The following is a 57671-nucleotide window of genomic DNA, read 5'->3' on the forward strand; positions in this document are numbered from 1 at the left end:
AAGCTGCACCAGCTGATTTAATTCGAAATAACGGACAATTAAAAATTTACGATATTAAGAAAAATAATCACCCACGAGTAGCTAGAGGTGAAAAAGAAACCAAAGTTGTTAGAGAAGGAAATAAAGTACACGTTTATATGACGATGATACGTTCTCACTTTGCACCAGATAATATTGAAGGAATTAAAGTAGGAGATGAAGTATATTTCCATGTTACCAACTTAGAACAAGATTGGGATGTACCTCACGGATTCTCAATTAGAAGAGCACCAACAGCAGAATTATTAATTATGCCAGGGGAAACAGCAACTTTATATTGGAAAGCAAATAAAGTAGGAATTGTACCATTCTATTGTACAGATTTCTGTAGCGCATTACACCAAGAAATGTCTGGGTACATTAGAGTATCTCCAGCAGGAAGTAATGTTCCAATTTCTTACAGTTTAGGTACTAATTTACCAGCTTCTTCAAAATAATAATAAACACAAAAAAAAGAGGGAGCAACTTAAAAATGCTCCCTTATTTTTTTAAAAAATATTAAAATGAAAACAATAAACTTGTCTCTAGCGTCAAAAGTTATGTTATCAATTGTAGGATTACTTTTTATAGTTTCACTATTTCTTCCATTGTGGAGAATTGAACTTGACGCACCTCAATATCCAGAAGGATTAACATTACAATTACATGCTAATAAAATAGGTGGTGATGTAGACATTATAAATGGATTGAATCATTACATTGGAATGGCAACATTGCACACAGAAAACTTTTTTGAGTTTAAAATTTTACCTTATATTTTTGGAGCTTTTGCCTTAATTGCATTTGCTTTAATTTTTATAAATCGTAGAAAAGCTGTTTTTGGATTTTTAATTACTTTTGTGCTTTTTGTGGCGATTTCTGGAATTGACTTTTACAGATGGAACTATGAATATGGACACAATTTAGATCCAAATGCAGCAATTATTGTTCCTGGAATGGCTTATCAACCTCCTTTGTTAGGATTTAAACAATTATTAAACTTTGGAGCTTACTCAATCCCAGACACAGGTGGTTGGTTGCTTACAATTGCTGGACTATTATTAGCAGTAATCGTTTGGTTAGAATACAAATATAAAAAAACAACATAATGAAAATAGTACCTTACTTCTTATTTGCATTGATTATCTCATGTGGTAAAAAAGAAGCAGAAGCAATCAAATTAAATACAGATGGGTGTGAATTTTGTAAAATGAAAATCTCAGACGGAAAATTTGGTGCCGAAGTAATAACAACCAAAGGAAGAATTTATAAATTTGATGATATGCACTGTATGATAAATTATCAGAAAGAAAATCCAAATCCAAAGATTCAATCTTTTTACATTCACGATTTTAATCAAAATAATGCTCTAATTTCAGCAGAAACAGCTTTCTATGTTAAAGGTGGAACAATAAACAGTCCAATGAGAGGAAATATTATTGCCGTTAAAACCAATGAAGAAGCCGAACAAATGGCTAAAAAATATAATGCAAGTCCAATTTCTTGGGCCGAAATTATTAAATAAAAGTAAATGAAATATTTTTTAATTACAATACTTCTTTTTTCATTTTCTCTGAATGCAACTACAATTCACGTAGGAAAAAATTATCCTATAAAGTCTGTAAAAGAAGGAATTGCTTTAACAAAAGATGGTGATACATTAATGGTTCATGGAGGATGGTACAAAGAAGGAAATATAATAATCGATAAAAAAATTGTCTTTATAGGTAAAGGTTTACCCGTTTTAGATGGTGAAAAAAAACACGAAGTTTTATCGATAAAATCAGATAGTGTTGTTGTAGAGGGCTTTAAAGTCATCAAATCGGCTTATGCAACTATTACAGATCCGTGCGGAATCAAAGTATACAATTCTAAGTATGTTATAATTCAAAATAATGTTTTAGATGATAATTTTTTTGGTATTTATCTTCAGAATTGCCAAAAGTGTACTATAAAAAATAATCGTTTAAAAGCCTACGGAAAAGATGAACAACAACTTGGAAACGGAATACATTGTTGGAAATCAAACGATATCTTAATAATTGCAAATACAATTGACGGTCATAGAGATGGTATTTATTTTGAGTTTGTTTATGATTCTTTAATATGGAGAAATATCAGCGTAAATAATGTTAGATATGGATTGCATTTTATGTTTTCTCACAGTGATACCTATATCACAAATGTCTTTAGGAATAATGGAGCAGGAGTAGCGGTTATGTACTCAAAAGATGTTAAAATGTTCAATAATACTTTTGAGGAAAACTGGGGAGATTCTGCTTATGGATTACTTTTAAAAGATATTTCAGACAGTTATATTTTTAATAACAAATTTATTTCGAACACATCTGCTATATATGTAGAAGGAGGTAGTCGTAACAAAATCGAAAAAAATCAATTCATTTCAAACGGTTGGGGAATGAAAATTCAGGCTAATTGTATGGATAATGAAATTGTAAATAATAATTTTTTAAAAAATACTTTTGATATAAGTACCAATGGAAGTCTTGTTTTAAATACATTTAACAATAACTATTGGGATAAATATGAAGGGTATGATATTAATAGAGACGGAGTTGGCGATGTACCTTATCATCCACTAAGTTTGTTTGCTGTTTTAGTCGAAAGTAATCCATCAACAATGTTGTTATATAGAAGTTTTATGATTACGCTTTTAGATAAATCTGAAAAAGTTTTACCGAGTATAACACCCGATAATTTTATAGATAATAAACCATTAATGAAGCCATTACCATTATGATTGAAGTAAGCGAGGTAAACAAAAAATTTGGAAAATTAGAAGTATTAAAAAATGTTAATCTTTCTTGTAAAAAAGGAGAATGTATTGCACTAATTGGTCCAAATGGTTGTGGAAAAACCACTTTAATAAAATCTGTTTTAGGAATGGTTTTGCCCGATAAAGGTACAATTACCTTTAACGAAAAATCAATTAAAAACGAATATTTGTACCGTCAAAATATTGGATATATGCCACAGATTGGTCGTTATCCGGATACAATGACAATTGGACAAGTAATTGAAATGATTAAAACCATTAGAAATTCGACAGAAGTTTTAGATGAAGATTTGATAAAAGCCTTTGAACTTGAAAAAATGTTCGACAAACAAATGCGAACGCTTTCTGGTGGAACTACACAAAAAGTGAGTGCTACGTTAGCCTTTTTATTTAATCCAGATGTATTAATTTTAGATGAGCCTACTGCAGGATTAGATCCTTTAGCGTCAGAAATCTTAAAAGAAAAAATCATCAAGGAAAAAGAAAAAGGGAAATTAATTCTAATTACTTCGCATTTATTAAGTGAATTAGATGATTTAATTACCGAAATTATTTTCATGCAAGAAGGTGAAGTTCATTTTCATAAAAAAGTAGCGACTCTTTTAGAAGAAACTAATGAAACTAAAATTTCTAAAGCCATTGCAAGTGTTTTAAAAAATAAAAATAAAAATGAATAGAATTATAAAAATCATATTATCTGATATTTTAAAGAACAAAATAGTCCTAGCTTTTACTTTAATATTAGCTGTTTTATCATGGAGTTCGTTTGCTTTAGAAGACAATTCATCAAAGGGATTACTAACCATTTTAAACGTAATTTTATTTACAGTTCCTTTAGTTTCAATACTTTTTGCAACAATATATTTATACAATAGTGCCGAATTTATTGAGCTATTATTAAGTCAACCCATAAAAAGAGTCAAAATTTGGATGAGTTTATTTATTGGATTATCCTCATCAATGGTAATTGCATTCTTAATTGGAGCAGGAATTCCATTATTGATTTATAGTCCAAATGCTGTTGGTTTTATGATGATAAGCGTTGGTAGTATTATTTCAATAGTTTTTGTTGCTTTGGCGTTTTTGAGTTCAATTGTAACAAGAGATAAAGCCAAAGGAATCGGAATAGCAATAATGATTTGGTTATTTTTTGCCTTACTTTTTGATGGATTAGTTTTGTTTTTATTGTTTCAATTTGCAGATTATCCTATAGAAAAAGCCATGGTTGGTATAACAGCTTTAAGTCCAATAGATTTAGCTCGAATTCAAATTTTATTACACTTAGATGTTTCTGCAATGATGGGATATACAGGAGCTATTTTTAAAGACTTTTTTGGAACTATGACAGGATTAATCATATCGTTTTTACTATTGTGTTTATGGGCAATTATTCCGTTTTTTATATCATTAAGAAAATTTAAAAACAAAGATTTGTAATCTTAAAAATTTGCATTATGAAAAAAGATATTCAAGATAGAGAAGACATCATTAAATTAGTTGATGTCTTTTATAAAAAAGTAAAAGTTGACGGCACACTTGGTTTTATTTTTACTGATATTGCTCACACAAATTGGGAAAATCACTTACCTAGAATGTATGATTTTTGGGAAAATATACTTTTTAGTACAGGTAATTTTGATGGAAATCCAATGATGACTCACAAAGATTTAAACAAAAAAGTACAAATGGATTTTACGCATTTCAACCGTTGGAATACTTTGTTTAAAGAAACTGTTGATAGTTTGTTTAAAGGAGAAAAAGCTGAAGAAATTAAGAATCGTGCTATGAATATTTCAAAAGCAATGTTGGATAAAGCAATTAACTAAACTTTATAAAAACTTCCACAATTTAGTGTTCTTTGTAATGATTGATTTACAATTAGTATCGAAACATCAATCATATTTTTAAGTTCATAAAGTTCTTTAGAAATATGATTTTTGCTTTCTAATAGTTTTATGTCATTTTGTAAAATTATTAACTCTCTTAAAGTTCTATTCAAATCGTTGTTGTTTCTAACAATTCCAACGTTTTTTTGCATTAAATTTTGAAGTTTTGTTCTAATTTTTGACATTTTTTTATTCTTGTCAAAATTATTTTCTTGCTGAATTATTTCACTTCCAAAGGATTTTTTTCCAGGTAAAAAATTTGAATTTGTTTTTAAATAGTTAAAAATTCTATCCGAATAAACCAAAGCTTCTAATAATGAATTTGATGCCAAGCGATTTGCTCCATGCAATCCAGTATAAGAACATTCGCCACAAGCAAACAAGTTTTCAACTGAAGTTTTTCCGTTAGTGTCAACTTCAATGCCACCACACAAATAATGTTGGGCCGGAATTACGGGAATCCAATCGGTTTCAATAAAAATATTCAAATCCTTACATCTTTCATAAATCATCGGAAAATGTTTTTTAAAAGCATTTATTTCTAAATGAGTGCAATCTAAAAAAACAGAGTCTTCTCCAGAAATTTTAAGCTCTTTTTCAATACTTTGTGACACAATATCTCTTGAGGCCAATTCGCCTCTTGCATCATAATCAAACATAAAACGTTTTCCGTTTTTATCTCTCAAAATAGCACCAAAACCTCTAACAGCTTCAGAAATTAAAAAAGTAGATTTTAAATCAGCATTATACAAAGCAGTTGGGTGAAATTGAATAAATTCCACGTCTTTTATATTTGCGTTTGCTCTATTAGCCATTGCAATTCCGTCACCAGTTGCTACTTCAGGGTTTGTAGTGTGACCGTAAATTTGACCAATTCCACCTGTTGCTAATAAGGTTTGATTCGCCAAAAAAGTAATAATTTCATTAGTTTTTTCATTTAGAACTGTTGATCCAAAACACTTATTATTTTCAATAAGTAATTCTAAACCAAAATGAAAATCTAGAATTGTAATGTTTTTTTGTAAATGAGCTTGTTTTAAAATAGCTCTTTCAATTTCAAAACCCGTTTGATCTTTGTGATGAATAACTCTATGATAGGAATGACCACCTTCTTTACCTAAATCATAACTTCCTGTTTCATTTTTGTCAAACTGTGTTCCCCAATCTATTAATTCTTGTACACATTTCGGACCTTCTTTAACGACCATTTCTACGACATCTTTTTTGCATAAACCATCACCACAAATTAAAGTATCGTTTATGTGTTTTTGAAAATTGTCTTCAATCTGATTCAACACAACAGCAATTCCTCCTTGAGCGTATTTTGTATTGGATTCGTCTGCGTTAGATTTGGTTATAATGGTAACATTTTTATCTGGAAAATGCATCGCAATTTTTATAGCAAAAGTCAATCCGGCAACACCAGATCCAAAAATTAAATAGTCAGTTTGTTTCATTTTTAAGATAATTGAAGCATTCTCTCAATAGGAACCAATGCTTTTTCTTGAATTTCTATTGGAACAATAATTTCGGGAGTTTCATTTAATAAACAATGATATACTTTTTGTAATGTATTCATTTTCATGAATGCACATTCGCTACACGCACAAGTATTATCTTCGTGAGAAGGAGCTGGAATTAAAGTTTTTTCAGGAACTTTTTGTTGCATTTTGTATAAAATACCGGCTTCAGTGGCTACAATAAACTTGTTAGAATTTGATTCTTTTACATAATTAATCATTCCAGCTGTAGAACCAATATATGTTGCTGTTTTTAAAATATGAGTTTCAGATTCTGGATGTGCAATAATTTCAGCATCTGGATTTTTTTTATATAAATCAATCAATTTTTCCAATGAAAAAGCTTCGTGAACAATACATGAGCCATCCCAAAGAACCATATCTCTACCTGTTTGCTCGATAATATATTTGCCCAAATTTTTATCGGGTGCAAAAATAATAGGAGTTTCTAAGGGTACAGAATTTACAATTTTTAATGCGTTTGATGAGGTACAAACAATATCAGAAAGTGCTTTTATTTCAGCAGAACAATTCACATAAGTTATTACAATATGATTAGGATGATGTTCTTTAAATTTCTTAAATAAATCAGGAGGACAAGAGTCAGCTAAAGAGCATCCAGCCTTTAAATCAGGTAAAATTACTTTTTTAGTTGGATTTAAGATTTTTGCCGTTTCTGCCATAAAATGAACTCCAGCAAATAAAATAATATCCGCATCAGCTTTTGCTGCAACTTGTGATAATCCCAAACTATCACCAACATAATCAGCAATTTCTTGAATAGCTTCTTCTTGATAATAATGCGCCAATATAACTGCGTTTTTTTCTTTTTTTAGTTGTAGAATTTTTTCTTTTAAATCTTTCATTATACTAATTTTTAATTCCAATTTAATAGTCGTTGTTCTCCTTCAATTTTTTTAATATCAGTAATATCTTGTGACATTTCTATAACACCTTTATAATTTTTATCATTATCTCTCACGGCAAAATATCTAATGTATATCAATCGTTCTTTATAGTTTATCCAAAAGGAAGCTTCGTTTTTAGCTCCTTTTTTAAATTCTTCTAAAATTTTTAAAACAGTGTCAACACTTTTTGGTGGATGACAAAATTTTACTTCTCTACCAATAATTCCAGCACTTCTTGGAAAAACACGTTCTTCACCACGATTATAAAAAATTACCTTATCGTTTTCATCTACATACGTAAGGTCTAAAGGCAAGGTTCTAAATAGTAAATTTACTTGTTCAACAGTCATAAAACCTTCATCATAATGTGATGCATCAGAAGAAGTGAAATCCATATTCCGTTGCGTAAAATCTTCAGAAGGATGAATGTATTGATTTTCAGGGTAATTTGATGGCTTTGTGGCTAACATCCAACCAATTTCGTCTTCACCTTTTCGCATTTCAATCCAATCTTTTTCTTCTAATAATTCTAATGCATTCGGAAATAATACAGTTTCTTCAACATTTAATAATCTATAGATTCCTTCTAAAAGATATTCCAGATTATTTTTTACTTTCTCAATGTTTTTATTTTCTAAATCTGCTCTAAGTAGTCTAATTTGTTCTCGAAGTGTATCATGAAACGACCACATTCCTTTAGAAGGACCATTCCAATTGTGTTTTTCTAAATAAGGAAAAAATTGATTTTCTTTTCGAACAAATCTTTTTTCAATAGTGGATAAATTATTAAATATATTATAGAATTTTTGATATTCTATTTCAGGATCAGTTTCTATTAATTCGTTTATTAAATTATGAATAACATTTTTTTCTTCCAAATAAATGCCAATTGGGTGCCCTTTTTCTAGTGTTGTATAAGCAGAATCAACCATTATATAATATGTTTTTTATGTGATTTTATTTTGACTACAAAATAACCATCAATAAATCTTTTTATCTATGATTTAGGTCATAACAAAAGACTCAAATAATTTATACTATTGTAGAAATAATATTATAAATTATAATTATATGAACGTTTTAGAACAATCAACTATAGGTGAATATGTAGCCAAAGATTTCAGAACAGCAGCAGTTTTTTCAAAATATGGAATCGATTTTTGTTGTAAAGGAAATAGAACTATCGAAGAAGCTTGTGAAAAGAAAGGAATGGATTTTGCTCAAATCGAAAATGAAATTACGCAACTTTTAGAAACAAAATCTGATGGAGCAATTGATTTTAAATCATGGCCAAGTGATCTGTTAATTGATTATATCGAAAAAACACATCATCGCTATGTAGAAGAAAAATCAACTGTTTTAGTCGCATTTTTAGATAAATTATGTAAAGTTCATGGACACAATCATCCTGAATTATTTGCAATAAAAGAATTATTTGATGGCTGCTCAGAAGAATTAGCGCAACATATGCAGAAAGAAGAATATATTTTATTTCCATTCATCAAAAAAATGGAAAATGCCCTTAGAACTGGACAAGCTATTGAAGAACCTCATTTTGGCACAGTAGAAAATCCAATTGCCATGATGAAACACGAACACGAAAATGAAGGAGATCGTTTTGTTAAAATTGCAGCATTAACTAACAATTATACACCACCAACTGATGCTTGTAACACTTATAAAGTAACGTTTGCTATGTTACAAGAATTTGAACAAGATTTGCATAAACACATTCATTTAGAAAATAATATTTTATTTCCAAAAGCTATCGAAATGCAAAATCGATTTACAGAATAATCAACAACTACTAACAACAAAACAACTATGGAGATTTACGTAATTAAAAGAAATGGAGCTTACAAACCTTTTGAAAGTTATAAAATCAAAGATGCTATTGAAAAAAGTTTTAAAAGTGTAACAGTTCCATTCGATGATAGTGTTTTCACAATTGTTTTAGACTTTTTGGAACAAAAAAACGTATGGTCTGTTGAAGAAATTCAAGATATCATAGAAAAAACACTCTTTGAAAAAGATTATTTTTCAGTGATGCGTTCTTTCATGTTATTTAGACATACAAGAAAGTTGCAACGCGAACATATTGAAGGTTTAAACGATGATACAACCTATGTGGATAGCACACAAACCATAGAAGAATATATCTTACAAACCGATTGGCGAATTAATGCCAATGCCAATACATCTTATTCAAATGCTGGATTGGTTAACAATGTTGCGGGTAAAATTATTGCGAATTATTGGTTAGATAAAATTTATTCCAAAGAAGAAGGTTATGCACATAGAAATGGCGATCTGCATATTCACGATTTAGATTGTTTAACCGGTTATTGTGCAGGTTGGAGTTTACGTGTGTTACTTAATGAGGGATTTAATGGTGTAAGAGGACGAGTAGAAAGCAAGCCACCTTCGCATTTTAGAGAGGCTTTGGGACAGATGGCAAATTTTCTTGGAATATTGCAAAGCGAATGGGCAGGAGCACAAGCTTTCAGTTCGTTTGATACTTATCTAGCTCCTTATGTTTTTAAAGATGATTTAGCTTTTGATGATGTTTTAAAAGCCGTTCGAAGTTTTGTTTACAACTTGAATGTTCCTGCACGTTGGGGACAATCACCATTTACGAACATTACTTTAGATTGGGTTGTTCCTGATGATTTAAAAATTCAAGTTCCTACCAAAAACGATATTCATTTATTTAGAGGAATAGAAAATGAAAAAATGCTTGAAAGAGCAAAAAGTAGAGGCGTTTCTGATTTAGAAGAAATGCGCTACGAACATTTTCAAAAAGAAATGAATCTAATCAACAAAGCTTATTATACTGTTATGACTGAAGGTGATACAAATGGGCAACCGTTTACGTTTCCAATTCCGACCGTAAATATTACTGAAGATTTTGATTGGGATGGAGAAAATACCGATTTACTTTTCGAAAACACAGCAAAAATTGGTTCATCTTATTTTCAAAATTTTATTGGAAGTCAATATATTTTAGATGAAAACGGCAACAAAGTTGAAAATGAAGAAGCTTATAAGCCAAACGCTGTAAGAAGTATGTGCTGTCGTTTGCAACTCGATTTACGTGAATTATTAAAACGAGGAAACGGACTTTTTGGTAGTGCAGAAATGACTGGAAGTATTGGTGTTGTAACGATTAATATGGCTCGTTTAGGCTATTTGTATGCTAATAATAAAGAAGGATTATACGAACAATTAGACAAATTACTAACCAATGCAAAATCTACTTTAGAGAAAAAAAGAGTCTTTATTCAAGAAATGTATGATAGAGGATTGTTTCCATATACCAAACGATATTTACCTCATTTTAGAAACCATTTCTCTACCATTGGTGTAAACGGAATGAACGAAATGATTCGCAATTATACCAACGATAAAGAAGATATGACAACTGCTTTTGGACACGAATTCTCGATTGAAATTCTGGATTATATTAGAAATAAAATGAAAGAATATCAAGAAGAAACTGGAAATTTATATAATCTAGAAGCTACACCAGCTGAAGGAACAACTTATCGTTTTGCCAAAGAAGATTTAAAACGTTATCCAGCTATTCTTCAAGCAGGAATGGACGAAAATATTTATTATACAAACAGTTCTCAAATTCCAGTAGATTTTACACAAGATCCATTTGAAGCTTTAATGTTACAAGATGAATTACAATGCAAATACACTGGTGGAACAGTTTTACATTTATACATGAATGAAAGAATTAGTTCTCCTGAAGCTTGTAAAAACTTTGTAAAAACGGTGCTTTCCAATTTTAGATTGCCTTATATAACAGTTACACCTGTTTTTAGTGTTTGTCCAGTTCACGGTTACTTGAATGGCGAACACGAATATTGTCCAAAATGTGACGAAAATTTAATAGAAAACCATAAAACTAAATCTCATGAAAACACAAACTAACGAAGTACTAGAACAACATCAAGAATTAAGAACTAAATGCTTGGTTTATACAAGAGTAATGGGTTATCACAGACCTGTTGAAAGTTTTAATATTGGTAAGAAAGGAGAACACAAACAACGTGTTCACTTTAAAGAAAACGTGTGTTAACAAAACCTATATCATCTTTTACACCTTTTACGCTTTTAGATTATCCTCATAAAGCAGCTTGTATACTTTGGTATGCAGGTTGCAATATGAAGTGTTTGTATTGTTATAATCCAGAAATTGTTTTAGGAAAAGGAACTATTAGTTTTGATACTATTTTAGAATTTTTAAACAAACGAATAGGTCTGCTTGACGCTGTCGTTTTTAGCGGTGGTGAATGTACGATTCATAAAAATATTGCAGAAAATATCAAACAAGCAAAAGCTCTAGGGTTTTTGGTAAAAGTGGATACGAATGGCTCAAAACCTGAACTTTTAAAGCAATTAATTGAAGAAAATGCAATAGATTATGTAGCGTTAGATTTTAAAGCATTGCCTTCTAAATTTGAAAACATCACTCAATCTAATTTATATGAATCTTTCGAAAAATCACTTCAAGTATTATTAAAAAGTAAATTATCTTTTGAAGTCAGAACTACTTATCATTCTGAATTATGTTCAATTGACGATTTGACAAAAATGCAAAATTATCTTGAAGAGAAAGGATATTTAGGTAACTTCTATGTTCAGAATTTCGTTAATGGAAGTGATACTTTGTCTCCTTTACCAAGATCAATATCACTAAAGCTGGAAGAATTAGATGCGTTAAAAAAACCTACACTAGTGGTTAGATAAAAAAATACCGAAAGATTAGTTTCGGTATTTTTTTATGCACTTCTATTTCCTTTTGGTAAATAATATAACCAACTAAATCCAATTAAAAAAAGTACTAGTGAAGCTATAAAAGCAGGAATCAATATTTCTCTATGATTGTCTAAAGCATTGTTTAACGCTGTATAGAGCAACCATATTTGTAAGGTAACATTCAGTATTAATATAAAAATCAATGTAGATATTATATTATTTAATTTATTAGGATTTGCTTTGTTCTGACTCGTTCTAAAATTACTCATAATCTTGCTTTTTAATTAGCTTATTGCTTCTTGGAATGATTTTACAAAAACACCAGTTTCTTTAAAGAAAACTTCTAATTTTGGTAAAGCTCTTGGTGGTGGACCTTGTAGAACTTCTCCTGTCATTGCGTCAAAGAAGCCTTTATGACAAGGACATTCAATTTTTCCTGAACCTGGAGCATAAAATACAGAACATGATAAATGTGTACATTTTTGTTCGTAAGCTCTAAACTCACCATTTTCTAAATGAATAAGAATATATGGAATTGTACTTCCTTCTATAACAAAACCTCTAGTTCCTCCAACAGGTACTTCGTCTTTGTCGCAAATAAAATGTTCTCCTGCTACTTTTTCTTTTGGTGATAAATATGCTTTAGCCGCTACTAAACCACTTCCTACCATTAAACCACCAGATACTAATGTTAAAAATTTAGCAAAATCACGACGACTTACTTGTGTTGCATCTTGTTTATGAATAGGAAAATCTTTTTTCCAATTTTCATTATTATTTTTATCAGGCATAAGCTTTATTTTAATATATTTTTAATTCATTACTACCTTTTGGCATCATGATATTTACTTTAGTATTTACAATCTCTTTTCCAAATACAAATGTGTTTACAGGAGAACTGTTTGGTCGCATTTCTTGAATTTCTTCCCTTGTACCGTAAAACAAAGCACCACTTGGGCAAACTGTTGCACACATTGGTTTTTTTCCAACACTTGTTCGGTCATAACACATGGTGCATTTCATCATTAAGTCGTATTCTTCTACTTTTTTTGGCACGCCAAACGGACAAGCAATTACACAGTTAGAACAACCAATACATCTTTCTGTATTTGCTGTATGCACAATTCCGAATTCATCTTTAGAGATTGCGTCAGCTGGACAAACACTTGCACAAACAGGATCATCACAATGCATACAAACTTGAACTGTTGTTTGAATAGTTTCTGCACGTTCCACATAATTTACATGAATCAATGATTCTTGTCCATTTGTTTCACATTCAGCACAAGCCATTTCACAAGCTTTACAGCCAATACAACGTTGCATATCTACAAAAAACTCTTCATTCTTATTAAAATTGGTATAATTCATATTTTAATTTTTTATAGATTATATACTAGCGTATGCTTTAGTTTCACTTGACGGTTTTGCTTGTTCATTTAAAGGTTCTAGTTTACAAGCAGACACTTTAAATTCTGGAATTTTTGAAATTGGATCTAAAGTTCCAGGTGTTAATAAATTTGCAGATTTTAATCCAGACCAATGGTAAGGAATAAAAACAGTGTCTTTACGAATTGTTTCTACAATATTTGCAGGAAATATAGCTTCACCTCTACGAGTACTTACTTTAATTAATTCATTTTGTTGAATGCCATATTTTGCAGCCAATTCTGGATGAATTTCTAATAATGGTTCAGGGTATTGATCTACTAATTTTCCAATTCTACGCGTTTGTGTACCACTTAAATATTGAGAAACCACACGACCTGTTGTTAACGTTACGGGATAATTTTCATCGGTAACTTCACCAGGTAATTTATAAGGAGCAGGATTAAAATGTGCTTTTCCATCTGGAGTTTTGAATTTTTTATCTTCCCATAATCTTGGAGTTCCTGGATGATCTTCCGTTGGACATGGCCAAAACATTCCCATGTTGTCTTCAATTCTTTTATAGGTAATTCCGTTATAATCTGCAGTACCACCTTTAGAAGCAACTCTTAATTCATTAAAAATAGCTTCACTGTCATCGTATGTAAACTTATCTTTTACGCCTAATCTTTCTGCTAATTCTAATATAATAGAAGTATCTGTTCTTGCATCTCCTGGAGGAGTTACTGCTTGACGAATTCTAATAACTCTACCTTCAGCAGAAGTAGTTGTTCCTTCTTCTTCTTCCTGTAAAGAACCTGCTAAAACAATATCTGCATGACGAGCTGTTTCGTTTAAGAAAAAGTCAATACAAACATAAAATTCTAATTTTTCGAGCGCTTCTCTAACATAATTACTGTTTGGTAACGATACCAACGGATTGAAACAGATAGATAATAAACCTTTTATTTCTCCTCTATGAATGGCTTCAATAATTTCATAAGCCGTTAAACCTTTACCAGGCATGTCTTTTTCATCTATTCCCCAAACCTCAGAAATGTATTTTCTATGTTCTGGGTTTTCAATATCCCTGTTTCCAGGTAATTGGTCACATTTGTGTCCGTGTTCTCTACCACCTTGACCGTTTCCTTGACCAGTAATAGTTCCGTAACCGCAATATGGTCTTCCAATTCTTCCGGTTGCTAAAACTAAATTAATACAACCTAAAACATTATCAACTCCTTTTGAATGGTGTTCGATTCCTCTTGCGTGCAATAAGAAACTTGTTTTGGCTTTACCCCAAAGTTCCGCAGCTTCTTTAATTTTTTCTTTTTTAATTCCTGTTACTTCTTCAGCCCATTCTAAAGTATAATCTTTAACAGCATCGATAGTCATATCAAATCCTGATGTGTAATTGTCGATAAAATCATGGTCTAACATATCGTGATCTACCAAATATTTTAGCATTGCACCATATAAAGCAGAATCTGTCCCTGGTTTTACATCTAAATGTACATCAGCAGTTCTTGCTAAAGGAATAACACGTGGATCAATTACAATAATTTTTGCTCCTCTATCTCTTGCTTTCCAAATCCAATGAGTTAATGTTGGGAAGGTTTCACTAATATTTGCTCCAGCCACAATAATTACTTCAGCATATTCTAAATCTGAATATGTATTGGAGGCTCTATCTAAACCAAATGCTTTTTTGTTACCAGCACCAGCACTTACCATACATAAACGACCATTGTAGTCTAAGTTTTTTGTTTTAAGGGCAACTCTAGCAAATTTACCCATTAGGTAACTTTTTTCGTTGGTTAAAGAAACTCCGGATAGAACAGAAAAAGCATCTTTTCCATATTTTTCTTGAATACGATTTATCTCTGAAACCGTTTTATCCATTGCTTCGTCCCAAGAAGTAGGTTCAAAACCTTTTCCTTCTACACGTTTTATTGGACCTAATAATCTGTCAGGATGATTGTTTTGTAAGTAACGTTGAACTCCTTTTGGACAAAGACGACCTTCATTAAAAGGGAACTCCATCCAAGGTTCGAAACCTACAACTTTATTGGTTTTTACCAATAATTTTATTCCACATTGCATACCACAAAAGCAACAATGCGTTTCAACCACTTTATCTGGTTCATCTCTTCCTTCATATCCATCTTTAGGAGTATAATTTAAATGAGGTCCAAATTGCTCTATAATTTTTTCTGCTGAAACAGGTAATTTTGCCATGTTTTAATATTTTCTGTTCTTGTTTTTTCTAAATGCTATAATTATGACTCAGCACTAAAAAATGAACGCTGATTACTTATTTAATTATCCGAATAATTTTCCACCTTCTAATCTTGCTTTTAAATGTGCTTGTGCTAAGCGAGATCTTTTTCCTTCTGGACTTAAATCTAAATGAGAACTTCCATCTTCTCTGTCAAAATTGAAACCTAATTCTTTAGTAACAATTTTTAAGTCATTTACATGAAGGTTAGTCGTAAATTCTTTACCAGTATGTTCACAAATTGCCATTCCTTGCTTCATTCCTTCTTTCTTATATATATGTGCACCAATTTGAGCTGGTCTTTGAATAATATGAAAAAATTTCCCAAACGGAATCCAAATTAGAAACATAATTACGGTTACTGCGTGTGTAACGGCAAGAAAGTCAAAGGCAAAACCTTTCATAAATTGATAAGAATAGGTCAAACCTAGACCAGTAACCGAAATAGCAATTAATAAAATTAAAGGAAGTAAATCTCCTTCAAAAGTTTGAGTTGCTATTAGACCAGGATTTGTTAGTCGTCTTCTTAAATAATAAAGTGACCCTAAAATTACCAACCATGAAGACCAGTTTAAGGCATGGAAAGTTAAAAATGCTATAACAGAACCTAATTTAAATGACATCATGTGAAAACCAAAGAAATGCGCTTCATAAATATCAATTCCACCAGGTGCTAAAGTAAAATGAATCCATCCAAAAGTCAATGGGATTGTAATCAAAAATGCTGAGGTACAACCAATAGCAATCATAAAATGTGCTACCCAACGGTATTTTCCTCTTGGATAAATAAATTTTTGGAAAGCAATGTTTTCTATTGATTCTTTAGAAACAAACCAAAGGTGAGAAAACACCTTTCCTGTAACTAAATAACTAATTCCTCTTTTAAAATAAACCCATGTTGGTGGTCTTTGTAACCAAACAGAATAGCGATAAACAATACCAAAAAAAGCAAATATTGTCCCAAATAAATAAGTAATTAAAGCGGCATCAAAGTTTTGTAGATTTCTAGATCCGAAAAACACCAATGAAATCATAACTATAGATAAAAGTGTAGCTATGAGTAATGCTTTTGTGTTAAATGTTTTGTTTCTCATCTGTATATTGTAATTTGTAAATTGAGATAAAATTCACCTTCAAAAGAGAAGATGAATTTTACCATCGTTTAAATATAATAAAAATTAATTTACTTATGGGTTATCCACTTCTCTTTTTGGACCTTGATAATACCACCAGTTAAGAATTAAGCAAATTAAATAATAAACTGCAAAACCATATAATGCATACTCTGGAGTTCCTGCTGTTACTTGTTGTCCAAATACATTAGGAATAATAAATGCTCCATAAGCAGCAATTGCAGCAGTCCATCCTAATACAGGACCTGCTTTCTCTTTACTAAAAATATAAGGAATACTTCTAAAAGTCGATCCGTTTCCAATACCAGTTGTTAAGAATAAAACCATAAAGGCTCCGAAAAATGGCCACCAATATAATTCTGGAGTTTCAGAACCTCTTGCTTGCACAACATAATAAGCAACAGTTAATGCAGCTATAATTTGAAAAATTGTACTCCACATTGTAATTTTAGCACCACTATTTGCTTTATCAGAAAGGATTCCTCCTATTGGTCTAACCAAAGCACCAAACATTGGTCCTAAGAATGCCCAAAGCATAATGTTAGGAGCGTTAGGGTTTGCCCATTCAGGATCTAATGGGTTAGTGTACACAAATATATCTTGAGCTAATTTTGGGAATACCATTGAAAATCCAATAAATGAACCAAAAGTCATGGTATAAATAATTGTCATAATCCAATTATGCTTATCGCCAAGGATTGAAAATTGCTTATTTAGATTTTCTTTTATATCAGCAGGTGTTCCATATTTCATTAATAAAACGGTAAGAACTATTACTGTTGGTAGTACAATCCACATTGAAGAGTCTTTCATTCCAAAAGACTCCCAAGGAATTCCAACTAGTAAGAAAGCACCAATTCCTGCAGATATTAAACCTAACATTATCATGTATAATGTTTTTGAAACTCCTTTTGCTGTGTCTGGCATACTTGGAGTTGCTGTTGAAACATTGTTCATTCCAAAAAATGCAGCTAAAGAAGCTAATACAATTAGTGGAACCCAAACCCATGCAGCATTTTGCATACCTTCAAAAGGAGCACCTTTTGCTGTAGCAATTGCACCAGCAGTACCTCCAAATAAAGAGAATGTTACTATAAAAGGAATTGTTTTTTGCATAACTGCAACACCTAGGTTACCAAGTCCTGCATTCATTCCCAATGCATATCCTTGTGCTTTTTTAGGAAAGAAAAATGAGATGTTACTCATTGAAGATGAGAAATTTCCTCCACCAAGTCCAGATAATAAAGCCATTCCTGCAAAAAACATATAAGGTGAATTTACATCAGACAATGCTATTCCTGTTCCAATTGCTGGTATAAGTAATAGTGCGGTAGTTATAAAAACTACATTTCTACCACCACCTAATGAAATTAAAAACGAGTTTGGTAATCGTAATGTTGCACCTGCTAAACCTGCAATTGCTGGTAAAGTATAATAAAGGTTATTTACTTCTTTTAATGCAGCTATATATTCAATAGATCCAGCTACAAGTCCATCAGTCATTCCGAAATTGAAACCAAACTCTTTCATGTACTTAATTAGTACTCCCCACATGATCCATATAGAGAAGGCTAGTAATAATGCTGGAATAGAAGTCCATAGATTTTTATCTGCAATCTTTTTTCCTTTAGACTTCCAAAAGCCTTCATCGTCTACGTTCCAATCTTTAATATTTACTGACATAATTTTTTTTTAAATTTTAACTAATTAGATAGTTAATTATACTATTGTTTTTGTTCGATTTGTGTTGTAAACTCTGGATTGTTTTTACGAATTGCTTTAATAATTGTTTTATGCATCCAAATTAAACAAATAGTTGATATCGTAAAAATAAAGAACCAAGAACTTGTCCAGAACCCTGTAGAAGTTAATAAGTAACCAAAAACAATTGGTCCGAAAAACCCACCTAGTCCACCTATAAGTCCCACCATTCCTCCTACAACACCGATTTCATTTGGGAAATATTCTGGAATATGTTTGTAAACTGCAGCCTTTCCAATTCCCCAACAAGCTCCAATTAGTACTACCAAAACTAAGTAAACCCACATATTTGCTTCAAATTGAATATGTGTAACACCTTTTGCTAATAATTCTTTCTTTTTAACCGTTTGATTTTCTGCAACAATTACTTCTTGCCAAGAAGATTTCACTGGGAAAATTGGTTTTTCTGTTAATTGTTTTTCCGTTTTTGTTGCAATAACATATTCTTTATCATTTACCATTAATTTTTCAGAAGAAACATTTGTAACAATACCACTATTTCCTGCTAAAACTCCAGGTCCAGCAGTGAAAATTTCCATTTTAGGAAACATTAATAAAAAACTAATAACCATTGAAGTTCCTAAAACCCAATACATAACTTTTCTTGCTCCAAACTTATCAGATAAATAACCTCCAAACGCTCTAATAATACCAGATGGTAAACTAAATAATGTTGCAAATACACCTCCCATAACTAAAGTTGTGTGGTATACATTCATAAAATTTGGTAATAACCATTGAGAATAGGCTACGAAACACCCAAAAACTAAGAAATAATACATTCCAAATCTCCAAACCCTCATTGATTTTAAAGGTTGTAAAAGTATTTTTATATTTTTAGTTTCTCCTTCAACAATTTTCTCTTTTGTTAATAAAACAAATAAGAATCCGATAACTACAAGTACAATACCGTAAGTAATTGGTAAAAGTTTCCAACCATTAATTGGATCATTTTCTGAAAAATAATTTAATAGAGAAGGGGCTAAGAAAGTAGTTAGTGCAGCACCTGCATTTCCCATTCCAAAAATACCTAAAGCTCTACCTTGCCATTCTTTTGGATACCAAACAGAAGTATATCCAATACCTACGGCAAAACTAGCACCAACAACTCCAAATAATAGACTTAAAATAGCAAATCCCCAAAATGAATTAGCTAGCGGAATTAAAAATAATGGAATAGCGCATAAAAACAATAACCATGTAAATACTTTTTTACCACCATATTTATCGGTTAAAATACCAATAGGTAATCTTGTTAAAGCTCCAGATAAAATAGGAATTCCCATTAACCAACCTGCTTCTATAACAGTCCAATTAAAAATTCCTTTGTCTATTAAATACGTTACCAAAACACCATTTAGTGTCCAACATGCAAAACATATTGTAAACGCTAAAGTATTTATAAATAATATTTTGTGCGATTGTGTTAAATTACTCATACCCTTAAATAATTAATTTGCCGTAAAATTAAAGTTAAAAGGTAGGTATAATCATGATAATTATCAGTAAACAATAAAAAACTTCTTATCCGCCTATTTTAATCATGCTTCTATTTTTAGAAAACAGTTTAGGGTTTTGAAATTCAGAATCATTTTCCATTCCGCCTCTAACTGGAAATTTTGACTTAATATTTTCCTCAATTACAGGAAGTATACATTCTCCTTTTCGTAAAGTTTCTAATAATGAATTTTCGGTATTGGAAAATAGACAGTTTTTTAATTTTCCATCGGCAGTTAAACGAATTCTATTACACGTACTGCAAAACGGATTTGAAACAGAACTTATAACTGAAAAGCTTCCTTTAAAAGTTTCTATTTTGTGATTTCTGGCAGTATCATTTGCTTTGTCTTCAACCCTAAGAATTGTATTATCATCAAAATTAGCATCTACTTTTTCTAGAATTTCAGCATAGGTTACTAATTTAGATTTATCCCATTGATTTCCATTAAAAGGCATAAATTCTATAAAACGAATTTGAATATTTAAGGTTTTGGTAAGATTAATAAAATCAATAATTTCGGAATCATTAAAACCTTTTATTAAAACAACATTTAGTTTTATAATAAAGTTATTTTCTAAAAGTAATTCGATGTTTTTCCAAAGAGCATCATAATGATCACGTCTGGTAATTTGTTTGTATTTATCCTTTTGTAAAGTGTCTAAACTTATATTTAAGGAAGTAATACCTGCTTCTTTAAAAGTATCTATATATTCATGAACTAAAAGTCCGTTTGTAGTGATATTTAAATCGATGTTTAATTTTCCAAGACGTTCAATAATATCGCGAGCATCTTTTCTAACTAATGGTTCTCCACCTGTTAAACGTATTTTTTTTACTCCAAGCGACACAAAAGTTTTGGCAATAGTTTCAATTTCATCAGCCGTCATTATATGTGCTTTTGGAGTCAAATTTATTCCTTCGGCAGGCATACAATAGGTGCAGCGAAGGTTACAATTTTCAGTAATTGAAATTCGTAAATAATCGTGCACTCGACCGTGTAAATCTTCTATTTTCAACATATTATTTTCCGTGGTTAAAACCATTAATTATTTTAAATAAATGTAAAACAGATGGAAAAATAGCGTCCATCGATTCGCTTGCTCCATTTGTAGAACCTGGTAAAGCAATTACTAAAGTAGATCCAATAAATCCAACAACACTTCGAGATAACATTGCATAAGGAGTTCTATCTTGTCCGTACGAACGAATTGCTTCTTCAATACCCGGAATTCTTCTATCTAATAGAGGAATTAAGGCTTCAGGTGTAACATCTCTATTAGATAAACCTGTTCCACCAGTTAAAATAACTAAGTCAGTTTTACTTTCTTTTAATGTGTTTATTGTTTTTTGAATATCTGTAATTTCATCAGGGATGATAATATAATTTGAAACATCTAAACCTAAAGTATTCAATTTTGAAGTGATTGCTTTTCCAGCACTATCTTGTTTACTTCCTTTTGAAACGCTATCAGAACATACAATTACTGCAACATCTAAATTTAAACTTTTAGCATCGTTAAAATCAGATTTTCCTCCTTTTTTATGTAGTAATTTAACTGTTGAAATTTCTACATTTTTATCAATAGGTTTCAGCATGTCGTACATAGTTAAAGCAACAATACTTGCTCCATGCATAGCTTCAACTTCAACTCCTGTTCTGTAAATGGTTTTGACTGTGATTTCAATATGAATTTCCATTTCTTGAATATCATAAGCAATTGCTGTGTATTCAATTGGTAACGGATGACAATCTGGAATAGCGTTTGAAGTATTTTTCACAGCAAATAATCCTGCAGTTCTTGCCACTTCTAAAACATCTCCTTTAGGAACGGTTTTGTTTTTGATTGCTTCTATAGTTGCTTTACTTCCAACTTTTACAATTGCTTGAGCCGTTGCCGTTCTTTGTGTAATAATTTTATGAGTAATATCTACCATGATTAGTTATTTTTTTTCCAAGTATAGGTTTCGTCTTCAAATAGTTCTTTACCAAAAATGGCTACTTTTTCTTTAATTTCTTCTACTAAATAATTCAGTGCTTCATATACTACTTTTCTTCTTGGAGCCGAAACAAATACAAATAAACAAATTTCACCTGCTTTTACATTTCCTAAACTATGGTAAATATGCAAACAAGTTAGATCGTACTTTTCAAAAGCAGCTTCACGAATGTCATGAAAATTTTGTTCAGCCAATTCTTCATAAGCCGAATAGTCAATTGCTGCAACTGTTTTTCCATCTATTTCATCGGCACGAACTTGACCTAAAAAAATATTATGTGCACCAATAGATGTTTTAGTTTGGTGTTTAGCAATAGAGTTGCCAATGAATTCTGCTGAAATTGGTCCTTGAACAAATGATTTTTTTATAGGTTTTGATGTTTCCATTTTTTACTTTTTAAATAACTTCTAATTGTACGTTTTGAATTCCTTTTTGTAAATGTGTAATGTTTGTAAATCCGTTTTCTAAAAATAAGTCTAATGCTTTTTTACTGCGAATTCCACTTTGGCAAAAAAGAATAATAGGTTGGTCTTTATTAAATTTATTAAGATGCTTTTCTATTTCTAAAAACGAAATATTGATGATGTTTTTATGGTTTAATTTTGGTATCTCATGAACTTCACGTAAATCGATAATGGTGTAGTTTTCATTCGAACAAAAACCTAAAAAAGACTCTTTGCTAACTTCATGATTTTGCATTTTCGAATTTACTAATTGCTTTCCGTTTTTAGTTCCAATATTAATTTGTTCTTCATTTCTACTAAATTCTAATTCATTAAATGACATGTTTAATGCATTGTAAATAAGAAGTTTTCCTGACAGAACTTCTCCAATTCCAAGTATGATTTTCATAACTTCAGTTGCTTGAAGCATTCCTAAAGTATTAGGTAAAACACCTAAAACTCCTGTAGTTACACAATTTGGAACTTCATGCGAATTTTTCTCAGGAAACAAACAACGATATGTTGGTCCGTTTTGGTAATTAAAAACACTTATTTGGCCTTCAAATTTATGGATAGAAGCATAAATCATTGGTTTACCTAATTGAACACTTATGTCGTTAATAAGATAACGTGTAGCAATAGTATCGGTGCAATCTACTAGTATTTCATAATCTTTTACAATAGTTGCAATGTTACTTTCGGAAATAAATTCTGGATAAATATTTACCTTTACATCTGAATTTGTTTTTTGAATTGCATTAGCTGCTACATCCACTTTATTTTTTCCACAATCATCAGTTGTATAAAGTAATTGACGGTGTAAATTCGTTTCGTCCACAACATCACCATCAACAATTCCAAGTGTTCCAACACCAGAAGCTGCCAACATTTGTACAACAGGACAACCTAAACCACCAGCGCCAATTACCAACACATTTGCGTTTAGTAATTTTTGCTGACCAAGATTTCCAATTTCTGGAAGAGCCATTTGTCGTGAATATCGTTTTGAATTTTCCATCATTATTTTTTAACCACCTGCAAAAGGAGGTAATAAAGCTATTGTATCGTTATTGTTTAAATTCATTTCTGTTGATGTAATTGATTTATTCACAGCAATTACAAAAGAAACATTTTGTAAACCTGTATATTTTTCATGCAATTGTTGCATCAAATCGGTTGTTGTATAATCTGATTTTTCAAGACTAAACAATTCTTCATTTGTGTTTGTGATATCAGCTAATAAGCCAAAATATTTTAGTGTTATCGTCATTTTATTAAGTTTTGATAGTCTTCTTTTGTGTTGATGTTTTGCAATAAAGAATGCCATTTTTCAGGAACTTCAATAGTTTGATTCGGAATTGCTTCGACAACCATTTTTAACCTTAGTTGATCTTTTTTTAGATATTCTTCAAAAGTTTTTACTGCATTTCTATTATAAACCGCAATTAACGGACTTGTTTTATCAAATACTTTAACTTGTGTAATTAGTTTTTTATGATCAATATTAGCAATCAACCAAGTAATTATTTCAGCTGAAATTAAAGGAATATCTACACTTAAAACAATGTTTTGTTCTGTTTTTGAATGTGACAAAGCTGTAAAAATTCCACCAACTGGACCTTTATCAGGATATATATCTTCAATTCGATTACAGTTCAAAAAATCATAATCTGAATTGGCTGAAACAATAGTTATATTTTGAACAGCAGCTTTTTGTAATCCTTTTATAATATGTTCTATGAAAACATTTTCGTTTAAAGGCAACATACCTTTGTCAGAACCCATTCTGGAACTTTTTCCACCTGCGATTATGTATGCTGAAATGTTTTTCATTAAATAGTGTAGAGTTTAATAATTGCTATTCCTAAAACAAATGCCAAGACATTTCTCAATACAATGTTGTTGAATTTTTTACTTCCATAATACGCTCCCAATAATCCACCAACGAAAACTATTCCGATAAGTAGAGTAGAAGAAGTTGGAATTTCACCACCTTTTGATAGAAAACCGAAAATACCAGAAATTGAGTTTACAAATATGAATAATGCAGAAACTGTCGCAGTTTGCTTCATGTTTGCCCAACCTAATAATAGTAACACAGGACTCAAAACAATTCCACCACCAATACCAATTAAACCCGATAAAAAACCAATTATTGCTCCAATAATTAGCGCATATTTTATGTTTATTTCTTTTAAATCAGTCTTTTCTTTTCCTAAAAACCCAAGTAATCTAAAAACTGCAAACATCAATAAAGTTCCTAATATAATTTTATAAATTTTAGAATCAACAGTTAAAAATCCACCTAAAAAAGAAAATGGTATAGATGTAATAGCAAACGGATAAAATAAGTTCCATTTAAAGTTTTTCTCTCTGTAATAAAAGTAAAATGAAATCCCTGAAACTAAAATATTCAAAATTAAAGCCGTTGGTTTCATGAATGATATTGGCAATGCAAACAAGCTCATTAAAGCCAAGTAACCACTAGCTCCTCCGTGTCCGACACTAGCATATAAAAAGGCTACTATTGCTAATAACAAAAGTAATAATGGTGAGTTTAATATTTCAGATACTAACATAAAGCGTGCTTTTTTAGTTGTTCGTCCAAAAAAATCCAGCAATCTTTATTTATGGTTTCGAAAATAATAATTAAGGATTTTCCATAAGGTGTTAGTAAAGTTCCACCACCTTTTGCACCACCAATTTTGGTTTCTATAATGGGTTGCATTGTAGTTTTACTTACTTCATCAATTAAACGCCAAGCTTTTTGATACGAAATGTTTAAAGCTTTTGATGCTTTATTTAATGAACCTGTTTCATCAATCATTTTAAGTAATTGCACACGACCTTCACTTAAAAGAATTCCGTTATTTGATTCTATCCAAATTTTACTTTTTATCTTCAAGACATTCTTATTTCGTTATACTTTTACAAATATAACGAAATTGAACCTTCTTTATATATGATAAATGTCAACTTTTGAACCTTTTTTTAATTCGTAGTTTCCTTCGGGAAGATGAAGTAAGCAATTTGCAAGGGCAAAAGTGTTTAGCATAGAAGATTGTTGATGTGATAAAACTGAAACTTTATTATCTAAAAAAGCAGCTTTCAAAAATTGACTTCGTGTGTTATTTACTGTAAAATCATGTTTTATTTCTTTTTTAGTAGAAGAATTTTCGTCTAATTCACCAGCTATTTTTTTCAAAACAGGTTTTACATAAATATAATAACAGCTTAAACTTGCGGCAGGATTTCCTGGAAGAGCAAAGACTAATTTTTCTTCAATTTTTCCAACTAATAAGGGTTTTCCTGGTTTTTGATTGACTTTGTAAAATAAAGTTTCAACCTGTAATTCTTCTAAAGCTCCTTTAACAAAATCGTAATCACCAACAGAAATTCCTCCAGAAATCAATAAAATATCATTTTCTTTGAGTGCTTTTTCAATACTATTTTTGGTGTTTAGAAAATCGTCGTTTACTTCGTAAAGATTGCATTTTTTGATACCTGAGTCAAGTAAAGCAGCTTGCAACATTATGGAATTACTTTCGTAAATTTTACCATATTCTAATTCGTTTCCTGGTTTTACTAATTCATTTCCGGTTACTAAAATTCCGACACTCGGGTTTTTATAAACTGTGACAGAAGTGATTCCTAAACCCGCAAGAAAGCCAATTGCAGCAGCATTTAACTTAGTCCCTTTTGAAAGAGCAATTGTATTGGCTTTTATTTGTTCACCGATGGGTCTAATATTTGTATTTAAATTTATGGTTTCGTTTAAAGTTAAAATTTCATTTGTGACAGAAGTTTTTTCAATCTGCATGACAGCATTTGTCGAATCTGGAACTGCTGCACCAGTAAATATCTTAATAGCTTCACCAGGCATCAAACTCATTTTATGAGAATCTCCTGCTTTAATTTCGCCTATTAATTTATAGGACAAACTTTCGTGCATATGTAATGCATAACCATCCATGGCAGATTGTCTAAAAGGAGGCATGTTTATAGCTGAAATTACATCTTGAGCAAGAATATGTTTTTGAGCATCTAATAAAGAAAGTTGAATTTCTTTAGATTTTGGGATATTATTGTTTATAATTGAAATTGCTTCTTTAACGGATATCATGTAAAATGGGTTTTAAAATCAAATTTAAGATAAAATGGAGTAAAATTATAAAAGATTAAAACAAAAAAGGTCATGTCTAATAATTGACACGACCTTTTTCTACCAATAAACTAATTAACTATTTTGAAGAAGTGAATATTTTTGGGTTTATACTAATCATAATCCAAGCCCAGTTATTATCATTTCCTTTGTTTCCTGCTTTCAAAACTTCTAGAGTTTCTGTTCCAAACATTTGTGAATATCCTGCCGAAATTCCAATGTTTTTATGTAAATCATATGAAGCGACTAAGTCTATTTCAGTACCTAAATAACTATCCATAATTTTTGTTGCATTTAATGGGTCAATTACATCTGCTGCTGTCATAAACAAGTGTGGAGTTGCATTAAATTTCCATTTATTTGAAGCATAATTAAACTTCACGAAAAGATCTTGTAAACCCACTGTGTTTTTGTAATTTCCAACATAAAAATAATCCATAAACCCATTGAAAGCATGATTTGTTCCAAAAATAGGATTGAATGATTTTATTTTATTATCAGTATCTGTTTGATCTTTTCCGGATAATAATTCATATCCAAAACCTGCTTTAAATTTATCGGTTAGAGCATAGTTTAGATTTAATCCAAAATTATAAGCGCTAACAGTTGTGTTTTCAGTAACTAATTTTCCTTTTCCAGTTTGAGCATAAAAACTTAAATCGGCATCGAATTTATTTTTTTTGTATTTTAAATACGTTCCAAAAGTCTGCATATAATCTACTTTTAAATCAGTTGTTATAGCTTCTTCATATTGAAAACCAGTATTTAATGCCAATAGACTCATGTGTGCATCACCATATCTTGTATTGTACCAAGCATATTGCATGTTTTTATAATTAGTAGTATATAAATCTCTATAAATGTTTTCAGAATCATCGTTTAATGCTGCTCCAAAATCTAGTTGATTATTTAATTTTTTATACGATACTAAAATAGCATCGTGACTTTGTCCTTGTTGAATCCAATCTATTCCTCCAAAAATCCTTTGATTATCATAAGATATAACCTGTCTTCCTAAACGAGCGCTCCAATTTTCATCGAAACTATATTGTCCCCAAGCTTCAAAAAGCATTACACCATTTTTATCACTAGTTGAAGTCGTTTTAACATCTCCCCAAGTTCTCACGTTTTGAAATGAAAATTTTGCAGCTATTTTATCTTCCTTAAAATTTAAGTTTAATCTTGATCTTTGCGAAATAAATGATGTTGGTAATTCATTATCTGGCATTAATCCCTTAAATCCATTTCTGTATTCATAACGAGGTCTAATTTGCAAATCAGCATCAATTTCTTGTGCAAAAGAACTCATTCCAAGTATCGCAAATATTGGTAAGGCAATCTTTTTTATATAACTTGTTTTCATAAATAAAGTGTTTGATTTTTATTTCTTAGGCAAATTTAAGACATAGAATTAAGCTATAAGATGATATTTATCAGTACTTTTTACATTTATTAGTAATTGATTTTTATAGTTTTCAAGTTCTTTTAAAAGGATATTTTTTTCAAGACTAAAAAAAGGTGTGTTTGAAAATACATTTTTATAATATTCAATTCCTTCAATCATGTTGTTTTTAAATGCAGCTACTTTTTTTAATTGTGCATTTGTGCTTTCTGTTGTAAGAATGTTTACTTCTTTAATAAAATAATCCACATACATTTTTAGCTCTTTTATAAATAAATTTGGTCTATCTGTTTGAAGCATTACATTCGCATTTCCATAAATATGTTGCGTCATTTCTTTTAAAGAAACTTCTTTATCAAAATAAGCTAAATTTGGACCAGGACAAATAACAATTCCTTGTTGTTGCCCTTTTATAGGAATATTATTCTCTAAATAAGAAGCATTTGCTAAACCAACACAAAGACAAGCTTTTTCGGTAATTTTAGCATAATTTAATTCAAATTCTAATGAAGAAATTTCCTCTTTTTTAGCTTCTAATTTTTCTATTTCTAAATCTTGGTATTTTTTTGAAGCCGTGCAAGTTCCTTTTTTATCATAAGCTTTACTTAAAGCTAAAAACTTTTTTGGACATGAACTTCCGGCTTTATTATCATCAATTCTTTTTTGTTTCCAAAAATCGTTTGAAACACCTTTTACCGAATTAAATGGAACACCAAGAGGAGAAATATTACTCAAATAGAAATCATCTTCTTTAGCGTTAGCCAATAATTCTCGTGTTTCAATATCAACAGAAGTAGCTTCAGGAACCAAAAGAAAAGGAGAACCCCAACCAACAGAATCTAAATCAAATTCTTCTAATAAAAAGGCATGTTCTTCGGCTGTTCCAACTCCACCTTGAGCTGTGATTTTGATAGGTAAAATGTTTTTAGGCAATGTCATTTCTTTTATCGTCAAAGCTTTCATCATTAAATCATGCGTTGATTGAAGTAATTCGTTGCGTTTTTCTTTGAAATCTTGTAAAATTGGCCCCATTAAAAAGCCTTCAGTTGCAAAAGCGTGACCACCACAATTTAAACCTGATTCTATTCTATATTCAGAAACCCAAAGTCCTTTTTTGGCTAAAAAATTCCCTTGAATTAAAGCTGAACGATAATCGCTGACTTTCAGTATTATTTTTTTACGAAGAAAGCCATTTTCATCTGGAAAGAAATCAAGAAAACTTTCAAAATAGCTGTATAATCTTGGGTTCATTCCGGCAGATAAAACCACAGAAGAATTTAGATTACTATTTGCAAAACCTCTCAAAGCCGCGTGAGCATCGTTAAATTCAACAGGTAATTGTTCATCACCAATAAAGTTGTCTTTATCTACTTTTGTCATAATATTGACATCAATTTCACCAACTGAAATGTTTTTCTCAATAAAATTCACTAGATTATCTTTCATTGAAAAGCCTTCTTCTACAAACTCTTGCAAGCCTTTTTTCAAATCAGATTTGTTTGGCAAAAGAGCCATGTAGTTCTCTAAAGCGGTTTTACTTTCAGTAATTTCATGTTTAAACTTTTCGAATTTATCATTTACGATAGTATCCATTAAATTTAAATAATGGGTAATTCTTTCAGCACGATAATCACTAATTTTTTGAGTAATTTCTTGATAAGGAATACTGAATTTTTCGCTATAAAAAGCCCTCATTTTTTCGATTAAATCATCATCAGTAATTGAAACTGTTGATGAAATTCCATATTGAGCTACACGAATTGGACTATCAATAGTGAAAGCCAATCCCATAACTGGAATATGAAAAGTGTGATTGTTTTTTTTGTTAGACATATATATTGTTTTAAATATTTTTAGTTTGATTTTGTTGAAAGGTTTTAATTAATTGATAAATAATTATACCTAAACCTGTGATAATTCCAATTCCAAAAAACACAAAAGTAATGTGTAAAATATGTTGTGATTCTTGAAATTTGCTAAACGTTTCTGTTGAATTATTAAAGAGCCAAATACTTTTTTTTAATCCCATTATTAATAATGTTATCCAAAATAGAATGAATGAAATATGAAAAAGTTGGATGCCTTTTTTTAGTTTTTTGACAGTGTTTTCTGAAAATGAAAACTTCGTATTAAAAATATAAGTTATTGATGAAAATAGAATTAAAGTGTTAATTCCAATAGTTGTTCCCATTGAATGTGCTACTGTAATATGAGTTCCGTGTGTGAATAGATTGATGGCCGGAATTGAAATTAATAAAGCCAAAATAATATTCAGAAAAACCCATAAATCAGCTAAAATCATGAATTTATAGGCTATAGAAAATTGTATTTTTTTCTCTTGTGATAGATTTTTTTTCCAATCATATATAATTGAAAATAAGATAATCCATTCAGTCATACTAATTACGTAAGCAAAATATCGAATCCAAGAAGCTGTTGGAACCATATAAATATGATGAGCCCAACCAAACATTAAATTGGTTAAACCTAAAAAGTAAAAAAAGAATGCTTTTTTAGAAGTTGCGTAACTACTTTCGCCACTAATTTTTTCCATTACAAAAAGGGCAGTTCCGTAAACCAACATGTTCCAAGAACCCACATAAGAACCACCAGATTTCCACTGAATGGCAATATTTTGAATGTAATTATCTCTAAAATAAGGTAATAACCATAAATGTGCTTCGGTAAAATGAAAAATCATCAATACAATTCCGGTTGACCACATATAATAATACACAGGCCAATTTTTGAAAGAAGGAAGCATTGATTTAAAATAATTTATGCCAAATAAAATCCAACCTAAAACTATTGGAAAATAAAAATAACTTGGAAATTCTAGGTATTCTTTTCCTGCAAAATTTTTAGACAAATAAGAAAGCGCAATTCCTATTCCAGTTAAAATGAATAACCAAAAATGCCATTTTATGAGTTTGTAATTAAATATTTTTACAGATGAATTAGTTGTGATATAATAATAAATTCCTCCAATTGCTGCTAATAAAATCCAAGAAACTACGAATAAAGTATGTAAAGGTCGAACAGCATTAAAAGGAAGTACTTCTTTTATAAAAGCAGGTACAATATATTGAAAACCTGCTAGTAAGCCAAAATTCATACCTAAAAACAATGAAATTAAGGCTATAATTATAAAATAAAAAGGATATTTATTTTTTTTCATTTTCTAAAGACTTATTTTTTATAGTAACCCAACCATCATTGCTAATTGTAGCATTTACATCTGGATAATAACCTGTTTGATCAATTTCTTTAAAAAATTGAACTAGTTGATCTTTTTCTTCTTCTGAAAAATTGAAGTTTGGCATCGAATTTATACCACTATTTACAATAGTTTTGATGTATTTTTCACCTTTTCCTTCTTTTGAAAAAACATTAGTTACATCTGGACCAAGATAACCACCTAAACCATAAATTTGATGGCAGGAATTGCAATTGTTTTTTAACCAAATATCTTCTCCTTTTATTGCTTTATCAGATAAATGAATCTTTTTATAGGCTGATTCGGAAGTATAAATTATAAAATTATAAATAGAAAATAATCCAACTAACACAGAAAGAACAATAAGGTATCTTGAATAATTTTGCATTGTGAGCCCTAATTTTCTATATTAATTGTTGTTTTTAATTCAACTTCACTTTTAATAGAATTTGAAATTAAACAAGCAGCTTCAGACTTTTCTAAAATGCGTTGTGCTTTTTCTGTTTTTTCTAAATCATCAATAGTTAAATCAGCTGAAAGAATAATTTTAGTCATTAAATATTTGCCTTCAATTTTTTCTAAAATACCTTGAGCATCACATTTAAAATCAACAAATTCAAATTTTGAAAATTCAGCAATAGCTAAAAAAGTAGTCATAAAGCAACTTAAAACAGCACCAGTAAAAAAATGTTCTGGTGACCAAATATTAGGGATTCCTTTGTCAAATTCTGGTGGAGTTGCAACTTCAATTGCCGTTGGTAATTCTGGAGAAGACATAATTCCTTTTCTGTCTTTCTCCCACTTTAAACTTAAATTATAAACATGCTTTTCCATTATCGTTGTATTATTTAATTAAAACAACAAAAGAAAGAATAACTATCTGTTTTATATATGATTTAAGTCATATAAGAGTTAAATTATTAGTGCTATAATTCCAATTAAAAGCACTAAAAAGATGCTTAAAGTTGCTTTCCAAAACACATTTGCTTTTTTTAATTCCATAAAGTGAAAAGCCACCAATAAAAATTTTATTCCAGAAAGGACTAATATGGAAACAACTGCGATTTTATGAATACTAAATTTTGACAAAATAGCGGTGGCAACAGTTAGCAATAAAACTATTCCATATATGAGAGTTAATTGTTTTTTCATGGCTAAAAAATTAAATAAATTACAGGAAAAAGCAGTAACCAAATAATATCACACATGTGCCAAAATGCTGCTGTTGCTTCTACATCTTCTAATGCTGCTTTGTTTTTGCTAATATTTCTTTCGGTAATGAATAATAAAACCAAACCAATAAGCACATGAATGATATGGAAACCGGTTAACATCCAATAAAAAGAGAAAAATGTATTGGTGTCTAATGTAATTCCGTGTGTAATTTTGGTATAATATTCAAAGCTTTTTAATAACAGAAATAGTAAACCACCAAGCATGGCTAGTTTGAAAAATAAGGTCGTTTTTTTAGTGTTTCCTTCTTTGTAAAAATGTATTGCGTTTGCTACGAAAAGTCCGCTGGTTAACAAAAATATAGTATTAATTGCACCAATTGTTGGGTTTAGTAGTAATTTAGATTGATGAAAAACTTCGGCTTCTTCTGCACCGTAATAAACGAAAGCTACTAAAGCCATTCCAAATGTAATCAGTTCTAAAAATATAATAATCCACATTAAAATTCCTCCTGGTGGATAAAAAATGTCTTTATAATTTATAGCAGTTTTATTCATTTTTAATGTTTTATTTTCTCGTATAATTTCACCATTGATTTTAATAAATCGTCTGGATGAGTTAATATTTGATAATGATTTTGACCAAACATAAGCGGTAAATAATATTTTGCTTGAGCTTCAATGGCTAAAGCATAGGTGTTAATTTGGTTTTTCTTTAGTTCTTTTAAAGCTTGTTTTACATCGTTAATTCCGTATTTACCTTCGTATTTGTCATAATCATTTGGTTTTCCGTCAGAAAGAAAAATAACCCATTTATTTTTGGACTCTCTTTTTTCTAGCAAAGCTCCAGAATGACGCAAGGCTGCTCCAATTCGTGTATAACCTTGTGGTTCTGCAGCACCAATTTTATATTTAGCTTTTTGCCAATCTTCATCAAAATCTTTTAGGGTTAAATAAGTAGAGTAATTTCTTGTTTTGGAGAAAAAGCAATTAATAGAAAAATCTATATCAAATTCATTTAATATTTCTCCAAATAATATTGAAACTTGTTTTTCTACATCAATAATTTTGTTTCCAGCAGCATAAGAATCGCTTGATAAACTGATGTCTAAAAGCAATAAAATTGAAATGTCTTTTTCCTTTTTTCGCTTGGAAAGATAAATGTTTTCAGAAGGTGTTTTTTTGGATAAAACATCGGTAATCATGTCTGTTGTAGCATCAATATCAAATTCATCACCTTGTGATTGTCTTCGATGTTGTTGCATTTTATTGTTTACGTTGGCCAACATTTTTCGTAAACCATTTAAAATTGATGCTTTTTGCGAAATTGTTTTTAAGTAATACTCTGAATCTGTTTTTACTTGCGAAATAGGGTAGACCTTGCAAAAAGAATCTTTATAAGCTTTTTTTGAATAATCCCATTCGTTGTATTTTATATGATAGCCTTTTTCATCTCTTTCGGCACTTTCTGAAATGGTTGTGTTTTCAATAAAATCAGCTTGATAAACAGAATGAGTAGTATCATCGACACGAACTGTGAATTTCATATTCAATTCTTCTAAAGCTTCTTGGTGTTTTTCTAATTCATCAGAACCATCAAAATCCCTCCAATTTCCATTGAATTCTTCAGCCGTTTCTACTTTTTCAAAACTGTGTAATAAGACATAATCTTCTTGTTGTTTTTTATCTATGGCAAGACTTTTTATTTCTTCAACTGGATTTGCTTTTAAAACGGTTTGTTCTTTTTCGTCTGTTGCTTTTTTAGTTAAATCAGAAAAATTATTCAAGTTTTTATCACCTTCAATTTCTGTACTATTTTGCATCCATTTTCCGTAAAGCCATGTAAAATCTTTTACTTCTTGAGCATCAAAAAAAGTATAAAATTCTTGATGTAAATCTATCATTAATGGAAATTCTTCGCATAAATTCCTCACCACTTCAGGAGCAGATTCTAAGGCTTTTAGTTGAGAAAGATTCAAATTATCTTCTTGAACTCCATTCCAATTAAACTCCATTTTTCTTTGTTCCGTTAAATATAAAATCCTGAAAAAGTAGAATGAAAGATTGGCTTCAAAAGTATTAAATTGACCAAAAGAAATAGGAAGAAAAAAGTTGTTGTTTTTATAACCACCTTCACTTTCTGCAGGAAAAATTTCGATTACATCACCAGTTATAGCTCTTGCTAAAATAGTTAAACGCGGTTTTATTTCTTCTAAATGAACGGTTCGGTTAACCAAATCAATATCAACCTTTTTGTTTTTTTTAAAAAATTGTAAAACCTTGCTATATATTATTTCGTCAAGTTCCATTAAATCATTAAATTACATAAGTCGGTTAAGGCTTCTGTTATTTCTAAATCGTCTGTTAACGGTTCAATTACTGCTACTTTTACGGCTAATCTTTTTGGTAAATTCGTGTGAATTAATTTTGCAGCATCAACTAATAATCGAGTTGAAACAGTTTCTGCTAAACCTAATTCTGTAAGATTTCTAATTTTGTTTCCAATTTTCACTAATTTTTTAGCTATATCTGCATCTACATTTGTTTCTTGAATAAGGATTTCAATTTCTTGAGCAGCTTCTGGATAAGTAAATGATAATGCTGTGAAACGTTGTTTTGTTGAAGGTTTCAATTCTTTAAAGCCTCTTTGGTATCCTGGATTAAAGGATGCAACAAGCATAAAATCTTCGTGAGCTTTTATGGTTTCTCCTAATTTATCAATATAAATTTCTCTTCTGTGATCGGTCAAGGAGTGAATGGCAACAATAACATCTGGGCGTGCTTCTGCTATTTCATCTAAATATAAAATTGAACCTTCTTTAACTGCTTTTGTTAAAGGTCCGTCAATCCAAACAGTTTCTGCTCCTTTGATGATAAATCGTCCAATTAAATCGGTTGATGAAGTTTCTTCGTGGCAACTTATTGTAATTAATTTTTTGTCTAATTTATGTGCCATGTATTCGACAAATCTCGATTTTCCTGTACCAGTTGGACCTTTTAATAAAAAAGGGATTTTGTTTTGGTATACATTTTCAAAAACTTCAACTTCTTTGTCTATTGGATGATAAAATGGGATATTTGTGTTCATTTGATGTTTTTTTTTGATATAATTATTTTTTAACGGTTTCAATAATTATATCAATAGTTTCTTTATTATTTACGCCTAATCCTTCTTGTTGATGGATTAATTCTCCTTCTCTGTTAAACACACTTATGATATTTGAATGTGAAAAATCTAAAGGAGATATTTTTTTATATTTTACAGCTAAAACATTAGCAAATTCTTGAACAGTCGTTGGTGTTCCTTGTAAGAAAGTCCAATGAGCATCATCCATAAAATTATCTTTTGCGAATATTTTTAGACGTTCTGGTGTATCAGTTTCGGGATCAATACTCACTAAAATGAAGTTTAAATCTTTTAAATCTTCTTTAGGAATTTTAGATTCAATATCACGCATATCAGCTACTAATCTTGGACAAGCTGCTTTGCAAGTTGTATAAATCATGACCATTACTGAAACCTTTCCTCTAAAGTCTTTTATTTCAACAGTTTTATTGTCTTGGGTTTTCCATTTGCTGGATAAATTGAAGATTGATTCTTCTGATATTGCTGTATTTTTTAGTTCTTTTTTTCCTTGTTTACATCCAAATAGAAGTAAACTTGCAATTGCTAATAGTATAATTTTTATTTTCATTTTTCAATATCTTTTACACATCTAAATCCTAAATTTTGAACAGAATAATTAGCTTTAACACTTCCTCTAAAAGCATATCTGATAAAAGCAGCATAGTTCATTAAATCGGTTGCGTTTAAAGAACCACTTCCACAAAATAAGTTGTTGTTTTCTGCCGAATCACCTCTAGATTCACCAGTAATTAAAACCGAATTGAAGTCGGAAGTCCATTCCCAAACTAAACCATGCAAATCATGAATTCCATAGTAGTTTTTAAATGTTTGACCAATTTTATTTTGGTATGTTTTTGGTTTTTCGTACCAATCTAAAATCATTTGATTATAAGTTTCTAATTTTCGGGCATCAGCAATTTTTTCGTCTGACATACCTACATATTCCCATTCATCAACTGTTGCTAATCTTTTTCCTTGGCAATCACAATAAGCATTTGCAGCAAACCAGGAAACATTTGTTATAGGACTATTTGGTTTTGCATCAGTACTTAAAATGGTATCGTTTTGCCATTTAACTAAATAGTTTCCATCAGCAAATATTTTTTTAACTTTTGATTTTTGCCACTTTTCATTTTTTTTAACAAAATCTAAATATTCAGCATTTGTAACAGGATATTCGTCCATATATAAATCGTTTACAATTACTTTTTCTTGATTTTTTCCATATAAAGGCACATAACTACCTCCTTTAACTAGAGCCATTTCAGTTGTAACATTAAAAGAACTATCGGCTTCTTTTGTTATGATTACATTTGAAATAGGACTAATTTCAGAATCAATTAGTTCTTCATGGTTTTTACAGGAAACAATAAGTGTTGCGATTAATAGAAAATATATTCTATACATTTTTTTGGGTGTTTTAGTTTTTATTAAAAAATAACCATGATAGTAATAGTAGAAGACTACCATGGTTATTTAACTAATTAACTATTTTTTTTCTTTTCTAACTTTTTCAACCATTTCTTTAGTAACCTCTTTTTTACTGTTACCCCATGAGTCATATACGTAAGTTAAAACGTTTGCAATTTCTTCATCAGTTAATGTTTGTGCAGTCATTACACTATTATATTTTTTACCATTAACTATCATTTCACCTGTTTTACCATGAATAACGATGTCTATTGCTCTATTTACATCAGCATTTAAATAATCTGATTTAGCAAGAGGAGGAAAGGCATTTGGTATACCTTCTCCGGCTGGTTGGTGACAAGCGTAACATGTTGTTGAGTAAATTGATTTTCCATCAGCAATTCTTTCGGCAAGCGTTACTGCTTTTTTAGGAGAAGCTGATTTGTTACCTGGCATAGTTTGAATTGTTCCACCTTCTGGAGAATAAACTTTATCGGATTGATTTCCAGAATATAAAGTTTTGTTTTCTTCACCAGTAACAGATAAAATACCTAAACTACCTTTGTTAAATGTTCTAAAAATAGAGTGATCTACAATAACTAAATTTCCTGGAACATCTACTTTAAAATCTACAATTGCAGCTCCACCAGATGGGATTAATGTAGTTTGTACATTTTTGTTAATTAATGAACCACCTTCTACATGTACTTTATCGAATATTTCACCAATAACGTGGAATGAAGAAACTAAATTTGGGCCACCATTACCAACAAATAAGCGAACAGTTTCACCTACTTTTGCTGATAAAGATTTGTCTCCCGTTATAGCTCCAGTTTTTCCATTAAATACTACGTAATCTGGTTCTTCTTTAATTGCTTTTGCCATATCAAAAGGTTGTAATCCTTTTTCACCATAAGAACCTTTTGTGTAGAAATCTCCTTGCATAATATAATATTCTTTATCTACTTTAGGAAGACCCCCTTCTGGTTCAACTAATATTAAACCATACATACCATTTGCTATGTGCATTCCAACAGGAGCAGTAGCACAATGGTAAACAAATAATCCTGGGTTTAATACTTTAAAAGAGAATGTAACTTCGTGACCAGGAGCAACAAATGAAGCTTCTGCACCACCTCCAGGACCTGTTACGGCATGTAAATCAATGTTGTGAGGTAATTTATTATCTGGATGATTTTTTAAGTGAAATTCTATTTCATCACCAACTCTTGTTCTTATAAAACTTCCTGGAACGGTTCCTCCAAATGTCCAATACATGTATTTTACACCATCGGCCATTTCACCTTCTTGCTCTATGATTTCTAGATTAACAATTAATTTTTTTGCGGGTCTATCTCCAACAGGTTTTGGTACAAATGGAGGCGAAGTTAATTCAGCAATTATTGCTTCACCTTCAGTTTTTATTTTTGACGCATCGATTGATTCCTCATTGTTTGATTTACAATTCACAAATAATGCAATTGCAATAACTGCTAATGCTAATTTTAGTTTTTTCATTTTTATTGGTTTTAATTAAGATTCTAAAGCTTCGTCTGTTGGTGTCCCGTATTTGATAAATTCATAAATATACATTCCAATACCTACAGAGAACATAGTTGCACAGATAAGTAAAACTACGAAATGGATTGCGATTTCATTTTGCACATCCATAAAGTCCATTTTTAATTTTCTTTCCATGTAAACTTGCGCTACTCCAGCTACACCAAAGGCAACAGTCATTCCAAGTATTCCAATGTTAGAAATCCAAAAAGCCATATGTCCAGTAGTACTGTTATGACGTTTACGCCCTGTTAAATTTGGGAGTGCATAACTTATCATTGCTAACACAATCATCGCATAAGCTCCCCAGAATGCATAATGACCGTGCATTGCAGTAACTAAAGTTCCGTGAGTGTATAGGTTTGTTTGTGGTAAAGTATGTGCAAAGCCTAATAATCCAGCTCCAACGAAAGAAACAATAGCAGATCCAATGGTCCAAAACAAAGCTATTTTATTTGGGTGACTTTTTTCACCTTTTCGATACATGTTTACAGCAAATAATGCCATTGCTAAGAAAGCTAGAGGTTCTAAAGCTGAGAATATTCCACCAACGACTAACCAAATTTTATTTACACCAATGTAATAATAGTGGTGACCTGTGCCTAAAACTCCAGATAAGAACGTTAATCCAATAATTACATATAACCATTTTTCAATAACTTCTCTGTCAACTCCGGTAAGTTTAATTAATAAATAAGATAAAATACCACCCATAATTAATTCCCAAACACCTTCAACCCATAAATGAACTACCCACCATCTAAAGAATGAATCCATAACTTGACTATCAAACCAAATCATTCCAGGAATATATAATAAAGCTGCAAATACTAATCCCATAGTTAATACTAAAGCAGTTGTAGTTTTACGTTTTCCTTTAAAAAGAGTTCCTAAAATTAGGACTAAGAAAACCAAAACGTTAACGACCACCAAGTAATCTAATTCTCTTGGTATTTCTAAAAATTTTCTTCCTTCCCAATGGTTAAAATGGAATCCAATAATTGCTACGACACCTACTAAGGCAAGAGAAATCAATTGGATATAAGCCCATTTAACGCTAATTAATTCGCGCTGTGCTTCTTCGGGAATTATATAATATGCGGCACCCATGAATCCGGTTAATAACCAAACAACAAGTAAGTTTGTGTGAACTGCTCTAGCAGTATTAAATGGAATGATTTCATGTAAACCTTGTATTCCAATTCGGTCAAAGCCCATTATAAAGCCATAAATAATTTGTAATGTGAATAATAGCATGCACAATGCAAAAAACCAATAGGCTACTTTTTGTGATTTATATTTCATCTTTTATTGTATTTTTTGTTGATCTTTTAATTTGTCTTTAGCTAAGGGAGATACTATTCTGTCAAATCCATTTAGGTCTATTTTTCCAATCCATTTGAAATAAGCTACCATTGCATCTGCGTCTTCTTGACTCATCTTATAGGCCACCATTTTTCTTCCTTTTGGAGCCCAAGGTGCTGGTGACATTAGGACGGCTTTTATATAACCTTCTCCTCTTCGCTCAATAACTTTTGTTAATTCTGGAGCATAATATCCTCCTTCTCCCATAATACTATGGCAACCCATACAGTTGTTGGATTCCCATATTTCTTTACCTCTCACAACATTTTTATCAATGTCTTTGAAGTTGGTTTGGTCGTTACTAGGCATAAATGAATAAATAGTCAGACCGATAAATATTAAAAAGGTGACTACAGTACCGCCTAGAAAAAACGCTCTTGCTTGTGATTTTGAAAGCATAGGTTTTAGATTTTAGTTAGTAAATCAATAAAAGATAAAATTATCCTTTATTAAATACAAAATTCCATTTTTTTTAACAATTAAAACATGATAAAAATCATATAAGTTAAATAAAAGATAAAATTATCTTTTATTAGATAAAATTATTAATTTTGAAAAAAAAAATGTTTTCAAAAAGTTGTGAATATGGAATTAGAGCAACAATTTTTATTGCTAGTAAATGTTGTGAAAACAGAAGGGTTGGTTTAAAAGAAATAGCAATTGCCATAGATTCCCCATTAGCTTTTACTGCTAAAATTTTACAAATTTTATCAAAAAATAAAATAATAAATTCTACAAAAGGTGTTAATGGAGGTTTTGAAATTTTTCAAAAAAACCTAAAATCGATTAATTTAATGCAAATTATAGAAGCTATTGATGGGAATAGTGTCTTTTTAGGTTGTGGTCTTGGTTTAGAAAACTGTTCTGATACTCATCCTTGCCCAGTTCATAATGAGTTTAAAGTTATTAAAGCAGAATTAAAATCTATGCTCGAAAACACAACATTAGAAAAGTTAGCTTTAAATCTAAAATCAGGAAGTTTTTTTTTAAAATATTAAAAAAAGCATAGACTTACGACAATCTATGCTTTTTCTTAAAAAAAGATGAACAATTTTGAATTAATAATTATCTTTTATTTTGGTAATAAAACATCTCCAATTACGTGAATTATTCCGTTTGCAGTTGGAATTGTTGCTAGTATTTCAGAACCATTTACAAAAGTTTTTTCTCCTTGTTTAGTGATTTTTACTTTTCCTCCATAAACCATGTCATATTCTTGACCATCTTGCATGTATTCAGTTTTTAGATTTCCTACATAGGTATGGAACCCTAAGATGTTTTCTAAATCACCTTTTTTCTCTGGTTTTAATAAACCTTCAACGGTTCCAGCAGGTAATTTGTCAAAAGCAGCATTTGTTGGAGCAAAAACAGTAAAAGGTCCTGCATTACTTAATGAAGTTACAAGTCCAGCAGCTTTAACAGCAGCTACTAATGTTGTGTGATCTTTACTTCCTGACGCAACTTGTACAATGTTTGGATTAGAAGCATCGTCTATAACACCTTCTTGTCCAACACTTAAATCGACACTACTTTCTGAAGTAGCGGCTTCTTGTGGAGCTTCAGCGTTTTCTTTACAACTTCCTAAAAAAAGTAAAGATGTAAGGACTAAAAATGAGATTGTTTTTTTCATAATGGTTGTACTTTTATTTTATACTACAAAGTACCGTCATTACTATAAATTATTTTATGAGTTAAATCATAAAAAAGATGTTTTTTTTAACTTTTTTTCAAGTTCAAAAATGCCATTCTAAATATACCAAAAAATAATAGTATTGCTACTCCAAAAAGCATTTCGTTTGCATAAGGAATTAATGTATAACTAAAAGAAGCAATTCCCTGAACTCCTAAAACAATTTCATTTAAAAATATGCCTATTATAAAAAGAGCTAATGCTTTTTTGATAGCATTGTTCTGAACGACTAATTGATTTGTAAATAAATAAACCAATAAAAAAGATGAGATAATAGCCAGTAAAACCAAGTGTAAATAGGCGATTACAATAGGTCTAAATCCAAACGCTAATTTACCTATTAAAGGTACGGTTGAAGCCAATTGCAATATAAATTTTATAGAAACACAGGCAATTATACTTATGTAAATCCATTTATAAAAAGGAGCTAATGAATAATTTTTAATAAATGAAGGAATAATTTTTTTTATAAAAACATACCATGCGACTATTTGAAGAACAGCACTAATAATGGCAATTATATAAACCCATATTGGTAATTTAAACCATAAAATTGATAATAAATACGCTGGAATACAACTGATAAAAAACCAATTAAAAATAGTTTTGTTTGCCTTTTCAATATTTAAATTTGGAATTAATTGGCTAACAAATAAGCCAACACAAGCAAACCAAAACCAGCCGTTATATTGAAAATGCAAATAAAAATATATAGATGACAAATAGAGATCTTGAGTAATATTTTTAGTTGCCATCATGTAGGCCAATGCAAAAGTTCCAATGGAAGAAATTACATTAAAAAATAAGGCTGCTTTAAACCAGTTTTTCGATAAATTATCTTTTGGAATGAGCTTTAAATCTTTATAATACAAAACAGCAAACCAAAAGGAAACAAAAATCGATAAAGTAGAAAATAATATCGAAATTAAGCCATATCCTTGAATGATAAAGCTAAACAACATTATGTAGGCGCAAACTAAATTAGCAATGAATACTTTTTTGTATTTTTCTAAATTTACGACAACTTTTTGTTTAGATAAAAAATGAACCATTAAAACAATTAATGTTTGCGAAACCCAACCTGCAAATGCAAAATGCGAATGTGAGTGTTGTATGTTTTTTTGATTTAAATATGGAAATTCAAATGCTATTTTATAGCGCATTAAAAGGCCTAACGTAGCAACAAGTAATAAATTGAATAATGAGATTTTAACCCAATTTGAAATAGATAATTTCATTTTAAAAGAATAATTTATGATTTGTGATTTCCACTTTTTTATTTTTTTTCATTTCAGTTAAAGTTCTAATAACTGTTTCAACACGCAATCCTGTAAAATCAGCAATTTCTTGTCTTGTATATGGAATTTGAATTTTTGTGTTTACTGAAATCTCATTTTTTTTCTTAAAGTCCATCAAGAAAGCAACAATTCTAAATTCAGGTTTTTGGTTAATAATATTTTTGCTAGTTATTACTTTACTGTAAGCCCTTAAAGCCAATAGCTGCAAAAAACTTTTATTAATTTCAGGATACTCACTAATAATCGTTAAAAATTTTTCTTTAGAAATCTTTATAATGACACTTTCTTCATTTGCTAAACAGGAAGAAGGGTAGACTTGATCAATAAACAAAGGTGGTTCACCAAAACTTTTACCTTTATTAAAAACACCTTGTGTAAATTCTTTTCCATCTTCATTTGTACAAAACATTTTCACACTTCCTTCAACAACTTGATAATAGAATAAAGCTAAGTCATCTTCATAAAAAACAGTATCACCTTTTTGATATTTTTTTGCAACAGCTCCCCAAGTAAATAACAAGTCTAAATCGATTTGCATAATACACTTAATTTTACAAGACACAAATTTTGATAAATTTAAAGAATTAAAAAATGATAATTATCATATTTGTAACAATCGTTACAATTAATAATCAATGAAGTATGTAAATTTGTATTAATTATTATACCTATGAAAAAGCTACTCTTACTATTGATTTCTGTTTTCATTTTTTCTTGTAACAAAAAAAAAGAAGAATACAAACCTTTAGAAAACAACTCTATTAAATTAGATACAATTGTTCATAACGGAAAAAAACTGATGGAAACCCATTGCTATTTATGTCACAGTCCAAGCGCAAAAGAAGGTGAAGGCAGAATTGCTCCACCGATGATTGCGGTAAAATCAAGATATTTAATGGATTATGATGTAAAAATAGATTTTGTAAAAGCAATTTCAAGTTTTGTAGAAAATCCAACAGAAGATATGACTAAAATGCATGGAGCTGTTAAAAATTTTGGAGTAATGCCAAAACAAGTTTTCCCTGATAATGCTGTAGCTCAAATAGCTGATTTTATGTTTGATTATCAAATAGAAGAGCCAACTTGGTTTAAAGCACATTGGCAAGGTCATGGAAACGACAATTGGACACAACCAGGAAAAAAAGTAATAGTAGTTGAAAAAGAAAAAACCTATGAAGAAATTGGGTTAGAATATGCACTTTCAACCAAAAAATTGTTAGGTCAAAACTTAATGGAAACTATTAAAAAGAAAGGAACATTAGAAGCTTTATCCTTTTGTAATATTCAAGCGATGCCTTTAACCGATAGTATGTCAGTTAAATATAATGCTTCAATTAAAAGAGTTTCCGACAAAAATAGAAATCCAAATAATAAGGCAAATGCAGAAGAATTAGTTTATATTGAACAATTCAAAAAAACATTAGCAGTTAAAGAAGAACCAAAACCAGTTGTAATTGATAAAGGTGAAAAAGTCCAGTTTTATTATCCAATTCCAACAAATACAATGTGTTTACAATGTCACGGAAAACCTGAAAAGATTAAACCAGAAGTACTAAAGAAAATAAATGTTTTATACCCAAAAGATTTAGCAATTGGTTATGACGAAAATGAAGTAAGAGGAATTTGGAGTATAACTTTTGATAAGAAAAAATAATGACCAAAAAAGGATATATAATTACAGGAATAGGTATGGTTATTGGTTTAATTGCAGGCTATGCTTATTATTATTTTATAGGTTGTGTTTCAGGGACTTGTGCAATTACCTCAAAACCATTGAATAGTACTTTGTATGGTGGTTTAATGAGTGGATTGTTATTTAATATATTTGTAAAAACACCTAAAAAATAATATATATTTGCCAAATGAAATTTAAAGTTTACATACTTTTAATCTACTTAGTTGCTTTAACTGCATTGCCGTCTGTGCGTGCTATTAAACTTCAGCTTGGAAGTAATTGTGAACAATCGTACAATAATTCTGAAGAAAAAGAATGTAAAAACGGTAAGTTTGTAATGAGTTTAAATTTCAGTCCAGTGCAAGTGATTAATGAAATACATTATTCACTTAAAACTATAATTACATATTTTGATTTAAAAAAAGAAACTTCGTTTTATGAAGCTTATTTTATTTCAATTTACCAAACTTCCATTTGGCATCCTCCAAAATTTTTGTTGTAATAACGACTTAAATTTAATGCTGCATAAATTGCAGTTAACTTAACATATAATAAAATGAAAAAGTTTATATTTTTTCTTGTCTTGGTTTTAACACAACTAATTCAAGGACAAAACAATTTTCCCTATGATGTAGTTTTAACACCTGTGACTGTTTCAGGTTTACCAGGTTTACATTCATACGCATTTGGACAACACAATGGGAAGTGGTTGATTATAGGAGGAAGAAAAGACGGAATTCATGCTCGTCAGCCTTTTAACGCTTTTCCAGGGAGTGAAAATAATACGGATATTTATGTAGTTGATATTGCTACACAACAAACTTGGTCTGCATCTGTAAATTCATTGGCAATAGGTATAAAAGAGCAATTGCAATCCACAAATATGAATTTCTTTCAAGACGGAAATGCTTTGTATATAATTGGCGGTTATTCTTTTGCAACTTCAGCAAATGATCATATTACGCACGATAAATTAACGTCAATTGATGTATCAGGTTTGATTACTGCAATTACATCTAGCACTAGTATTACAAGTTATTTTAAGCAAATTACGAATACAAATTTTGCTATTACTGGAGGATATTTAGGTAAAATTGGAAATGAATTTTATTTAATTGGAGGCCATCGATTTGATGGTCGTTATAATCCTATGAATATGGCAACTTTTACACAAACCTATTCAAATTCAATAAGAAAATTCGAAATTGATAATTCAGGAACACAATTGTCTATTAGTAATTATTCGACTATTACAGATGCTGTTCATTTGCATAGAAGAGATTATAATTTATTGCCACAAGTTTTTCCAAATGGCGAATTAGGTTATACTATTGCTTCAGGTGTTTTTCAAATTAATGCAGATTTACCATTTTTATATCCAGTTGATATTAAGTCAAGTGGGTATTTTCCTCAAACGAGTTTTAATCAATATTTGAGCAATTATCATTCAGGAAAAGCTTGTTTATACGATGCAACTAATAACAATATGCACAATTTATTTTTTGGTGGTATGAGTCAATATTATTATAATAATGGTACTTTAATTCAAGATGATACTGTTCCTTTTGTAAAAACAATAAGTAGAACGACTCGTGTTTCTGATGGATCTTTGACAGAATATAAATTACCTGTTGAAATGCCTAATTTAAAAGGTGCTGGAGCAGAATTTATCCCGAATGAAAATTTGCCTCATTATATTAATGAAGTAATTAAGCTTTCTGACATAACAGCAACAGAATTTGTAATTGGTCATCTTTTTGGAGGAATTCAAAGTAGTTCAACATCACCATTTACGAGTAATCAACCTAGTTTATCAAGTGCTGATCCAACAGTTTATGAAGTAAAATTAGTATACAATCCAACATTAAGCGTTGATGAAATTGATGGAAGTAATCCATTTTCATTTACAGTTTATCCAAATCCTGCCGAAAACGATACTATTAAAGTTGATTTGTCAATTCCATATTCAGCTGAATTAGAATATATGATGTCTAGTTTAGATGGTAAAATTTTATCAGAAGGAACTATAGAAGATTTGAAAATAGGAAATAACCAAATGGATTTTAGTTTAAAAGATGCTAAAACAAACGTAGTTATTTTGACATTTATTTTCGATCATAAATTTTATAATTCAAAAAAAATCATAAAAAAATACAAGTAATAAAAAAGTTAAACAAATATTTATATATTTGTCACTTAAACGATTAAAAATAATTTAAAATATACAAAATGAAAAAATTAGTAACATTATTAGCAGTAGTTGCATTTATGTTTTCTGTAGATGCTAACGCTCAAACACCAAAACAAAAAAAGAAAGAAGCTAAGAAAACTGAAAAAGCAGCATGCGCAACAGAAGACAAAAAAGCATGTGGAACTGAAGCAAAAGCATCTTGTTGTTCTTCTAAAAAAGCTGAAGCTAAAAAAGAAGATTAATAATAATTTAAAGCATCTCTTAATTGAGATGCTTTTTTTTGTATCTTTGTTAACCAAATGGTTAAACTAATTAGTTGAAATGAAAAAAACACAAAATAAAGAAACAACAGAACAACAAATATTAGATGCTGCTAAAACAGTATTTCAAGCTAAAGGAATGGATGGTGCTAGAATGCAAGAAATTGCAGATGAAGCAGGTATTAATAAAGCAATGTTACATTATTATTATAGAAGTAAAGAAATCCTTTTTGAAGCTGTTTTTAAATCCGCTTTTTTACTATTAGCACCACAATTAAATGCTGTTTTAAATGATGATTCTTCCATTGAAGAGAAGATAAAGAACTTTACTTTTAACTATGTTTCTTTTATGATGAAACATCCTTATTTACCAAATTTCATCATTCAAGAGCTTAATAGAAAAGAAGATTTTATTCTAAAATTAAAAGAAAATACAGGTTTTCCTAACCTTGAAAAATTTAAAACAAAAGTAGAGAGTGAGGTTAGTCAAGGAATTTTGAACCCTATAGAAGCAGATCAATTATTTGTCAATATTATAGCACTTAACATATTTCCTTTTTTAGGAAAGCCATTAATAAAAGCCTTTGCTGATAAAGATGACAAAGCTTTTCAAGAATTTGTTGATTGCCGTAAAACAGAAGTTGCCAATTTTATTATCAATTCAATAAAACGTCATTAAAATGGAACGATTTATTTATATTTTAATAGTATTATTTACAATCCCAGCATTTACACAACAAAAAATAACGTTGAACGAATGTTATGATTTGGTAGAAAAAAACTATCCTTTGGCCAAACAAACTAATTTGATAAAGGAAAAATCAACATTAGAAATAGATGCTTTAAACAAGGCAAAATTACCCAAAATAGATATTAATGCTCAAGCAACTTATCAATCAGATGTTATTGGTTTGCCAACGTCTTTGCCTGGAGTTCAACCTATAAATAAAGATCAATATAAAGCCACTTTAGATGTCAATCAACTAATTTATAATGGTGGAATGATTGAGGCAAATGCCAAATTAAAGGAAGCACAAACGCAAACATTACAACAACAAGTTGCCATTAATTTGTATCAGCTCAAAGCAAGAATTAACTATTCATATATGATGATTTTGCTTTTTCAAGACCAAAGAGAATTATTGGTAGCAAAACAAAACACTATTAATTCAAAAATAAAAGAAGTAAAATCGGGAGTAAAAAATGGAGCTATTTTGCCCGCTTCAGAACAAGTTTTAGAAGCCGAATTGTTAAAATTAGAACAGGCTTTGACCGAAAATAGTTTTCAACGAATTAAAGAACTTCGAAATTTATCTAGTTTAACAGCAACTTCATTTGAGACAACTACAATTTTAGAAAAACCAATCACAAATCTTGAAAATAAAGGAACTCGTCCTGAAGTACAATTTTTCGAATTACAACAGGCTCAAATAGAAGCTTCTAAAGATGTAATTTCAAAATCAAATTTACCAAAACTAAACGCTTTTGGTCAAGCAGGTTATGGAAATCCAGGTTTAAATATGCTTGATAATTCTTTTCAAAGTTTTTATGTAGTTGGTTTAAAATTAAATTGGAATGTGTTTGATTGGAACAAATCTAAAACGGATAAACAAGCTTTAGACATAGCTAAAGAGCTAGTTTCAACCGAAAAAGAAACCTTTGAAACCAATAATCAAATGCAATTAAATGAGTTGCAATTAGAAATTTCTAAAATGGAAACTATAATTAAAACTGATGTACAGATAATTCAATTGCGTGAAAAAGTAGTACAATCTTCTGATTCTCAATTGCGAAATGGTGTAATTACTTCATCAGAGTATGTAACGGAATTAAATAATCTTTTTGATGCTAAAACCAATCAGAAAGTACACCAAACACAACTCGAATTAGCTAAAATAAATTATCAAACTAGTAAAGGATTAAAATAGTTGAAAGTCAAAAGGCGAAAAATAAAAAATATACAAATGAAAAATATAGTAACACTATTAATTGCATTAACCCTATTTTCTTGTAAAAAAAGCGAAAATGAAGCAGATGCTTACGGAAATTTCGAAGCAACAGAAGTCACCATTTCGGCAGAAAGCAACGGAAAAATAGAATTTTTAAATCTTGATGAAGGAATGCAACTCGAAAAAGATGTAGTAATTGGTCAGATTGATACGGTTCAGTTGTATTTGAATAAACAACAATTAATGGCTTCAAAAACTACGATTTATTCCAAATCAGCTAATGTTTTATCCCAACGAAATGTAGTGCAAGAACAATTAAAAACAGCTAAAATTGAACAAAACAGAATTGCAACAATGTTTAATGAAAACGCTTCAACCAAACGCCAAGTTGATGAAATTACTGGAAAAGTAAAAGTGTTACAACAACAAATAAATAGTGTAGAAACACAAAACGCACCAATAATAAACGAAGTAAAATCGATTGATGTTCAAATCGAAAAAATTAACGACCAACTAAAAAAATCAAAAATAATCAATCCTGTTAAAGGAACTGTTTTGGCCAAATATGCAGAACCAAATGAAATTACAGCTTTTGGAAAACCATTATACAAAATTGCTGATTTATCTGAAATGACATTACGTGTTTATTTTAGCGAAACTCAATTGGCTTCCATAAAAGTTGGACAAAAGGTTAACGTAACTATTGATGATAATGATGGAACAAAACCCTACAAAGGAAAAATATCTTGGATTTCATCATCAGCAGAATTCACACCAAAAATCATTCAAACCAAAGAGGAAAGAGTCAATTTGGTGTATGCTGTAAAAGTTATCGTTAAGAATGATGGCAGTTTGAAAATTGGAATGCCAGCAGAGGTTAAATTGTAATGCAATAGCAAAAATCAAATTCAAAAATCAAATTCAAAAACTATAAATTATGAACAAATTAAAAGTTACAACAATTGTATTATTAGCATTCTTTCTTTTTTCTTGCAACGATAAAGCAAAAAATGAAACTACTGAATTAAATCAAACCACCGAGACTGAAGTTCACAATCATTCAGATGATGAAGCTATTCAATTAGATGGCGACAAAAAATGGAAAGTTGATGACAACATGATGGCTCATATTCGTAATATGGAAAAAGATGTGACTTCATTTGATAAAGAAAAACCAGAAACCTATCAAGTATTAGCAGATAATTTGAAAGAAAATCTTGATTTATTAACTTCAAATTGCACAATGAAAGGTCAAGCTCACGACGAATTACACAAATGGTTATTACCTTATATTGATTTAGTGGATAATTTTTCAGAAGGTAAATCAAAGGAACAATTTACTGAAATTCAACACTCATTTACAACATTTAATCAATACTTCGAATAATGAATTTACAAGACCTACACACAGAAAACAAAGCAGTTCAAACAAGTGTGTTATTTGAACCGACTCAAAATGTGATTTCAATACAAATTGCTAAAGGAGAACAATTAAAAGAACATATCACAAAAATTCCAGCTTTATTGGTTTGTGTTTCAGGAAAAGCAAAGTTTGGAAACGAAAACGGACAGGAAATTAATTTACAATCGGGCGATTACGTAAAAATTGAACCTAACGTTAAACATTGGGTAGATGCTTTTGAAAATAGCAGCTTCTTATTAATTAAATAATTTTCAATAGAGAATGGAAACCTTTTAAAACTAAAAAAATGAAAAAATCAATCATATTACTTGCCTTCTTTGCTTTATTCAGTTGTAAATCTGTTAAAGTAGAACCCATAAAAACCATGAATTTAAAAGACTTACACACAGAACAAAAAGATGTTCAAACGGCTCTTTTATTTGTGCCTTCAGAGAACAAAGTAGTGTCTTTACAAATTGCAAAAGGCAAAAAATTAGCCGAACATATAACAGCAGTGCCAGCCTTATTAGTTTGCGTTTCAGGAAGTGGAAGTTATGGCGATGAAAGTGGAAGAAAATTGAACCTAAAATCGGGTGATTATGTAAAAATTGAGCCAAATATAAAACATTGGGTTGATGCAGAAGAAGAAAGTAATTTTCTGTTAATAAAATAATTCATAATTCATAACTCATCATTAATAATTATATAAATGAGTATTAAAGTCCAAAATATATCTAAATCTTACAACAAAATCAAAGCTGTTGATGCTATTTCTTTTGAAGTAAACTCAGGAGAGTTATTTGGATTAATTGGACCAGATGGAGCTGGAAAAACTACAATTTTCAGACTATTAACAACGCTTTTAATTGCTGATGAAGGAAATGCCTCAGTAGCTGATTATGATGTAATTGAAGATTATAAAGCTATTAGAAATTCAGTTGGATATATGCCTGGAAAGTTTTCATTGTACCAAGACTTAACCGTTGAAGAAAACTTGACATTTTTTGCAACTATTTTCGGAACTACAATTGAAGAAAACTATGATTTAATTGAAGATATTTATGTTCAAATAGAACCTTTTAAAAAGCGTAGGGCAGGAGCATTATCTGGTGGAATGAAACAAAAATTAGCCTTGTGTTGTGCCTTAATTCACGCCCCAAAAGTCTTGTTTTTAGACGAACCCACAACTGGAGTTGATCCTGTTTCTCGTAAAGAATTTTGGCAAATGCTAAAACGATTACAACAAAAAGGAATCACTATTTTAGTTTCAACACCTTATATGGATGAAGCTTCACTTTGTGATAGAATTGCTTTAATCCAAAAAGGTAAAATCTTAAAAATCGATTCACCGCAAGCCATAACAGCTAATTACGAAAAAGTGATTTATGATATTCAACCTAAAAACACACATGGATTAATTCATGATTTAAAAAATTACCCAAGTCATTATAGTGTCTATGCTTTTGGAGAATTCATTCATTATATTGATAAAAATTCAGATTTCAATCCAAACGATTTGCAGGATTATTTACAACAGAAAAGTCATAAAGACATTATCATAAAACCAGCCCAAACAACCATAGAAGATGTGTTTATGGATTTATAATTATGAACGAAGAAAAAATCATACAAGTAGAAAACTTAACAAAAAAATTTGGCGACTTCACAGCTGTGAAAGGAATCACTTTTGATGTTTATAAAGGAGAAATTTTCGGTTTTTTAGGAGCAAACGGAGCAGGAAAAACTACAGCAATGAAAATGCTAATCGGAATTTCTAAACCAACTTCTGGAAAAGCTATTGTTGCTGATTTAGATGTTGCTACACAAGCTGATTTAGTTAAGAAAAGCATCGGTTATATGAGTCAGAAATTCTCTTTATATGACGATTTAACTATTAAAGAAAATATTACTTTTTTTGGAGGAATTTATGGTTTATCGCGTAAGCAAATAAAAGAAAAAACAATCCAATTAGTACAAGAATTAGAAATGCAAAATGTTGCAGATAATTTAGTGAGTTCTTTACCATTAGGATGGAAACAAAAATTATCATTTTCAGTTGCGTTATTACACGAACCCAAAATTGTATTTTTAGATGAACCAACTGGCGGAGTTGATCCAATTACAAGAAGACAGTTTTGGGAAATGATTTACACACAAGCTTATAAAGGAACAACCATCTTTGTAACTACACATTATATGGATGAAGCCGAATATTGCGACCGCGTTTCCATAATGGTTGACGGAGTTATTGAAGCATTAAACACACCAAAAAAACTAAAAGAACAATTCAAAGTAGATTCTATGAATGAAGTGTTTTTAAAATTGGCACGTAACATAGAATAGAACAAAGAACAAAGAACAAAGATGAAAAAATCCGTGGTAAAATCAGATTTCTTTAATTTCTTAAATCTGTGTTCCAAAAATTAAAACCTTGCGAACTTTGCGTAAACCTTGCGAACTTTGCGTAAACCTTTGCGGACTTTGCGGTTAAAAAATAATAAAATGAAAAGATTCATCGGTTTTGTAAAAAAAGAATTCTATCACATTTTTCGTGATAAACGTTCTATGTTCATACTTTTCGGAATGCCAATTGCACAAATTATGTTGTTTGGTTTCGCTATAACAAACGAAATTAATAACGTAAACATTGCTATTCTCGATAAATCAAAAGATACTGAAACCCACAAAATTATCCAGAAAATAAGCAATTCTTCTTATTTTAATATAGAACAAGAAATATCAACCGAATCACAAATCGAATCCGTTTTCAAAAAAGGAAAAGTAAAAGCGGTTTTAGTTTTTGAAAAAGATTTTATTAAGCATTTGCAAACCGACAAAAACGCAAAAGTTCAGGTAATTACAGATGCAACCGATCCAAATATGGCTAATACTATATCCAATTACATTACGTCAATATTGCAAAATTTTATTCAAGATAAAAACAAAAATAACAAGGCAACGTATCAAATTCAAACGCAAATACAACTGTTTTATAATCCAGAAATGAAAAGCGTTTTTACCTTTGTTCCAGGTGTAATGACTGTTATTTTAATGCTTGTTTCAGCTATGATGACATCAATTTCCATAACACGCGAAAAAGAATTAGGCACTATGGAAATCCTATTAGTTTCACCATTAAAACCCTTTCAAGTAATTGTAGGCAAAGTGTTTCCATACATTTTTCTATCCATCATCAACGCAGCAGTTATATTGCTTTTAGGCTTTTTTGTATTCAAAATGCCCATCGAAGGAAGTTTGTTTTTATTAGCCGTTGAGAGTGTTTTATTCATCATTTGTGCTTTATCACTCGGAATATTAATTTCCACCTTATCCGATTCACAACAAACAGCCATGATGATTTCACTATTTGGATTAATGTTACCCGTAATTTTGTTGTCGGGATTCATTTTTCCAATTTCGAGCATGCCTTTACCGTTACAAATTATCAGTAATATTATTCCAGCTAAATGGTTTATCATCATCATAAAAGCGATTATGCTGAAAGGAGTAGCTTTTTCTGTAATATGGAAAGAAACTCTAATTTTAGTTGGTATGACACTGTTTTTTATAGTAGTAAGCATCAAAAAATACAAAATACGATTAGAATGATTTTTTAGGAGCTATTTCCTGCTATTCGTTACAATCTTTTTTTTCAAAAAAGGATTTTCACTTCTATCAGGGCTATGAAATTCGTTTACATAACATAAATAGCCACAAAACGTCAATCTTAATACTCAAAAAATGAAAACAATACTATTCATAATTCAAAAAGAATTCAAGCAAATTTTTAGAAATAAAAGTATGTTGCCAATTATTTTTATATTGCCCTTAATGCAATTGGTTATTCTGTCAAACGCAGCAAGTTTTGAAGTCAAAAACATCAAATTCTCTTACATAGATCACGATCATTCTTCAGCGTCACGCGAATTGATTAGCAAATTTCAAGCCTCAAACTATTTTGATATAATTTCAGAATTTCAATCAAAAAAAGAAGCCAATCTACAAATGCAAAAAGGAAACATAGATGTAATTCTCGAAATCCCAAATCACTTTGAACGTAATTTAATAAAGCAAAATAACACCAATCTTTCAGTAAGTATTAATGCCATAGATGGAGCTGCTGCTGGAGTTTCAAATGTTTATATCACGCAAATTATTTCGGGTTATAATCAATCTATAAAAACACAACTGCAAAGCTACAATCAAGGAACTATTGTGCAACCCGAAAATATAACAACAATTCCATCATTTTGGTACAACAAAACGTTGAATTACAAAACATTTATGGTTCCTGGAATTTTGGTTTTATTAGTAACAATGCTTTCCTTATTTTTATCATCCATGAATATAGTTCGTGAAAAAGAAGTCGGAACTTTAGAACAAATTAATGTTACACCAATCAAAAAACATCAATTTATTATCGGAAAATTATTTCCATTTTGGGTTTTAGGATTAATTATTTTAACCGTTGGATTAATTATAGCAAAACTAGTTTTCAATGTACCAATTTTAGGAAATATTTTCTTGATTTATGGATTCACTTCTGTTTATTTAATTTTAATTCTCGGTATTGGTTTATTTATATCAAATCATACAGAAACCCAACAACAAGCTATGTTTATTGCTTGGTTTTTTACTGTAATTTTTATCCTAATGAGCGGACTTTTCACTCCTATTGAAAGTATGCCAACTTGGGCTCAAAAAGTAACTTTATTGAATCCAATACGTTATTTTGTCGAAGTCATAAGAATGGTAATGCTAAAAGGAGCAGGTTTTAATGATATAAAAAATCAAATTGGTATAATTGCAATTTATGCTTTTGTTATTAATGCTTTTGCGGTTTGGAGTTATAAAAAAACAAATTAGTTGTGTAACAAATGTTGCTGTAATTAGCAATTTAATAGTCTAATTTTGAGATACTAAAACTAATTAAGATGTCAAAAATTGTAATATTAGGTGCGGGAATATCTGGTCATACAGCAGCTGCACATTTGAGAAGAAAACTAGGTAAAGAACATGAAGTTCTTGTAGTTTCTCCAAATCGAAATTACCAATGGGTTCCTTCCAATATTTGGGTAGGGATTGGTAGAATGAAAGCTGAACAATTAATTTTTCCATTAGAACCATTATATAAAAGGAAAGGGATTGGCTACAAACAAGCAAAAGTAGTTTCTTTTCATCCTGAAGGAAATAAAACTGAAAGCAAACCATTCGTTTCGGTTGAATATGTTTTTGGAGAAAAAAAAGGCACACAAGAAAATGTGACTTATGATTATCTAATCAACGCAACTGGACCAAAATTAGCTTTCGATATGACTGAAGGTTTAAATCCAGGAACCAATAAAGCCTTTTCTGTTTGTACTTATGATCATGCGGAACACGCTTGGCACGGCTTAAAAGAACTTATAGATCAATTAAAAACTTCTGATAAAAAAGCTAAAATTCTTATTGGAACAGGTCATGCCAAAGCAACATGTCAAGGAGCAGCTTTTGAATATATTTTAAATGTAGAAAAAGAGTTAGTCAGACATGGTGTTAGAGATAAAGTAGAAGTTACATGGATTTCCAACGAAAATGACTTAGGTGATTTCGGAATGGATGGTATGTTAATGGATTACAATGGTTTCAATATGAAATCAAAAGACATGATCGAAATGATTTTTGAAGACAGAGGTATCAAATGGATTTTAGGTGCAGGTGTAAACAAAATTGAAGATGGAATTGCTCATTACGAAAATTTGGAAGGTGAATACAAATCAGAAACTTATGATTTTGCGATGTTAATTCCAGCTTTTTCTGGACATGGCTTTAAAGCTTACGATAAAAATGATGCAGATATTACCGATAAATTATTCAAAGGATTTATGATAGTGGATGCCGATTATACACCAAGACCTTACGAAGAATGGACGGTTCAAGATTGGCCAGAAACTTATCAAAACCCTTCATACAATAATATTTTCGCTCCTGGAATTGCTTTTGCTCCACCTCATTCAATTTCAAAACCAAGAAAAAGCAAAAACGAGACAGATATTTTCCCATCTCCACCAAGAACAGGAATGCCTTCTGGAATTACAGCAAGATTAGTGGCTGATAATATCATAGATTCTATTAAATTAGGAAAAGAATCATTACATCATAAAGGTTCTATGGGAAATATGGGAGCAGCTTGTATAGCATCAGCTGGTTTTGGAATGACTAAAGGAAGTGGTGTAAGTATCACAACTTTTCCAATTGTACCAGATTATAAAAAATACCCAGAAACAGGTGGAAGAGACATTAATAAAACATTTGGAGATATAGGTTTGGCAGGACACTGGGTTAAATTATCCTTACATTATGCTTTTATTTATAAAGCAAAAATGCTTCCTTTTTGGTGGTTAATTCCTGAATAGAGTATTAAGTATAAAGACTGATAACTGTCAACTGACAACAAAAAAAATAAAAAAATGGCACAAAGAATATCAAACTCACAGCGTTCCAAAATGCAAAATCCTTTTTTACAGTTTTTTAAATTTTTCTATCTAAACATTAGAATTATTAAAATTGTAGCAGGAGGTCACGGAGGAACACGATAGTAAATCGTCTTAATTGATGATTGTTTTTAGTTTATTGGTTAGTATTAGAGGTTGTTTAAATTGAAGTAAACAACCTCTTTTCTTTTATAAAAACGTAGTGTAACTCTTGTTACTGACTACACTGTTTTCTGGATGTACATTTGCATAAATAAGTTAATAACCATGAAGAATAAACTAGTACTCACTTTAATTGGAATTTTTACCTTAGCTTTTAATGCTTTAGGTCAAGATACCATTGCGATTTCTAAAAAAGATATTTTAGAAAAAGTAAACGATAATAATTTGCAAATCAAAATTGCAGAAAAAAATGCAGCTTCCGCAAAAGCAGATTACAATCAATCGAATTCATTGTTTTTGCCAAGTATAACGGCTTCGCACACCGCAATTTCTACAACAAATCCTTTAATGGCTTTTGGTTCTAAATTGAATCAGGAAATTTTAACAGCATCAGATTTTAATCCAGCCTTGTTAAATGATCCAAACAAAACGCAAAATTTTGCTACTAAAATTGAAGTGTTACAGCCTTTAATTAACGTAGATGGTTTTTACGGAAGACAAGCTGCTAAATCAAAATACGAAGCTTTCCAACTGCAAACAGAAAGAACTAAAGAATATTTACAATTGGAAGTAAATAAATCTTTTATGCAATTACAACTAGCTTACAAAGCAGTTGAGGTTTTAGAAAAAGCAAATACAACAGCTCAAGCCAACTTGAAATTAGTTGAAAATTACTCCAAACAAGGCATGCTTCAAAAAACAGATTTACTTTCTGTTCAAGTTCGTGTGAATGAAGTTAAAAATCAATTGCAATATGCAAAATCTAATGTGCAAAATG

The 57671-nt window shown here is 30.2% G+C and carries 66 protein-coding genes (2 of these 66 cut by a window edge); 30 read left to right on the plus strand and 36 right to left on the minus strand.

What is annotated here, in order from left to right; translation table 11 throughout:
* The 7 genes from nosZ to AAC008_RS05180 form a co-directional block, all read left to right on the plus strand.
* On the plus strand, positions 1–476 hold the end of the coding sequence (gene nosZ / locus AAC008_RS05150; RefSeq protein ID WP_339887830.1) for a Sec-dependent nitrous-oxide reductase. 1507 nt of this gene lie to the left of the window's left edge; the window shows 476 of its 1983 coding nt (coding positions 1508–1983); the start codon falls outside the window, past its left edge; its stop codon occupies positions 474–476.
* Positions 477–542: 66 nt separating this feature from the next.
* The gene (locus tag AAC008_RS05155) at positions 543–1127 is read left to right on the plus strand and encodes a hypothetical protein (RefSeq protein ID WP_339887831.1); all 585 of its coding nucleotides are present in this window, start codon (positions 543–545) and stop codon (positions 1125–1127) included.
* Positions 1127–1543 (plus strand): nitrous oxide reductase accessory protein NosL, encoded by a 417-nt coding sequence (locus AAC008_RS05160; RefSeq protein ID WP_339887832.1) that lies wholly within the window; start codon positions 1127–1129, stop codon positions 1541–1543. Before AAC008_RS05155 ends, AAC008_RS05160 begins: the two co-directional genes overlap by 1 nt.
* Before the next feature lie 6 nt (positions 1544–1549).
* Positions 1550–2779: a nitrous oxide reductase family maturation protein NosD gene (locus AAC008_RS05165; protein WP_339887833.1), complete on the plus strand. Its 1230-nt coding sequence runs from the start codon at positions 1550–1552 to the stop codon at positions 2777–2779.
* A complete protein-coding gene (locus tag AAC008_RS05170) occupies positions 2776–3492 on the plus strand; it encodes an ABC transporter ATP-binding protein (protein ID WP_339887834.1) in 717 nt (238 codons plus the stop codon). The genes AAC008_RS05165 and AAC008_RS05170 overlap by 4 nt, the downstream gene beginning before the upstream one ends.
* Entirely contained in the window at positions 3485–4252 is a 768-nt protein-coding gene (locus tag AAC008_RS05175) for an ABC transporter permease subunit (RefSeq protein ID WP_339887835.1), read from the plus strand. Before AAC008_RS05170 ends, AAC008_RS05175 begins: the two co-directional genes overlap by 8 nt.
* A 17-nt stretch (positions 4253–4269) precedes the next feature.
* Positions 4270–4641, plus strand: coding sequence for a group III truncated hemoglobin (locus AAC008_RS05180; RefSeq protein ID WP_339887836.1), 372 nt, complete (start codon positions 4270–4272; stop codon positions 4639–4641).
* Here AAC008_RS05180 and nadB read toward each other — a convergent pair.
* From nadB to AAC008_RS05195, 3 genes are read right to left on the minus strand one after another with little or no spacing between them, the layout of a single operon-like run.
* Positions 4638–6158 carry an L-aspartate oxidase gene (nadB, locus tag AAC008_RS05185; protein WP_339887837.1) on the minus strand — a complete coding sequence of 507 codons (1521 nt, stop codon included), beginning with the start codon at positions 6156–6158 and terminating at the stop codon, positions 4638–4640. The genes AAC008_RS05180 and nadB overlap by 4 nt on opposite strands.
* 2 nt (positions 6159–6160) lie before the next feature.
* Positions 6161–7087, minus strand: a complete 927-nt coding sequence (gene nadA, locus AAC008_RS05190) for a quinolinate synthase NadA (RefSeq protein ID WP_339887838.1) — start codon at positions 7085–7087, stop codon at positions 6161–6163.
* Between the two features lie 11 nt (positions 7088–7098).
* Positions 7099–8061 carry a PAS domain-containing protein gene (locus AAC008_RS05195; RefSeq protein WP_339887840.1) on the minus strand — a complete coding sequence of 321 codons (963 nt, stop codon included), beginning with the start codon at positions 8059–8061 and terminating at the stop codon, positions 7099–7101.
* Between the two features lie 139 nt (positions 8062–8200).
* Between AAC008_RS05195 and ric the strand changes: the two genes are divergently transcribed.
* From ric to AAC008_RS05215, 4 genes are read left to right on the plus strand one after another with little or no spacing between them, the layout of a single operon-like run.
* On the plus strand, positions 8201–8926 hold the full coding sequence (gene ric / locus AAC008_RS05200) for an iron-sulfur cluster repair di-iron protein (protein ID WP_339887842.1): 726 nt from the start codon (positions 8201–8203) through the stop codon (positions 8924–8926).
* Positions 8927–8953: 27 nt separating this feature from the next.
* Positions 8954–11068, plus strand: coding sequence for a ribonucleoside triphosphate reductase (locus tag AAC008_RS05205; protein ID WP_339887844.1), 2115 nt, complete (start codon positions 8954–8956; stop codon positions 11066–11068).
* On the plus strand, positions 11052–11216 hold the full coding sequence (gene nrdD, locus AAC008_RS05210) for an anaerobic ribonucleoside-triphosphate reductase (protein ID WP_339887845.1): 165 nt from the start codon (positions 11052–11054) through the stop codon (positions 11214–11216). Before AAC008_RS05205 ends, nrdD begins: the two co-directional genes overlap by 17 nt.
* On the plus strand, positions 11210–11887 hold the full coding sequence (locus AAC008_RS05215; protein WP_339887847.1) for an anaerobic ribonucleoside-triphosphate reductase activating protein: 678 nt from the start codon (positions 11210–11212) through the stop codon (positions 11885–11887). The genes nrdD and AAC008_RS05215 overlap by 7 nt, the downstream gene beginning before the upstream one ends.
* Before the next feature lie 32 nt (positions 11888–11919).
* Here AAC008_RS05215 and AAC008_RS05220 read toward each other — a convergent pair whose 3' ends face one another.
* From AAC008_RS05220 to AAC008_RS05365, 30 genes are all read right to left on the minus strand, one after another.
* Positions 11920–12165, minus strand: coding sequence for a DUF6755 family protein (locus tag AAC008_RS05220; protein ID WP_339887849.1), 246 nt, complete (start codon positions 12163–12165; stop codon positions 11920–11922).
* Between the two features lie 15 nt (positions 12166–12180).
* A complete protein-coding gene (locus AAC008_RS05225; protein ID WP_339887851.1) occupies positions 12181–12687 on the minus strand; it encodes a Rieske (2Fe-2S) protein in 507 nt (168 codons plus the stop codon).
* A gap of 10 nt (positions 12688–12697) precedes the next feature.
* Positions 12698–13267, minus strand: a complete 570-nt coding sequence (locus AAC008_RS05230; protein ID WP_339887853.1) for a 4Fe-4S dicluster domain-containing protein — start codon at positions 13265–13267, stop codon at positions 12698–12700.
* A gap of 18 nt (positions 13268–13285) precedes the next feature.
* Positions 13286–15502 carry a molybdopterin oxidoreductase family protein gene (locus AAC008_RS05235; protein ID WP_339887854.1) on the minus strand — a complete coding sequence of 739 codons (2217 nt, stop codon included), beginning with the start codon at positions 15500–15502 and terminating at the stop codon, positions 13286–13288.
* Between the two features lie 84 nt (positions 15503–15586).
* Positions 15587–16636, minus strand: coding sequence for an MFS transporter (locus AAC008_RS05240; RefSeq protein ID WP_339887856.1), 1050 nt, complete (start codon positions 16634–16636; stop codon positions 15587–15589).
* A 93-nt stretch (positions 16637–16729) separates the two neighbouring features.
* On the minus strand, positions 16730–18358 hold the full coding sequence (locus AAC008_RS05245) for a hypothetical protein (RefSeq protein WP_339887857.1): 1629 nt from the start codon (positions 18356–18358) through the stop codon (positions 16730–16732).
* Between the two features lie 41 nt (positions 18359–18399).
* The gene (locus AAC008_RS05250) at positions 18400–19875 is read right to left on the minus strand and encodes an MFS transporter (protein ID WP_339887858.1); all 1476 of its coding nucleotides are present in this window, start codon (positions 19873–19875) and stop codon (positions 18400–18402) included.
* Between the two features lie 85 nt (positions 19876–19960).
* On the minus strand, positions 19961–20956 hold the full coding sequence (gene moaA / locus AAC008_RS05255; RefSeq protein WP_339887859.1) for a GTP 3',8-cyclase MoaA: 996 nt from the start codon (positions 20954–20956) through the stop codon (positions 19961–19963).
* 1 nt (position 20957) lies between these two features.
* The gene (gene moaCB, locus AAC008_RS05260) at positions 20958–21872 is read right to left on the minus strand and encodes a bifunctional molybdenum cofactor biosynthesis protein MoaC/MoaB (protein WP_339887861.1); all 915 of its coding nucleotides are present in this window, start codon (positions 21870–21872) and stop codon (positions 20958–20960) included.
* 2 nt (positions 21873–21874) lie between these two features.
* Complete coding sequence (locus tag AAC008_RS05265) at positions 21875–22321, minus strand: molybdenum cofactor biosynthesis protein MoaE (RefSeq protein WP_339887863.1); 447 nt, start codon at positions 22319–22321, stop codon at positions 21875–21877.
* Between the two features lie 10 nt (positions 22322–22331).
* Positions 22332–23399, minus strand: a complete 1068-nt coding sequence (locus AAC008_RS05270) for a HesA/MoeB/ThiF family protein (protein ID WP_339887864.1) — start codon at positions 23397–23399, stop codon at positions 22332–22334.
* 6 nt (positions 23400–23405) lie between these two features.
* On the minus strand, positions 23406–23648 hold the full coding sequence (locus AAC008_RS05275; protein ID WP_339887865.1) for a MoaD/ThiS family protein: 243 nt from the start codon (positions 23646–23648) through the stop codon (positions 23406–23408).
* The gene (locus AAC008_RS05280; protein ID WP_339887867.1) at positions 23645–24211 is read right to left on the minus strand and encodes a molybdenum cofactor guanylyltransferase; all 567 of its coding nucleotides are present in this window, start codon (positions 24209–24211) and stop codon (positions 23645–23647) included. The genes AAC008_RS05275 and AAC008_RS05280 overlap by 4 nt, the downstream gene beginning before the upstream one ends.
* A complete protein-coding gene (locus AAC008_RS05285) occupies positions 24211–24957 on the minus strand; it encodes a sulfite exporter TauE/SafE family protein (protein ID WP_339887868.1) in 747 nt (248 codons plus the stop codon). The genes AAC008_RS05280 and AAC008_RS05285 overlap by 1 nt, the downstream gene beginning before the upstream one ends.
* Positions 24951–25283 carry a molybdenum transporter gene (locus tag AAC008_RS05290; protein ID WP_339887870.1) on the minus strand — a complete coding sequence of 111 codons (333 nt, stop codon included), beginning with the start codon at positions 25281–25283 and terminating at the stop codon, positions 24951–24953. The genes AAC008_RS05285 and AAC008_RS05290 overlap by 7 nt, the downstream gene beginning before the upstream one ends.
* 51 nt (positions 25284–25334) lie before the next feature.
* On the minus strand, positions 25335–26501 hold the full coding sequence (gene glp, locus AAC008_RS05295; RefSeq protein WP_339887871.1) for a gephyrin-like molybdotransferase Glp: 1167 nt from the start codon (positions 26499–26501) through the stop codon (positions 25335–25337).
* A 118-nt stretch (positions 26502–26619) separates the two neighbouring features.
* Positions 26620–27903 (minus strand): alginate export family protein, encoded by a 1284-nt coding sequence (locus tag AAC008_RS05300; RefSeq protein WP_339887873.1) that lies wholly within the window; start codon positions 27901–27903, stop codon positions 26620–26622.
* Between the two features lie 48 nt (positions 27904–27951).
* Complete coding sequence (locus tag AAC008_RS05305; RefSeq protein WP_339887875.1) at positions 27952–29775, minus strand: hypothetical protein; 1824 nt, start codon at positions 29773–29775, stop codon at positions 27952–27954.
* A 10-nt stretch (positions 29776–29785) separates the two neighbouring features.
* Positions 29786–31120 carry a cbb3-type cytochrome c oxidase subunit I gene (locus AAC008_RS05310; protein WP_339887876.1) on the minus strand — a complete coding sequence of 445 codons (1335 nt, stop codon included), beginning with the start codon at positions 31118–31120 and terminating at the stop codon, positions 29786–29788.
* Positions 31107–31547 carry a cytochrome c gene (locus tag AAC008_RS05315; RefSeq protein WP_339887877.1) on the minus strand — a complete coding sequence of 147 codons (441 nt, stop codon included), beginning with the start codon at positions 31545–31547 and terminating at the stop codon, positions 31107–31109. The genes AAC008_RS05310 and AAC008_RS05315 overlap by 14 nt, the downstream gene beginning before the upstream one ends.
* A gap of 8 nt (positions 31548–31555) precedes the next feature.
* Positions 31556–31993: an OsmC family protein gene (locus tag AAC008_RS05320; RefSeq protein ID WP_339887879.1), complete on the minus strand. Its 438-nt coding sequence runs from the start codon at positions 31991–31993 to the stop codon at positions 31556–31558.
* A gap of 78 nt (positions 31994–32071) precedes the next feature.
* The gene (locus AAC008_RS05325) at positions 32072–32311 is read right to left on the minus strand and encodes a cytochrome C oxidase subunit IV family protein (RefSeq protein ID WP_339887880.1); all 240 of its coding nucleotides are present in this window, start codon (positions 32309–32311) and stop codon (positions 32072–32074) included.
* 2 nt (positions 32312–32313) lie between these two features.
* The gene (locus tag AAC008_RS05330; protein WP_339887882.1) at positions 32314–32889 is read right to left on the minus strand and encodes a cytochrome c oxidase subunit 3; all 576 of its coding nucleotides are present in this window, start codon (positions 32887–32889) and stop codon (positions 32314–32316) included.
* A gap of 2 nt (positions 32890–32891) precedes the next feature.
* A complete protein-coding gene (locus AAC008_RS05335; protein ID WP_339887883.1) occupies positions 32892–34640 on the minus strand; it encodes a VWA domain-containing protein in 1749 nt (582 codons plus the stop codon).
* Positions 34640–35419, minus strand: a complete 780-nt coding sequence (locus tag AAC008_RS05340) for a CbbQ/NirQ/NorQ/GpvN family protein (protein ID WP_339887885.1) — start codon at positions 35417–35419, stop codon at positions 34640–34642. Before AAC008_RS05340 ends, AAC008_RS05335 begins: the two co-directional genes overlap by 1 nt.
* Before the next feature lie 22 nt (positions 35420–35441).
* Positions 35442–36026, minus strand: a complete 585-nt coding sequence (locus AAC008_RS05345) for an SCO family protein (RefSeq protein WP_339887886.1) — start codon at positions 36024–36026, stop codon at positions 35442–35444.
* Positions 36023–36865: a formylglycine-generating enzyme family protein gene (locus AAC008_RS05350; protein WP_339887887.1), complete on the minus strand. Its 843-nt coding sequence runs from the start codon at positions 36863–36865 to the stop codon at positions 36023–36025. The genes AAC008_RS05345 and AAC008_RS05350 overlap by 4 nt, the downstream gene beginning before the upstream one ends.
* Positions 36866–36946: 81 nt before the next feature.
* Positions 36947–38386, minus strand: a complete 1440-nt coding sequence (gene nirK, locus AAC008_RS05355) for a copper-containing nitrite reductase (RefSeq protein ID WP_339887888.1) — start codon at positions 38384–38386, stop codon at positions 36947–36949.
* A 15-nt stretch (positions 38387–38401) separates the two neighbouring features.
* Entirely contained in the window at positions 38402–39733 is a 1332-nt protein-coding gene (locus tag AAC008_RS05360; protein WP_339887889.1) for a cbb3-type cytochrome c oxidase subunit I, read from the minus strand.
* Positions 39734–39736: 3 nt separating this feature from the next.
* Positions 39737–40192, minus strand: coding sequence for a cytochrome c (locus tag AAC008_RS05365; protein WP_339887890.1), 456 nt, complete (start codon positions 40190–40192; stop codon positions 39737–39739).
* A gap of 164 nt (positions 40193–40356) precedes the next feature.
* On the opposite strand from AAC008_RS05365, the gene AAC008_RS05370 reads away from it, so the two are divergent.
* Positions 40357–40791, plus strand: coding sequence for an Rrf2 family transcriptional regulator (locus tag AAC008_RS05370; RefSeq protein WP_339887892.1), 435 nt, complete (start codon positions 40357–40359; stop codon positions 40789–40791).
* A 74-nt stretch (positions 40792–40865) separates the two neighbouring features.
* Here AAC008_RS05370 and AAC008_RS05375 read toward each other — a convergent pair whose 3' ends face one another.
* The 3 genes from AAC008_RS05375 to AAC008_RS05385 all read right to left on the minus strand — a co-directional run bounded on the left by AAC008_RS05375 (position 40866) and on the right by AAC008_RS05385 (position 43319).
* The gene (locus AAC008_RS05375; RefSeq protein ID WP_339887893.1) at positions 40866–41423 is read right to left on the minus strand and encodes a fasciclin domain-containing protein; all 558 of its coding nucleotides are present in this window, start codon (positions 41421–41423) and stop codon (positions 40866–40868) included.
* Positions 41424–41509: 86 nt separating this feature from the next.
* On the minus strand, positions 41510–42721 hold the full coding sequence (locus tag AAC008_RS05380) for a hypothetical protein (protein WP_339887894.1): 1212 nt from the start codon (positions 42719–42721) through the stop codon (positions 41510–41512).
* Between the two features lies 1 nt (position 42722).
* Complete coding sequence (locus AAC008_RS05385) at positions 42723–43319, minus strand: Crp/Fnr family transcriptional regulator (protein WP_339887896.1); 597 nt, start codon at positions 43317–43319, stop codon at positions 42723–42725.
* A gap of 132 nt (positions 43320–43451) precedes the next feature.
* Here AAC008_RS05385 and AAC008_RS05390 point away from each other — a divergent pair, with 132 nt between their 5' ends.
* From AAC008_RS05390 to AAC008_RS05475, 18 genes are all read left to right on the plus strand, one after another.
* Positions 43452–44435 (plus strand): DUF3365 domain-containing protein, encoded by a 984-nt coding sequence (locus AAC008_RS05390; RefSeq protein WP_339887898.1) that lies wholly within the window; start codon positions 43452–43454, stop codon positions 44433–44435.
* The gene (locus AAC008_RS05395) at positions 44435–44629 is read left to right on the plus strand and encodes a DUF6132 family protein (protein WP_339887899.1); all 195 of its coding nucleotides are present in this window, start codon (positions 44435–44437) and stop codon (positions 44627–44629) included. The genes AAC008_RS05390 and AAC008_RS05395 overlap by 1 nt, the downstream gene beginning before the upstream one ends.
* A gap of 14 nt (positions 44630–44643) precedes the next feature.
* Positions 44644–44958, plus strand: coding sequence for a hypothetical protein (locus AAC008_RS05400; protein WP_339887900.1), 315 nt, complete (start codon positions 44644–44646; stop codon positions 44956–44958).
* A 54-nt stretch (positions 44959–45012) separates the two neighbouring features.
* Complete coding sequence (locus AAC008_RS05405; protein WP_339887901.1) at positions 45013–46617, plus strand: hypothetical protein; 1605 nt, start codon at positions 45013–45015, stop codon at positions 46615–46617.
* A gap of 68 nt (positions 46618–46685) precedes the next feature.
* Positions 46686–46889, plus strand: coding sequence for a hypothetical protein (locus AAC008_RS05410; protein ID WP_339887902.1), 204 nt, complete (start codon positions 46686–46688; stop codon positions 46887–46889).
* Positions 46890–46968: 79 nt separating this feature from the next.
* Complete coding sequence (locus AAC008_RS05415; RefSeq protein ID WP_339887903.1) at positions 46969–47586, plus strand: TetR/AcrR family transcriptional regulator; 618 nt, start codon at positions 46969–46971, stop codon at positions 47584–47586.
* A gap of 1 nt (position 47587) precedes the next feature.
* On the plus strand, positions 47588–48835 hold the full coding sequence (locus AAC008_RS05420) for a TolC family protein (RefSeq protein WP_339887904.1): 1248 nt from the start codon (positions 47588–47590) through the stop codon (positions 48833–48835).
* Between the two features lie 36 nt (positions 48836–48871).
* Positions 48872–49744, plus strand: coding sequence for an HlyD family efflux transporter periplasmic adaptor subunit (locus AAC008_RS05425; protein WP_339887905.1), 873 nt, complete (start codon positions 48872–48874; stop codon positions 49742–49744).
* Positions 49745–49793: 49 nt separating this feature from the next.
* Positions 49794–50243: a hypothetical protein gene (locus tag AAC008_RS05430; protein WP_339887906.1), complete on the plus strand. Its 450-nt coding sequence runs from the start codon at positions 49794–49796 to the stop codon at positions 50241–50243.
* Positions 50243–50527 (plus strand): hypothetical protein, encoded by a 285-nt coding sequence (locus AAC008_RS05435; protein ID WP_339887907.1) that lies wholly within the window; start codon positions 50243–50245, stop codon positions 50525–50527. The genes AAC008_RS05430 and AAC008_RS05435 overlap by 1 nt, the downstream gene beginning before the upstream one ends.
* Positions 50528–50565: 38 nt before the next feature.
* Complete coding sequence (locus AAC008_RS05440; protein WP_339887908.1) at positions 50566–50931, plus strand: hypothetical protein; 366 nt, start codon at positions 50566–50568, stop codon at positions 50929–50931.
* Between the two features lie 36 nt (positions 50932–50967).
* Positions 50968–51864: an ABC transporter ATP-binding protein gene (locus tag AAC008_RS05445; protein ID WP_339887909.1), complete on the plus strand. Its 897-nt coding sequence runs from the start codon at positions 50968–50970 to the stop codon at positions 51862–51864.
* Positions 51865–51866: 2 nt separating this feature from the next.
* Complete coding sequence (locus AAC008_RS05450; protein WP_339887910.1) at positions 51867–52601, plus strand: ABC transporter ATP-binding protein; 735 nt, start codon at positions 51867–51869, stop codon at positions 52599–52601.
* Positions 52602–52760: 159 nt separating this feature from the next.
* Positions 52761–53867, plus strand: coding sequence for an ABC transporter permease (locus AAC008_RS05455; RefSeq protein ID WP_339887912.1), 1107 nt, complete (start codon positions 52761–52763; stop codon positions 53865–53867).
* A gap of 132 nt (positions 53868–53999) precedes the next feature.
* Positions 54000–55124 carry an ABC transporter permease gene (locus AAC008_RS05460; protein ID WP_339887913.1) on the plus strand — a complete coding sequence of 375 codons (1125 nt, stop codon included), beginning with the start codon at positions 54000–54002 and terminating at the stop codon, positions 55122–55124.
* Between the two features lie 68 nt (positions 55125–55192).
* Positions 55193–56653 carry an FAD/NAD(P)-binding oxidoreductase gene (locus AAC008_RS05465; protein WP_339887914.1) on the plus strand — a complete coding sequence of 487 codons (1461 nt, stop codon included), beginning with the start codon at positions 55193–55195 and terminating at the stop codon, positions 56651–56653.
* Positions 56654–56707: 54 nt separating this feature from the next.
* Positions 56708–56836 (plus strand): hypothetical protein, encoded by a 129-nt coding sequence (locus tag AAC008_RS05470; protein ID WP_339887916.1) that lies wholly within the window; start codon positions 56708–56710, stop codon positions 56834–56836.
* A gap of 162 nt (positions 56837–56998) precedes the next feature.
* Positions 56999–57671 carry the 5' portion of a TolC family protein gene (locus AAC008_RS05475; RefSeq protein WP_339887917.1) on the plus strand. 641 nt of this gene lie beyond the right edge of the window, so only the first 673 of its 1314 coding nucleotides appear in the window; its start codon is at positions 56999–57001; its stop codon lies beyond the right edge, outside the window.

The organism is uncultured Flavobacterium sp., assembly GCF_963975515.1.
In the GTDB taxonomy this organism is placed as follows: Bacteria; Bacteroidota; Bacteroidia; order Flavobacteriales; family Flavobacteriaceae; genus Flavobacterium.

What these genes read in the sequence shown, in the direction of transcription:
- AAC008_RS05390 (WP_339887898.1), top strand. Translation starts at nt 43,452, where the DNA reads ATGAAAAAGCTACTCTTACTATTGATTTCTGTTTTCATTTTTTCTTGT.
- ric (WP_339887842.1), top strand. Translation starts at nt 8,201, where the DNA reads ATGAACGTTTTAGAACAATCAACTATAGGTGAATATGTAGCCAAAGAT.
- AAC008_RS05460 (WP_339887913.1), top strand. Translation starts at nt 54,000, where the DNA reads ATGAAAACAATACTATTCATAATTCAAAAAGAATTCAAGCAAATTTTT.
- AAC008_RS05205 (WP_339887844.1), top strand. Translation starts at nt 8,954, where the DNA reads ATGGAGATTTACGTAATTAAAAGAAATGGAGCTTACAAACCTTTTGAA.
- AAC008_RS05335 (WP_339887883.1), bottom strand. Translation starts at nt 34,640, where the DNA reads ATGGAACTTGACGAAATAATATATAGCAAGGTTTTACAATTTTTTAAA.
- AAC008_RS05160 (WP_339887832.1), top strand. Translation starts at nt 1,127, where the DNA reads ATGAAAATAGTACCTTACTTCTTATTTGCATTGATTATCTCATGTGGT.
- AAC008_RS05440 (WP_339887908.1), top strand. Translation starts at nt 50,566, where the DNA reads ATGAAAAAATCAATCATATTACTTGCCTTCTTTGCTTTATTCAGTTGT.
- AAC008_RS05265 (WP_339887863.1), bottom strand. Translation starts at nt 22,321, where the DNA reads ATGGAAACATCAAAACCTATAAAAAAATCATTTGTTCAAGGACCAATT.
- AAC008_RS05435 (WP_339887907.1), top strand. Translation starts at nt 50,243, where the DNA reads ATGAATTTACAAGACCTACACACAGAAAACAAAGCAGTTCAAACAAGT.
- AAC008_RS05300 (WP_339887873.1), bottom strand. Translation starts at nt 27,903, where the DNA reads ATGAAAACAAGTTATATAAAAAAGATTGCCTTACCAATATTTGCGATA.
- AAC008_RS05155 (WP_339887831.1), top strand. Translation starts at nt 543, where the DNA reads ATGAAAACAATAAACTTGTCTCTAGCGTCAAAAGTTATGTTATCAATT.
- AAC008_RS05395 (WP_339887899.1), top strand. Translation starts at nt 44,435, where the DNA reads ATGACCAAAAAAGGATATATAATTACAGGAATAGGTATGGTTATTGGT.
- AAC008_RS05410 (WP_339887902.1), top strand. Translation starts at nt 46,686, where the DNA reads ATGAAAAAATTAGTAACATTATTAGCAGTAGTTGCATTTATGTTTTCT.
- AAC008_RS05445 (WP_339887909.1), top strand. Translation starts at nt 50,968, where the DNA reads ATGAGTATTAAAGTCCAAAATATATCTAAATCTTACAACAAAATCAAA.
- AAC008_RS05245 (WP_339887857.1), bottom strand. Translation starts at nt 18,358, where the DNA reads ATGTCAGTAAATATTAAAGATTGGAACGTAGACGATGAAGGCTTTTGG.
- AAC008_RS05400 (WP_339887900.1), top strand. Translation starts at nt 44,644, where the DNA reads ATGAAATTTAAAGTTTACATACTTTTAATCTACTTAGTTGCTTTAACT.
- glp (WP_339887871.1), bottom strand. Translation starts at nt 26,501, where the DNA reads ATGATATCCGTTAAAGAAGCAATTTCAATTATAAACAATAATATCCCA.
- AAC008_RS05240 (WP_339887856.1), bottom strand. Translation starts at nt 16,636, where the DNA reads ATGAGAAACAAAACATTTAACACAAAAGCATTACTCATAGCTACACTT.
- AAC008_RS05425 (WP_339887905.1), top strand. Translation starts at nt 48,872, where the DNA reads ATGAAAAATATAGTAACACTATTAATTGCATTAACCCTATTTTCTTGT.
- AAC008_RS05305 (WP_339887875.1), bottom strand. Translation starts at nt 29,775, where the DNA reads ATGTCTAACAAAAAAAACAATCACACTTTTCATATTCCAGTTATGGGA.
- AAC008_RS05250 (WP_339887858.1), bottom strand. Translation starts at nt 19,875, where the DNA reads ATGAGTAATTTAACACAATCGCACAAAATATTATTTATAAATACTTTA.
- AAC008_RS05315 (WP_339887877.1), bottom strand. Translation starts at nt 31,547, where the DNA reads ATGCAAAATTATTCAAGATACCTTATTGTTCTTTCTGTGTTAGTTGGA.
- AAC008_RS05455 (WP_339887912.1), top strand. Translation starts at nt 52,761, where the DNA reads ATGAAAAGATTCATCGGTTTTGTAAAAAAAGAATTCTATCACATTTTT.
- AAC008_RS05275 (WP_339887865.1), bottom strand. Translation starts at nt 23,648, where the DNA reads ATGACGATAACACTAAAATATTTTGGCTTATTAGCTGATATCACAAAC.
- nirK (WP_339887888.1), bottom strand. Translation starts at nt 38,386, where the DNA reads ATGAAAAAACTAAAATTAGCATTAGCAGTTATTGCAATTGCATTATTT.
- AAC008_RS05220 (WP_339887849.1), bottom strand. Translation starts at nt 12,165, where the DNA reads ATGAGTAATTTTAGAACGAGTCAGAACAAAGCAAATCCTAATAAATTA.
- AAC008_RS05420 (WP_339887904.1), top strand. Translation starts at nt 47,588, where the DNA reads ATGGAACGATTTATTTATATTTTAATAGTATTATTTACAATCCCAGCA.
- AAC008_RS05280 (WP_339887867.1), bottom strand. Translation starts at nt 24,211, where the DNA reads ATGAAAAACATTTCAGCATACATAATCGCAGGTGGAAAAAGTTCCAGA.
- AAC008_RS05370 (WP_339887892.1), top strand. Translation starts at nt 40,357, where the DNA reads ATGTTTTCAAAAAGTTGTGAATATGGAATTAGAGCAACAATTTTTATT.
- AAC008_RS05380 (WP_339887894.1), bottom strand. Translation starts at nt 42,721, where the DNA reads ATGAAATTATCTATTTCAAATTGGGTTAAAATCTCATTATTCAATTTA.
- nrdD (WP_339887845.1), top strand. Translation starts at nt 11,052, where the DNA reads ATGAAAACACAAACTAACGAAGTACTAGAACAACATCAAGAATTAAGA.
- AAC008_RS05165 (WP_339887833.1), top strand. Translation starts at nt 1,550, where the DNA reads ATGAAATATTTTTTAATTACAATACTTCTTTTTTCATTTTCTCTGAAT.
- AAC008_RS05180 (WP_339887836.1), top strand. Translation starts at nt 4,270, where the DNA reads ATGAAAAAAGATATTCAAGATAGAGAAGACATCATTAAATTAGTTGAT.
- AAC008_RS05465 (WP_339887914.1), top strand. Translation starts at nt 55,193, where the DNA reads ATGTCAAAAATTGTAATATTAGGTGCGGGAATATCTGGTCATACAGCA.
- nadA (WP_339887838.1), bottom strand. Translation starts at nt 7,087, where the DNA reads ATGAAAGATTTAAAAGAAAAAATTCTACAACTAAAAAAAGAAAAAAAC.
- AAC008_RS05175 (WP_339887835.1), top strand. Translation starts at nt 3,485, where the DNA reads ATGAATAGAATTATAAAAATCATATTATCTGATATTTTAAAGAACAAA.
- AAC008_RS05285 (WP_339887868.1), bottom strand. Translation starts at nt 24,957, where the DNA reads ATGTTAGTATCTGAAATATTAAACTCACCATTATTACTTTTGTTATTA.
- moaA (WP_339887859.1), bottom strand. Translation starts at nt 20,956, where the DNA reads ATGTTGAAAATAGAAGATTTACACGGTCGAGTGCACGATTATTTACGA.
- AAC008_RS05195 (WP_339887840.1), bottom strand. Translation starts at nt 8,061, where the DNA reads ATGGTTGATTCTGCTTATACAACACTAGAAAAAGGGCACCCAATTGGC.
- AAC008_RS05365 (WP_339887890.1), bottom strand. Translation starts at nt 40,192, where the DNA reads ATGCTTTCAAAATCACAAGCAAGAGCGTTTTTTCTAGGCGGTACTGTA.
- AAC008_RS05375 (WP_339887893.1), bottom strand. Translation starts at nt 41,423, where the DNA reads ATGAAAAAAACAATCTCATTTTTAGTCCTTACATCTTTACTTTTTTTA.
- AAC008_RS05340 (WP_339887885.1), bottom strand. Translation starts at nt 35,419, where the DNA reads ATGAACACAAATATCCCATTTTATCATCCAATAGACAAAGAAGTTGAA.
- AAC008_RS05310 (WP_339887876.1), bottom strand. Translation starts at nt 31,120, where the DNA reads ATGAAAAAAAATAAATATCCTTTTTATTTTATAATTATAGCCTTAATT.
- AAC008_RS05230 (WP_339887853.1), bottom strand. Translation starts at nt 13,267, where the DNA reads ATGAATTATACCAATTTTAATAAGAATGAAGAGTTTTTTGTAGATATG.
- nadB (WP_339887837.1), bottom strand. Translation starts at nt 6,158, where the DNA reads ATGAAACAAACTGACTATTTAATTTTTGGATCTGGTGTTGCCGGATTG.
- moaCB (WP_339887861.1), bottom strand. Translation starts at nt 21,872, where the DNA reads ATGGTAGATATTACTCATAAAATTATTACACAAAGAACGGCAACGGCT.
- AAC008_RS05345 (WP_339887886.1), bottom strand. Translation starts at nt 36,026, where the DNA reads ATGAAAATAAAAATTATACTATTAGCAATTGCAAGTTTACTTCTATTT.
- AAC008_RS05350 (WP_339887887.1), bottom strand. Translation starts at nt 36,865, where the DNA reads ATGTATAGAATATATTTTCTATTAATCGCAACACTTATTGTTTCCTGT.
- AAC008_RS05235 (WP_339887854.1), bottom strand. Translation starts at nt 15,502, where the DNA reads ATGGCAAAATTACCTGTTTCAGCAGAAAAAATTATAGAGCAATTTGGA.
- AAC008_RS05225 (WP_339887851.1), bottom strand. Translation starts at nt 12,687, where the DNA reads ATGCCTGATAAAAATAATAATGAAAATTGGAAAAAAGATTTTCCTATT.
- AAC008_RS05405 (WP_339887901.1), top strand. Translation starts at nt 45,013, where the DNA reads ATGAAAAAGTTTATATTTTTTCTTGTCTTGGTTTTAACACAACTAATT.
- AAC008_RS05270 (WP_339887864.1), bottom strand. Translation starts at nt 23,399, where the DNA reads ATGATGGAAAATTCAAAACGATATTCACGACAAATGGCTCTTCCAGAA.
- AAC008_RS05430 (WP_339887906.1), top strand. Translation starts at nt 49,794, where the DNA reads ATGAACAAATTAAAAGTTACAACAATTGTATTATTAGCATTCTTTCTT.
- AAC008_RS05330 (WP_339887882.1), bottom strand. Translation starts at nt 32,889, where the DNA reads ATGAATAAAACTGCTATAAATTATAAAGACATTTTTTATCCACCAGGA.
- AAC008_RS05385 (WP_339887896.1), bottom strand. Translation starts at nt 43,319, where the DNA reads ATGCAAATCGATTTAGACTTGTTATTTACTTGGGGAGCTGTTGCAAAA.
- AAC008_RS05450 (WP_339887910.1), top strand. Translation starts at nt 51,867, where the DNA reads ATGAACGAAGAAAAAATCATACAAGTAGAAAACTTAACAAAAAAATTT.
- AAC008_RS05320 (WP_339887879.1), bottom strand. Translation starts at nt 31,993, where the DNA reads ATGGAAAAGCATGTTTATAATTTAAGTTTAAAGTGGGAGAAAGACAGA.
- AAC008_RS05470 (WP_339887916.1), top strand. Translation starts at nt 56,708, where the DNA reads ATGGCACAAAGAATATCAAACTCACAGCGTTCCAAAATGCAAAATCCT.
- AAC008_RS05325 (WP_339887880.1), bottom strand. Translation starts at nt 32,311, where the DNA reads ATGAAAAAACAATTAACTCTCATATATGGAATAGTTTTATTGCTAACT.
- AAC008_RS05170 (WP_339887834.1), top strand. Translation starts at nt 2,776, where the DNA reads ATGATTGAAGTAAGCGAGGTAAACAAAAAATTTGGAAAATTAGAAGTA.
- AAC008_RS05360 (WP_339887889.1), bottom strand. Translation starts at nt 39,733, where the DNA reads ATGAAATATAAATCACAAAAAGTAGCCTATTGGTTTTTTGCATTGTGC.
- AAC008_RS05415 (WP_339887903.1), top strand. Translation starts at nt 46,969, where the DNA reads ATGAAAAAAACACAAAATAAAGAAACAACAGAACAACAAATATTAGAT.